Annotated in this window: 49 protein-coding genes and 3 tRNA genes (2 of these 52 running past the window's edge); 27 read left to right on the plus strand and 25 right to left on the minus strand. The window is 62.0% G+C overall.

Annotated features, from left to right (window positions below):
* Positions 1–631: the 5' portion of an NADPH-dependent 2,4-dienoyl-CoA reductase gene (locus tag CPI83_RS10940; protein WP_097387210.1), read on the minus strand. The gene continues 1,400 nt to the left of window position 1, outside the view; the window shows 631 of its 2,031 coding nt (coding positions 1–631); its start codon is at positions 629–631; its stop codon lies off the left edge, out of view.
* Positions 628–1,242, minus strand: a complete 615-nt coding sequence (locus tag CPI83_RS10945) for a PadR family transcriptional regulator (protein WP_047888983.1) — start codon at positions 1,240–1,242, stop codon at positions 628–630. The genes CPI83_RS10940 and CPI83_RS10945 overlap by 4 nt, the downstream gene beginning before the upstream one ends.
* A gap of 128 nt (positions 1,243–1,370) precedes the next feature.
* Between CPI83_RS10945 and CPI83_RS10950 the strand changes: the two genes are divergently transcribed.
* Entirely contained in the window at positions 1,371–2,732 is a 1,362-nt protein-coding gene (locus CPI83_RS10950) for an MFS transporter (protein WP_097387211.1), read from the plus strand.
* Here the strand turns inward: CPI83_RS10950 and CPI83_RS10955 are convergent.
* From CPI83_RS10955 to CPI83_RS10965, 3 genes are all read right to left on the minus strand, one after another.
* On the minus strand, positions 2,722–3,543 hold the full coding sequence (locus tag CPI83_RS10955; protein ID WP_021333443.1) for a thioesterase family protein: 822 nt from the start codon (positions 3,541–3,543) through the stop codon (positions 2,722–2,724). The two genes, CPI83_RS10950 and CPI83_RS10955, sit on opposite strands and share 11 nt — an antisense overlap.
* Before the next feature lie 75 nt (positions 3,544–3,618).
* A complete protein-coding gene (locus tag CPI83_RS10960; RefSeq protein WP_019749128.1) occupies positions 3,619–4,458 on the minus strand; it encodes an alpha/beta hydrolase in 840 nt (279 codons plus the stop codon).
* Between the two features lie 35 nt (positions 4,459–4,493).
* A complete protein-coding gene (locus CPI83_RS10965; protein WP_003945327.1) occupies positions 4,494–5,189 on the minus strand; it encodes a TetR family transcriptional regulator in 696 nt (231 codons plus the stop codon).
* A 168-nt stretch (positions 5,190–5,357) separates the two neighbouring features.
* Between CPI83_RS10965 and CPI83_RS10970 the strand changes: the two genes are divergently transcribed.
* The 3 genes from CPI83_RS10970 to CPI83_RS10980 are packed head-to-tail and all read left to right on the plus strand — an operon-like array spanning position 5,358 to position 7,958.
* The gene (locus CPI83_RS10970) at positions 5,358–6,491 is read left to right on the plus strand and encodes a ferredoxin reductase (protein WP_041815042.1); all 1,134 of its coding nucleotides are present in this window, start codon (positions 5,358–5,360) and stop codon (positions 6,489–6,491) included.
* A gap of 35 nt (positions 6,492–6,526) precedes the next feature.
* On the plus strand, positions 6,527–7,699 hold the full coding sequence (locus tag CPI83_RS10975) for an acyl-CoA desaturase (RefSeq protein WP_020908255.1): 1,173 nt from the start codon (positions 6,527–6,529) through the stop codon (positions 7,697–7,699).
* Between the two features lie 13 nt (positions 7,700–7,712).
* Positions 7,713–7,958, plus strand: a complete 246-nt coding sequence (locus CPI83_RS10980; RefSeq protein WP_019749125.1) for a hypothetical protein — start codon at positions 7,713–7,715, stop codon at positions 7,956–7,958.
* Between the two features lie 175 nt (positions 7,959–8,133).
* Here CPI83_RS10980 and CPI83_RS30965 read toward each other — a convergent pair whose 3' ends face one another.
* The 4 genes from CPI83_RS30965 to gdhA form a co-directional block, all read right to left on the minus strand.
* A complete protein-coding gene (locus CPI83_RS30965) occupies positions 8,134–8,301 on the minus strand; it encodes a hypothetical protein (RefSeq protein ID WP_003945367.1) in 168 nt (55 codons plus the stop codon).
* A gap of 244 nt (positions 8,302–8,545) precedes the next feature.
* Positions 8,546–8,692 carry a hypothetical protein gene (locus CPI83_RS30970; RefSeq protein ID WP_019749123.1) on the minus strand — a complete coding sequence of 49 codons (147 nt, stop codon included), beginning with the start codon at positions 8,690–8,692 and terminating at the stop codon, positions 8,546–8,548.
* A gap of 363 nt (positions 8,693–9,055) precedes the next feature.
* Positions 9,056–10,315 carry a helix-turn-helix domain-containing protein gene (locus tag CPI83_RS10985; RefSeq protein ID WP_046378785.1) on the minus strand — a complete coding sequence of 420 codons (1,260 nt, stop codon included), beginning with the start codon at positions 10,313–10,315 and terminating at the stop codon, positions 9,056–9,058.
* A gap of 486 nt (positions 10,316–10,801) precedes the next feature.
* Complete coding sequence (gene gdhA, locus CPI83_RS10990; protein ID WP_097387212.1) at positions 10,802–12,145, minus strand: NADP-specific glutamate dehydrogenase; 1,344 nt, start codon at positions 12,143–12,145, stop codon at positions 10,802–10,804.
* 270 nt (positions 12,146–12,415) lie between these two features.
* Between gdhA and CPI83_RS10995 the strand changes: the two genes are divergently transcribed.
* Complete coding sequence (locus CPI83_RS10995) at positions 12,416–13,750, plus strand: DUF4185 domain-containing protein (protein ID WP_029255687.1); 1,335 nt, start codon at positions 12,416–12,418, stop codon at positions 13,748–13,750.
* Positions 13,751–13,832: 82 nt separating this feature from the next.
* Here CPI83_RS10995 and CPI83_RS11000 read toward each other — a convergent pair whose 3' ends face one another.
* Positions 13,833–16,010 carry a glutamine synthetase III gene (locus CPI83_RS11000; RefSeq protein ID WP_097387213.1) on the minus strand — a complete coding sequence of 726 codons (2,178 nt, stop codon included), beginning with the start codon at positions 16,008–16,010 and terminating at the stop codon, positions 13,833–13,835.
* 225 nt (positions 16,011–16,235) lie between these two features.
* Between CPI83_RS11000 and CPI83_RS11005 the strand changes: the two genes are divergently transcribed.
* Entirely contained in the window at positions 16,236–16,505 is a 270-nt protein-coding gene (locus CPI83_RS11005; RefSeq protein WP_223257903.1) for a putative quinol monooxygenase, read from the plus strand.
* A gap of 364 nt (positions 16,506–16,869) precedes the next feature.
* Here the strand turns inward: CPI83_RS11005 and CPI83_RS11015 are convergent, their stop codons facing one another.
* The 6 genes from CPI83_RS11015 to CPI83_RS11025 form a co-directional block, all read right to left on the minus strand.
* Positions 16,870–17,685 (minus strand): class E sortase, encoded by an 816-nt coding sequence (locus CPI83_RS11015; RefSeq protein ID WP_020908249.1) that lies wholly within the window; start codon positions 17,683–17,685, stop codon positions 16,870–16,872.
* A gap of 66 nt (positions 17,686–17,751) precedes the next feature.
* Entirely contained in the window at positions 17,752–17,895 is a 144-nt protein-coding gene (locus CPI83_RS30975) for a hypothetical protein (protein WP_003945342.1), read from the minus strand.
* Between the two features lie 128 nt (positions 17,896–18,023).
* The gene (locus CPI83_RS11020; protein ID WP_269801281.1) at positions 18,024–22,697 is read right to left on the minus strand and encodes a DUF5979 domain-containing protein; all 4,674 of its coding nucleotides are present in this window, start codon (positions 22,695–22,697) and stop codon (positions 18,024–18,026) included.
* A 1,067-nt stretch (positions 22,698–23,764) separates the two neighbouring features.
* Complete coding sequence (locus CPI83_RS30980; protein WP_198586345.1) at positions 23,765–23,908, minus strand: hypothetical protein; 144 nt, start codon at positions 23,906–23,908, stop codon at positions 23,765–23,767.
* 450 nt (positions 23,909–24,358) lie between these two features.
* Positions 24,359–24,517, minus strand: a complete 159-nt coding sequence (locus CPI83_RS30985) for a hypothetical protein (RefSeq protein ID WP_003945304.1) — start codon at positions 24,515–24,517, stop codon at positions 24,359–24,361.
* Positions 24,518–24,635: 118 nt separating this feature from the next.
* Positions 24,636–24,711, minus strand: a tRNA-Arg gene (locus CPI83_RS11025).
* 97 nt (positions 24,712–24,808) lie between these two features.
* Here CPI83_RS11025 and CPI83_RS11030 point away from each other — a divergent pair.
* Positions 24,809–26,944, plus strand: coding sequence for a cytochrome c oxidase assembly protein (locus CPI83_RS11030; RefSeq protein ID WP_042446115.1), 2,136 nt, complete (start codon positions 24,809–24,811; stop codon positions 26,942–26,944).
* 181 nt (positions 26,945–27,125) lie between these two features.
* Positions 27,126–27,539 (plus strand): single-stranded DNA-binding protein, encoded by a 414-nt coding sequence (ssb, locus tag CPI83_RS11035; RefSeq protein WP_020908245.1) that lies wholly within the window; start codon positions 27,126–27,128, stop codon positions 27,537–27,539.
* Positions 27,540–27,543: 4 nt separating this feature from the next.
* Here ssb and CPI83_RS11040 read toward each other — a convergent pair whose 3' ends face one another.
* The gene (locus CPI83_RS11040) at positions 27,544–28,002 is read right to left on the minus strand and encodes a MarR family transcriptional regulator (protein ID WP_097387215.1); all 459 of its coding nucleotides are present in this window, start codon (positions 28,000–28,002) and stop codon (positions 27,544–27,546) included.
* A 106-nt stretch (positions 28,003–28,108) separates the two neighbouring features.
* On the opposite strand from CPI83_RS11040, the gene CPI83_RS11045 reads away from it, so the two are divergent.
* The 7 genes from CPI83_RS11045 to CPI83_RS11075 all read left to right on the plus strand — a co-directional run bounded on the left by CPI83_RS11045 (position 28,109) and on the right by CPI83_RS11075 (position 39,512).
* Positions 28,109–29,926, plus strand: coding sequence for an ABC transporter ATP-binding protein (locus CPI83_RS11045; RefSeq protein ID WP_069146789.1), 1,818 nt, complete (start codon positions 28,109–28,111; stop codon positions 29,924–29,926).
* Between the two features lie 95 nt (positions 29,927–30,021).
* Positions 30,022–31,200: an acyl-CoA dehydrogenase family protein gene (locus CPI83_RS11050; protein WP_020908243.1), complete on the plus strand. Its 1,179-nt coding sequence runs from the start codon at positions 30,022–30,024 to the stop codon at positions 31,198–31,200.
* Between the two features lie 166 nt (positions 31,201–31,366).
* Positions 31,367–33,046: an energy-dependent translational throttle protein EttA gene (gene ettA / locus CPI83_RS11055; protein ID WP_007730925.1), complete on the plus strand. Its 1,680-nt coding sequence runs from the start codon at positions 31,367–31,369 to the stop codon at positions 33,044–33,046.
* 4 nt (positions 33,047–33,050) lie between these two features.
* The gene (locus tag CPI83_RS11060; RefSeq protein ID WP_020908242.1) at positions 33,051–33,470 is read left to right on the plus strand and encodes an acyl-CoA thioesterase; all 420 of its coding nucleotides are present in this window, start codon (positions 33,051–33,053) and stop codon (positions 33,468–33,470) included.
* A 99-nt stretch (positions 33,471–33,569) separates the two neighbouring features.
* A complete protein-coding gene (locus tag CPI83_RS11065; RefSeq protein WP_097387216.1) occupies positions 33,570–38,417 on the plus strand; it encodes an NAD-glutamate dehydrogenase in 4,848 nt (1,615 codons plus the stop codon).
* Complete coding sequence (locus CPI83_RS11070; RefSeq protein ID WP_003944573.1) at positions 38,414–38,833, plus strand: thioesterase family protein; 420 nt, start codon at positions 38,414–38,416, stop codon at positions 38,831–38,833. The genes CPI83_RS11065 and CPI83_RS11070 overlap by 4 nt, the downstream gene beginning before the upstream one ends.
* Positions 38,826–39,512: a hypothetical protein gene (locus CPI83_RS11075; RefSeq protein WP_019749097.1), complete on the plus strand. Its 687-nt coding sequence runs from the start codon at positions 38,826–38,828 to the stop codon at positions 39,510–39,512. The genes CPI83_RS11070 and CPI83_RS11075 overlap by 8 nt, the downstream gene beginning before the upstream one ends.
* Positions 39,513–39,578: 66 nt before the next feature.
* On the opposite strand, the gene CPI83_RS11080 is transcribed toward CPI83_RS11075, so the two are convergent.
* Positions 39,579–41,177, minus strand: a complete 1,599-nt coding sequence (locus tag CPI83_RS11080) for a glycoside hydrolase family 13 protein (protein ID WP_020908240.1) — start codon at positions 41,175–41,177, stop codon at positions 39,579–39,581.
* 163 nt (positions 41,178–41,340) lie between these two features.
* Between CPI83_RS11080 and CPI83_RS11085 the strand changes: the two genes are divergently transcribed.
* Complete coding sequence (locus CPI83_RS11085) at positions 41,341–41,775, plus strand: cupin domain-containing protein (RefSeq protein ID WP_021344735.1); 435 nt, start codon at positions 41,341–41,343, stop codon at positions 41,773–41,775.
* 4 nt (positions 41,776–41,779) lie between these two features.
* Here CPI83_RS11085 and CPI83_RS11090 read toward each other — a convergent pair whose 3' ends face one another.
* Positions 41,780–42,187, minus strand: coding sequence for a globin (locus CPI83_RS11090; RefSeq protein WP_003944464.1), 408 nt, complete (start codon positions 42,185–42,187; stop codon positions 41,780–41,782).
* 335 nt (positions 42,188–42,522) lie between these two features.
* Here CPI83_RS11090 and CPI83_RS11095 point away from each other — a divergent pair, with 335 nt between their 5' ends.
* The 3 genes from CPI83_RS11095 (at position 42,523) to CPI83_RS11105 (ending at position 43,944) form a co-directional block, all read left to right on the plus strand.
* On the plus strand, positions 42,523–43,068 hold the full coding sequence (locus tag CPI83_RS11095) for an HNH endonuclease (RefSeq protein WP_019749093.1): 546 nt from the start codon (positions 42,523–42,525) through the stop codon (positions 43,066–43,068).
* A 146-nt stretch (positions 43,069–43,214) separates the two neighbouring features.
* Complete coding sequence (locus CPI83_RS11100; RefSeq protein WP_007730943.1) at positions 43,215–43,478, plus strand: hypothetical protein; 264 nt, start codon at positions 43,215–43,217, stop codon at positions 43,476–43,478.
* Positions 43,465–43,944, plus strand: coding sequence for a DUF5130 domain-containing protein (locus tag CPI83_RS11105; RefSeq protein WP_019749092.1), 480 nt, complete (start codon positions 43,465–43,467; stop codon positions 43,942–43,944). Before CPI83_RS11100 ends, CPI83_RS11105 begins: the two co-directional genes overlap by 14 nt.
* Positions 43,945–44,015: 71 nt before the next feature.
* Here the strand turns inward: CPI83_RS11105 and pepN are convergent, their stop codons facing one another.
* Both pepN and CPI83_RS11115 read right to left on the minus strand, forming a co-directional pair.
* Positions 44,016–46,595, minus strand: a complete 2,580-nt coding sequence (pepN, locus tag CPI83_RS11110; protein ID WP_020970004.1) for an aminopeptidase N — start codon at positions 46,593–46,595, stop codon at positions 44,016–44,018.
* Between the two features lie 65 nt (positions 46,596–46,660).
* Complete coding sequence (locus CPI83_RS11115) at positions 46,661–47,896, minus strand: FAD-dependent oxidoreductase (RefSeq protein WP_020908238.1); 1,236 nt, start codon at positions 47,894–47,896, stop codon at positions 46,661–46,663.
* Between the two features lie 166 nt (positions 47,897–48,062).
* On the opposite strand from CPI83_RS11115, the gene CPI83_RS11120 reads away from it, so the two are divergent.
* On the plus strand, positions 48,063–48,686 hold the full coding sequence (locus tag CPI83_RS11120) for a DsbA family protein (RefSeq protein ID WP_003944541.1): 624 nt from the start codon (positions 48,063–48,065) through the stop codon (positions 48,684–48,686).
* Here CPI83_RS11120 and CPI83_RS11125 read toward each other — a convergent pair.
* Positions 48,674–49,552: a M48 family metallopeptidase gene (locus tag CPI83_RS11125; RefSeq protein ID WP_021333424.1), complete on the minus strand. Its 879-nt coding sequence runs from the start codon at positions 49,550–49,552 to the stop codon at positions 48,674–48,676. The two genes, CPI83_RS11120 and CPI83_RS11125, sit on opposite strands and share 13 nt — an antisense overlap.
* A 100-nt stretch (positions 49,553–49,652) precedes the next feature.
* On the opposite strand from CPI83_RS11125, the gene CPI83_RS11130 reads away from it, so the two are divergent.
* Together CPI83_RS11130 and CPI83_RS11135 are read left to right on the plus strand one after the other, a co-directional pair.
* Positions 49,653–50,126 (plus strand): ribose-5-phosphate isomerase, encoded by a 474-nt coding sequence (locus CPI83_RS11130; RefSeq protein WP_003944571.1) that lies wholly within the window; start codon positions 49,653–49,655, stop codon positions 50,124–50,126.
* Between the two features lie 15 nt (positions 50,127–50,141).
* Positions 50,142–50,939 (plus strand): DNA-formamidopyrimidine glycosylase family protein, encoded by a 798-nt coding sequence (locus CPI83_RS11135; protein ID WP_097387217.1) that lies wholly within the window; start codon positions 50,142–50,144, stop codon positions 50,937–50,939.
* Here the strand turns inward: CPI83_RS11135 and CPI83_RS11140 are convergent.
* The gene (locus tag CPI83_RS11140; protein ID WP_097388174.1) at positions 50,936–51,712 is read right to left on the minus strand and encodes a hypothetical protein; all 777 of its coding nucleotides are present in this window, start codon (positions 51,710–51,712) and stop codon (positions 50,936–50,938) included. The genes CPI83_RS11135 and CPI83_RS11140 overlap by 4 nt on opposite strands.
* Positions 51,713–51,905: 193 nt before the next feature.
* A tRNA-Gly gene (locus CPI83_RS11145) sits at positions 51,906–51,979 on the minus strand.
* Between the two features lie 399 nt (positions 51,980–52,378).
* Between CPI83_RS11145 and CPI83_RS11150 the strand changes: the two genes are divergently transcribed.
* The 5 genes from CPI83_RS11150 (at position 52,379) to clpX (ending at position 57,106) form a co-directional block, all read left to right on the plus strand.
* Positions 52,379–52,452, plus strand: a tRNA-Pro gene (locus CPI83_RS11150).
* Positions 52,453–52,567: 115 nt separating this feature from the next.
* Positions 52,568–53,941 (plus strand): trigger factor, encoded by a 1,374-nt coding sequence (gene tig, locus CPI83_RS11155; protein WP_019749086.1) that lies wholly within the window; start codon positions 52,568–52,570, stop codon positions 53,939–53,941.
* Positions 53,942–54,157: 216 nt separating this feature from the next.
* Complete coding sequence (locus CPI83_RS11160) at positions 54,158–54,745, plus strand: ATP-dependent Clp protease proteolytic subunit (protein ID WP_007730960.1); 588 nt, start codon at positions 54,158–54,160, stop codon at positions 54,743–54,745.
* 48 nt (positions 54,746–54,793) lie between these two features.
* Complete coding sequence (locus tag CPI83_RS11165; RefSeq protein ID WP_003944539.1) at positions 54,794–55,456, plus strand: ATP-dependent Clp protease proteolytic subunit; 663 nt, start codon at positions 54,794–54,796, stop codon at positions 55,454–55,456.
* Between the two features lie 369 nt (positions 55,457–55,825).
* Positions 55,826–57,106: an ATP-dependent Clp protease ATP-binding subunit ClpX gene (clpX, locus tag CPI83_RS11170; RefSeq protein ID WP_003944582.1), complete on the plus strand. Its 1,281-nt coding sequence runs from the start codon at positions 55,826–55,828 to the stop codon at positions 57,104–57,106.
* A 102-nt stretch (positions 57,107–57,208) separates the two neighbouring features.
* On the opposite strand, the gene CPI83_RS11175 is transcribed toward clpX, so the two are convergent.
* Positions 57,209–57,671, minus strand: the 3' end of a protein-coding gene (locus tag CPI83_RS11175; RefSeq protein ID WP_020970000.1) for an MFS transporter. It continues 875 nt past the right edge of the window; the window shows 463 of its 1,338 coding nt (coding positions 876–1,338); the start codon falls outside the window, past its right edge; it ends in the stop codon at positions 57,209–57,211.

Below are 57,671 nucleotides of genomic sequence, written 5' to 3' on the forward strand. Positions count from 1 at the left end.
GGCCGACAGCCTTGCGTGTGCGTCGCACGATTTCGACTGCCATGCGTCGACGGTTCTCGGAACTGCCGCCCCACTGGTCGGTGCGCTTGTTCGTGCGCTCGCAGAGGAACTGGTTGATGAAGTAGCCCTCACCGCCCATGATTTCGACGCCGTCGTAACCCGCGGACTTGGCCAGGCGCGCGCAGCGAACGTAGTTGCGGATCTGCCAACGCACCCCACGGCCGGTCAGCTTGCGCGGACGGAACGGGTTGATGGGCGCCTTGATCGACGACGCGGAGACACTGAAAGGCTGGTAGCTGTAGCGGCCGGCGTGCAGGATCTGCATGGCGATCTTTCCGCCCGCGTCGTGAACCGCCTTGGTGATCCGGCGGTGACGGCGCGCTTCGATGCGGTTGGTCAGCTTGGCACCGAAGGGCAAGAGCCAACCGGTGCGGTTGGGCGCGTAGCCGCCGGTGATGATCAAGCCGACACCGCCACGAGCACGTTCGGCGAAGTACTCGGCCAAGCGGTCGGTGTCCTTCGCGCGATCTTCGAGGCCGGTGTGGATAGATCCCATGACGACGCGGTTCTTCAGCGTCGTGAATCCGAGGTCGAGCGGTTCGAGCAGGCGGGGGAACTGTGTATCCGTCATGACTGAAGATGTCCTTCCGTGGCGTACTCGCCAGTGTCTTCGGTGGCGTACTCGCCAGTGTCTTCGATGGCGTACTCGCCAGTGGGCAATGCGTCCAGAACTTCCTGGCACCAGTCGGTGAATCCTTCTTCGACGCGGATGCCGCCGCGAAGTACCAGATACTGGTGCAGTGAAGAGCCGGAAAGTGCTGCTGGATTGGGGAAGTCACGCTTTTCGATGAGTCGGTAGACGTCGAGGCGGGCGGCGTGGCCGTCGCGGTGGCGAGCGACTTCGCGTCGTAGAGCGGGGAGATCGGCGTGCGCTGCTGCCCTGATCTTGATGGCCAACTCGTTGCGCAGGTGGTTCGGTTCGGACGGCTCGGCGATCCATCGGGTCAGTTCGGCGCGGCCGGCATCGCTGACGCGGTACATCTTCTTGTCCGGGCGGCCGTCCTGCGCGATGGCCTCCACCTCCACCCAGCCTGCCTCGTCCATTCGCTTGAGGACTCGGTAGATCTGCTGGTGCGTCGCGCTGTGGAAGAAGCCGATCGACTTGTCGAACCGGCGTGTGAGGTCGTATCCCGACGCATCCTGTTCGGACAGGGAGACGAGCAACGCATGTTCGAGTGCCATGGAAAAAGTATCTATGCACTCAGGTGCGTATGCAACTAAGTGCGTACTAACTTGGGTGCATAGAACGTCTTGTATGTCGACTTCGGAGAGAGGCGCCGAGTCGCCCGCGCGCAGTTAGGCTTCGCCGTATGAGCGCCGAGTCCACGAGCATGCAGGCCGAGCCACCCGCAGGCATCGGTGGTGCGGCCACGAAGAGTCAAGTGTTCGCGTGGGGGCTGTGGGATTGGGGATCGGCAGCATTCAACGCCGTGATCCTCACGTTCGTCTTCTCGGTCTATCTCACCGACGCGGTCGGCGACGACCTGCCCGGCACGATTTCGGCAACTACGTGGCTCAGTTGGGCTCTCGGAATCGCCGGCTTCTTCATCGCGATACTCGCCCCGATCACCGGACAGCGTTTCGATGCGTCGGGTAAACGCAAACTCTCACTCGCGATACTCACCGGCATCACCGTGCTCTCGATGGCGGGTCTCTATTTCGTCGAAGACAACTACCGCTACCTGTGGCTCGGATTGGTTCTGCTCGCAATCGGTTCGGTGATTTTCGAACTGGCCGGCGTGCCGTACAACGCCATGATGCGGCAGGTGTCGACACCGGAGAATCTGGGACGAGTCTCCGGCTTCGGCTGGGCCATGGGATATTTCGGCGGAATCGTGCTGCTGTTGCTGTGTTACTTCGGGTTCATCGTCGGCGACGGCGACACTCGGGGATTCCTGGGATTGACCACCGACGGCGGCATGAACATCCGGATGGTGGCACTGCTGGCTGCAGCGTGGTTCGCGGTCTTCGCGATTCCGGTGTTCTTCAAGGTTCCCGAGTTGCCCAGCCCCGCGGTCGATCCGGGAGCGTCCAAGGCCGGGTTCCTCGACTCCTATCGGGTGTTGTGGCGCGATCTGCGCGAACTCTGGAACGTCGACAGGCGCACGATCTGGTACCTGATCGCAAGCGCACTCTTTCGTGACGGTCTGGCGGGCGTGTTCACCTTCGGAGCCGTGTTGGCTGTCAACGTCTACGGAATCAGTGCGGCCGACGTCCTGCTGTTCGGTGTTGCCGCCAACGTGATTTCCGCAATCGGTGCATTGGTGGCCGGACGCTTCGACGATCGGATCGGACCCAAACAGGTCATCACCGTCTCGCTGGCGTCGATGATCGTGGTCGGCGCGATATTGATCGCGGTGACCGGGCCGGTGATGTTCTGGATCTTCGGTCTCGCGCTCTGTCTGTTCGTCGGGCCCGCTCAGTCTTCGGCACGAACCTTCTTGGCACGCATCACCCCGCCTGGGCGTGAAGGTCAGATGTTCGGCCTGTATGCGACCACAGGCCGAGCAGTGTCGTTCTTGGCGCCGACACTGTTCGGCCTGTTCGCTTGGCTCTTCGGTGCAGACCGTGCCGGCATCATCGGGCTGCTGGTGGTTCTCGGCGTCGGCCTTGCCGCATTGTCGATGGTGAAGGCGCCGGAAGGGGACAGTGCGATCCCCGTCAATCCTTGAAGTAGACCAACTGGTGTGTCGTAGCGAGCAATGCGCCGTCACTGCCCCAAATTTCGGCCGACTGATCGAAGTATCCGTTTCCGAACCGTTGGGTCCGCGCCGTTCCCAGGACGGAATTGTCTGCCTGTTCGGTCAGCGTCTGAGCGTCGGCGTGGAAGTAGATGGTCATCGAGACCGTTCCGGCCGGAGCCATCTTGCCTCGGCGCAAGAAGACTCGTGGGAAGAAGACATCGCACAGTGCGGTCAGCGACGTGAAGTCGAGAGCGCGTGCCGGTTGATCGCGCACCCAGAGCGTCGTGGTCGAGTCGGGGTGCTCGCCCGACTCCAGATCGGGGATCGCACCTTCGACAAAGCGCATCTCGTAGTTCTGTGCCCAGGCGATGAACTCGGGGAACGGCAGCAGCGCAACGTTTTCGGCCGACGGAACTTCCGGCATCGTGATCTCGGTAGACGACCAGGTTTCACGCCTGGTACCGAACACTGCCGTCGCGGTAGTGGCGACGGTTCCGTCCTGAGACAGTTCGATGGACCAGTGCTGCGTCGAGCGGTTGGTACGCACCGGCCGGGCGGAGATCTCGAAGGCGCCCTCGGTGATCGGACCGGCAAAGTTGACGGTCAACGACAGCGGATCGCCGAGGCGTTCGGGGTGCTTCAGTACAGATTCGAGCAATGTGGCAGCGGTGACGCCGCCGAACGGCCCGACCATGTTGTTGTACGCCGGATTGGTTTCGCCGGTCGACAAGCCGGCCGTGAGTGGCGTCAATCCGACAGCGGTGTCGAACGGATGGGGTGGTGCAACGGTCTCGGTCATCGCAGAACTCCTGGTGGTGGAATCAATTCGGCTCTATGTATGACAACATACATAGAGCCGAATTCGTCGCGACGATCAGGATCCTGCACGTGCGAGGATTGCCTCGGCCAACTCTTCGGCTCGCTCTTCCGGAATCCAGTGACTTCCGCCGTCGAGCACGACGAACTCGTAGGGAGCGTCCACGAATTCACCACAGCGTTCTGCGCCTGCGCGGCCGAGCGCTGTGTCGCCGGTGCTCCAGACATACGTGGTCGGCACGGTGGTGCGATCGATGTCGCCGAAGTCGCGAGTCATCGCGCGGTACCAGTTCAAGGCGCCGGTGAGCGCGCCCTCCCCGCTCAGGACACGAATGTGCTCGTCGGCGAATTCAGGATCGATCTGGCCGTCGAACATGGCGCGCAGCCGGCGGAAGTTGTCCTCCGACAACACTTCCTCGGCTTTGCCCTCCCGTCGGAGAAGTCCGATGTACGACGAGCGTTGCTTCTGGTCCTCGTCCTCGCGGAGTGCCCAACCGAAGGCAGTGGGGTGGGGGACCGAGATGGCTGTCAGGCTGCGGATCCGGTTCGGATGGCGACCGGCGACCTGCCAGGCGACCGCCGAACCCCAGTCGTGGCCGACCAGATGCGCGTCGGACAGGCCGAGTGCGTCGAGCAATCCGACGACGTCGGCTACCAGGTGCTCGATCTTGTAGGCATCCACCCCTTCGGGGCGCGCGCCGGCGGAGTATCCGCGCTGATTCGGTGCGATCACACGGTATCCCGCCGCGGTGAGCAGTGGTGTGACCTTGCCCCAGGATGCGGCGCTCTCCGGGAAGCCGTGCAGCGCTACCAGCGGAATGCCGTCGTCCGGGCCCGAGATCAGTACGTCGAAGGTGAGGTCGCCAACGGGGATTTCGTATGTACTCGTGGAAGACATGACTCTCACCGTACGTCGAAAAGGTGAACCCGAGGTCAGTTTCGAGGTGGATTCCAGGTGGCCATTCCGAGCATGATGACTCGCAGTTGCTTCTCGGCTCGTGTGATGACGGCGGCTTCGTCGCGATACCCGGCCGTCCCGGCGTCCAGCAGTTCGACGACAGCGCTGAACATCGTCGAGACGATCAGGTCGGCAGCCATTTCCAGATCGTCCGACGACCAGCTTTCCAGTCCGGCAATTCTGGAGAGGTCGATGGTCAGTTCGCTGACGAACAACCGCATTTCAGTGGCTATCGCACGTCGTACCTCACTGACGCCGCTGTAGCGTTCGCGGCAGAGGAACCGAAACTGTCGCTCGTGTGTATGCACTTGTCGCACAAGGATGCCCAGTGACGTAGCGGCGTCCTTGGTGCTGGGATTACGCCTTGCGTCGCGCAGCATCTGGCGCAACATGCGCATGCTCTCTTCGACGAGGACGACACCGACGTCCTCCAGTGAAGCGAAGTGGCGGTAGAACGCAGTCGGAACGATCCCGGCTTCCCTGGCTACCTCTCGCAAGCTGATTCCGGCGAAGCCCCGATCGGCCGAGAGGTCCATGGCAGTGTCCAGGAGCGCTTGGCGTGTGCGTTCCTTCTTTGCGGCACGACTTTCCGGCTCCCTGTTGTCGGGTTCCCTGCGCTCTGGGTTCACCGGTCCGGCCTTCGTCACGACGTCGAGTGTAGGTACAGGCATTCCGGCTCCTTTCGGCAACTCGTGTAACTCGGATCACATTCTTGTTGACATGTACTTGTATGCACCTGTCACACTATCTTCGGTGAACATTTGTACACTGAATTCACGCAGTCGGGGGAAGCTAGCCCAGCAATCGGTACACCCGGCAATCGAAGTACGAGGAGGGTCATGACAATCGCATCTGCTCCTGAGAACACGACACCGAAGTCCACACCTCGGCGCGGACTGTCCTTGGTGGGACTGATCGAAGCCATGGCTGCTCCACATCAGATCGATCGGTACCTCGAGTTGGTCAACCCGATGGCGACCGTTCGTGACATCCGCGCGCAGGTTGTCGCCGTCGACCATCCGACCGCTGACTCCGTCACTCTGACGCTGCGCCCGACTCGCCAGTGGCGCGGTTTTCAGGCGGGCCAGTTCGTGCAGTTGGGCGTGGTGATCGACGGTGTTCGTCACACTCGCTGCTACTCGCCGGCCGGCGGCGCGTCTACGCGCAGCGGGCTGATCGAGCTCACCGTGAAAGCGCATCCCGGTGGCCTGGTGTCGCAGTATCTGTACGCCAACGCGGCGCCTGGACTCGTTGTCAGCCTCTCGCAGGCAGACGGTGTGTTCTCCCTTCCCGTCGACCGCCCGCGTCGGGTGTTGTTGATCAGTGGCGGCAGTGGAATCACCCCGGTCATGTCGATGCTTCGGACGCTGGTGGAGGAGGAGCACTCGGGCGAGATCGTGTTCGTGCATTACGCGAACACCGATGCCGACGTGGCATACACGCGCGCGCTGAAGACCATCGCCGAGCAGAACCCGAACGTGAAACTGGTACTCGTGTACACCGAAAGCGGTGGAGGTGACCTCGAAGGTTTCTTCGATCGCGGGCACCTCGACGCCGTGGCTCCGTGGATCGCCGATCCGGACACGATCGACGCCCAGGCTTATCTCTGCGGGCCTCCCGGTCTGATGCGGGGAGTGCGTGAGGTGTTCCGTGAGGTCGACGTCGAGCACTTGCTCAATACCGAGGAGTTCGCGCCGGCGGTGGCCGAGCCGGGTGAGGCCGGCGGCGAGGTGTCATTCACCAAAAGTGGGGTGGCGGCCGAGAACTCCGGCGAAACACTTCTCGAACAAGCAGAAGCTGCGGGCCTCAATCCCGAATACGGATGCCGGATGGGAATCTGCTTCTCCTGCACCTCCGTCAAGAAGGCGGGTCGTACCCGAAACGTGCGCACCGGTGAGACAGACGACGAGCCGGACAAGAAGATCCAGCTGTGCGTCAGCGCTCCCGTCGGCGACGTCACCGTCGACATCTGAAGTCCCATTTTCCACACGACTGTCTGGAGACCGACATGTTTGGACTTTCACTTCCCACCCTCCCGTTCCTCGGCAACGGTTCCGATGCGAAGGACGACGCTCCCGTCGTCCTGACGTACGAGCAGGTCGAGGAGATCGGCCGCGAGTTGGACGCATTGCGTGATCGCACCGTCGCTTCGCTTGGGGCCGAAGACCGGGAGTACATCTACAAGATCATCAAGGCTCAGCGCGGGTTCGAGGTCGCAGGTCGCGGCTTGATGTACCTCGGATTCCTACCGCCGGTGTGGCTCGCGGCAGTCGGTGCGCTGAGTGTGTCGAAGATTCTCGACAACATGGAGATCGGCCACAACGTCATGCACGGTCAATATGACTGGATGCGGGAACCCGGGCTCAATTCCGAAGTCTTCGAATGGGATACGGTGTGCCCGGCCGACCAGTGGCGCCACTCGCACAACTACATGCATCACACGTACACCAATATTCTCGGCAAAGACCGTGACATCGGATACGGCATCCTGCGTATCGACGACGCGCAGAAGTGGAACCCCTATTACCTCGGTAATCCGGTCTGGGCCTTTGCCTTGATGATGCTCTTCGAGTGGGGTGTGATGATGCACGATCTCGAGATCGAGAACGTCATCCAGGGCAAACGCAAGTGGCACGACGTCAAGCCGCTTCTGAAGGGCTGGTGGAACAAGGCGGGCAAGCAGGTCCTCAAGGACTACGTCATCTTCCCAGTTCTGACGGGGCCGCTGTTCGTGACCACTCTCGCGGGGAACGTCACCGCCAACCTGGTCCGAAACGTGTGGACGTACTCGATCATCTTCTGTGGCCATTTCCCCACCGGCGTACAGAGCTTCACCGAGGACGAGACGGCCGACGAGACTCGTGGTCAGTGGTACGTGCGTCAGATGCTCGGCAGCGCCAACATCGAGGGAAGCCCGCTCTTCCACATCATGTCCGGCAACCTCTCGCACCAGATCGAGCACCACCTGTTCCCGGACCTGCCTGCGCATCGTTATCCGGAACTCGCTCCCCAGGTGAAAGAATTGTGTGGGAAGTACGGTTTGCCGTACAACACCGGTGGGTTCTTCAAGCAGATCGGTTCGGTATGGGGCAAGATCTTCAAGCTCGCTCTTCCGCCCGGTTTGGTCAAGTCGAAGACCCCTCCCGGTGTTATCGTCGAGCGCCAGCGAACTGCAGCCTGAGAGGCACACACTGATGGTCGGGAAATTCGAACGCCGCAAGGACACGGTCCAGGAACTGACCGAAAGTGCAGCCAACCACGTGGGCTCCATCGCGATGATCATCGCCGGGGCTGTTCGAGACGTGACGCGCGAGATCGGTGACTGGGTGTCCGACGGAATCGAGATGCGTGAAGCAGCGAAAAAGGCTGCGGCTGACGATCGTTCGGAGTCCGTGACCATCGAGCACGACGAGACCGATCCACCGGAAGATTGGCGTTGATTCCAACTCTTCGATCGCCGAGACAGTAACGCCGACGGCCGGATCGCCCAACCGCGAGCCGTTTCGCCTGAACGACCACGTTGCCCTCCGTCACAGATGACGGAGGGCAACGTGGGTTTCGTGGACTGTTTCGGCGGCCGAAGACGCGGATCGAACACCGATCACAAGTGAGGTCCTAAGCAGCGCTTCCGAGGCTCGCCGAGTCGAAGCTGCCGAGCCCGGTGCTGCCGAGACCGCTGCTACCGACCCCGCCCAATGCGAGCGCATTGCTGCTACCCGCGCTCAGTAGCTGGACGATGATGTTGATGACGATGGGGTCGCCGGTGAGCGGAATTGTAGGCACAGTGGGACCTGCTTTCTGTTTCGAGATGTGGTGAGCAAGGTGAGCGGCGACGGGATCGTCGACGTGGTCAGGCGGGCTGTTTCAGCCACTTCCGGTGCTGCCGAGCGACACGATAGAGCCGTTGCCGAAGCCGAGTGCTCGGGAGAGTGAGCCGAAGTCGATGACCAGGCTGCCCAGGGTGTGCTGGTTGATCACGGTGGTTCCTGTCTGTGCCGCGACTTTGTGATGCGAGCGGGTAAGTCGATCAGGGAGCAGGCGTCGTGGGAGTTTCGCCGCCGCCGCCGCCAATCGGAGAGTTGTTGGTGTAGAGGAAACTGCTGCCGGCGTTGAACATCTGTAGGACGGTGTTCAAGACGACGGCCAAAGCGCCTGTGGTTGGTGCGGCGATCATGTGCTTGCTCCTGGTTTCAGCGGTGGCGACGTGGTGGTCACCGTGGTCACCGCCATCACAGTGTCAGGCGGCTTGGAGCGGGCCCTGCGCGAGAGATTCTCTCGCACAGGGCCCGAGATTCGTCCTAGGAGACGCCGCCGCCATCCGTCGAGCCCGTGCCGGTGCTGCCCGCGTTGAAGAGCTGCAGGATGGTGTCGAAGAAGGCACCGAGGAGAGCGTTATCCTGGCCGTTGATCATGTGTTTCCCCTTAATTGTTACTGGTTTGCGCGGTGATTCGCACCACACTTTTATAGCCCGGTTCGGAGCGGAAAAGTGGGGTCCAGGCGCCACACGTGGACAGCTAATAGCGAGGATGTGAGTGTTCACATTTTCGCTGGACGATTGTCCACATCAGTGCTTGCGAAAGTCAGAGAGATCATGGCAGCGCGCAGTTTGAGCAGTTCAGAGGGCAGGGCCGGATCCAATCCGGTCAGGGTTGCGATGCGCTTGATTCGATTGTCGACGGTGTTGGTGTGCAGGCCGAGCGCCGACGCGGTGCGCTGACGATGCTGGCCGTTGGCGAGGTGTATGGACAATGTCTGCAGCAGTTCCGGATTGCCGTCGAGTGGCCTTAGAAGATTGATCAAGCTGTCGCGGCCTGCGCCACCCCGAGTGAGTTGATACTCGAGCGCGAGGTCTTCCATTCGGTACGACCGCGCCGGCAGTCTCAGGCGCCGCACGAGTTGCGCCAATTCGTGAGTGGTTGCTTGGGCGGCGGCGATATCTCGTACCGCGGCGTTCTCGGCGATTGCTGTGATCTCCACCCCGACCGTTGCGCGTGCACGTTGGATGACCTCGCACACTGTTCCCCAGTCGGGTGTGCCCTCGATCAGGACCAGACCACGTTGCGGTGCAGGAGCTTCGAGCAGCGCCGACCCGAAGTGGGCCGCGATTTTCGATTGAGCGACGGAGAGGTCACGGTAGGCCTGTATGCGCTGGTGGTTGCCGTTGCGTGCTCCCGGGCGGATGGGCGGCAGGTTCACCAGGAGCCGCAGGACGAGATAGCGGGGTGCGAGTTCAACGCCCATCTGCAACGCAAGCTGGGTGGGATCGTCGCCGTCCAGCATGGCTTTCACGAGAGCGCCGGCGGAGTATTCCCCGAGTTGGGAGCCAGCTGGGAGAGCCGAGAGATAGCTGATCGAGATGAACGAGTGAAGCCGCTGCGCGAGTGCGAACAAGAACTCGTTGAGATCCCCGAGATTGGCGGAGTCCTCGGCGTCGGCCCGGCTGAGGATGAGGGTGCGAAAAGTGCTGATGCCCTCGTTGGTCAAGTTGAGGATCGCGCTGAGTGGCACGCCTTTCAATGCTTGTTGGACGGTCATCGTGTGAATGCCGTCCAACTCTTGGTCGGTGGGAAGTTTGCGGTGATCCAGCAGCTGGATCCCCACTTGGAGCCCCTGCACGATCACCGCAATCAGTTCCCGACGAACTGCCTCCGTTTGGAGGGAAGTCAACGTCGGGTTGGCACGGGACAGGTGATCTACGAGATCGCTTGCCAGTGGGATGACGTCGTAGACCGCTGTGGAGGCGGGCTTGCCTCCCAACATGAGCGGTCCCGGGTTGTTCAGCAGCGCTGGGGACATGGGTGGCCTCCTCTAGACAGGTGCGTCGCCTGGCACAGGCACCCGGAGGCTCGGCGCGTTACGAAGCGGGGTACACGCTGAGGCCTTGTTCGGGGGCATACTCGCCGCTGAAATTTGCGGATCGAATTGCGCCAGGCGTTGTGATTTCTACCACATGAACGATCGTCCAACTGTGAAATGGACAAATGTGAAGATAAGTCCATATGCCCCACGCGCTGCGGACCTAAACAATCGTCCACTTACGGTGTTTTTCGACGTCAGAGCGGAAAACGGATTCGGAGGACACCACGAGTTCCGTCTGGGATCATTGCCGGCGCCGACGGTGCTCGTCGCGGGCGATTTGCTCAGATCAAGCTCGAGGGCCCTGGGTCCTCGAGGACCCAGGGCCCTCGAGGCCTAGGTATTGATTCGACCAGTCCGATGTACGGGAACCGGTTCAGGGTGAAATCACCCCTTTTTGTACTGCTGTCTGTATTGCGGAAATCTCTAGATGACGCCCAGCGAAATCATGGCGTCGGCCACCTTCACGAAGCCGGCAATGTTCGCGCCGTGCACGTAGTCGCCCGGCTTTCCGTACTCGGCAGCGGTGTTGATGGTGCGCTTGTGAATGCCGCGCATGATTCCGGCGAGACGCTCGTCGGTGTACTCGAAGCTCCAGGAATCACGCGAAGCATTCTGCTGCATTTCGAGGGCGGAGGTTGCGACGCCACCGGCGTTGGCCGCCTTGCCGGGCGCGAAGGCTACGTTCGCGTCACGGAAGAGCTGGATGCCGCCGGGGGTGGTGGGCATGTTCGCGCCTTCGGCAACGGCCTGAACGCCGTTGGCGATCAAGGTCTTTGCGGCATCTTCGTCGAGCTCGTTCTGAGTCGCGCAGGGGAGTGCGACGTCGCACGGCACGTCCCAGATGGAACCATCGGCGATGAACTCGGCATGCGGAACTGCGTCGGCGTATTCGCTGATGCGGCCGCGGCGAACTTCCTTGATCTCCTTGAGGAGGTCGAGATCGATGCCCTTCTTGTCCAGGATGTATCCCGAGGAATCCGAGCAGGCGATCGCGACGCCGCCGAGCTGGTGGATCTTCTGGATTGCGTAGATGGCGACATTGCCGGATCCGGAGATCACGACGTTCTTGCCTTCGAGGCCTTCACCCTTTGCCTTGAGCATTTCGGCGACGAAGTACGCGACGCCGTAGCCGGTGGCCTCGGTGCGAACCTGCGATCCGCCCCAGGTGATGCCCTTGCCGGTGAGGACGCCCGACTCGTACGTGTTGGTCAGCCGCTTGTACTGACCGAACAGGTAGCCGATCTCGCGACCGCCGACGCCGATGTCGCCGGCCGGAACGTCGGTGTATTCACCGATGTGACGCTGCAGTTCGGTCATGAAGGACTGACAGAAGCGCATGACCTCTGCGTCGGAGCGGCCCTTGGGATCGAAGTCCGAGCCACCCTTGCCGCCGCCGATGGGCAGGCCGGTGAGTGAGTTCTTGAAGATCTGCTCGAAGCCGAGGAACTTCACGATGCCCAGGTTGACGCTGGGGTGGAAGCGCAGGCCGCCCTTGTAGGGGCCGAGTGCACTGTTGTACTGCACGCGGAAGCCACGGTTGACGTGAACGTTGCCCTGGTCGTCGGTCCACGGCACGCGGAAGATGATCTGGCGTTCCGGCTCGCAAAGCCGCTCGATGAGTCCGGCGTCGGCGTAGCGGGGGTGGCGTTCGAGCACTACGTGAAGAGACTCGAAGACCTCTGCGGCGGCCTGATGGAACTCGGGCTCTCCTGCATTGCGAACCAAAACCTGATCGTAAATCTGCGCTACGCGGTCACGTACGGACACCGCTCACCTACCTCGTTGTGAGAACTCTTTTACATTTCCGTTACATACTAGGCGCCTTTATTGCTGTATCGGACAACTGTCCTGTGAAGGTGAAATCGGACACAGCTGTCACTTGTGTCAGTTGAACGGGCGATTTATAACAATTTGCTCAGCTTTCACTCTCTTAACACAGTCCAAATGGTTTGCTTCTGCGGTCGGGGATCACTGTGCCTGTGGTCCGAACGGGAGTCGAAATGATCAGAGGGGCTGCACGTGCGTAATAAACACTCCATGTCGGCGATGTTGTCGATAGGCGTCGTCACGATTGCCGCGACGATTGCCGCAGCACCGTCTGCGTCGGCGATCGGCGGACCGTGTGGGTCGGGAGGAAGTGGTTCCGCCGGATCGATGACGGGTTCGCTCGGTTCGCTGACCGGATCACTTGGCAGTGGTTCCGCCGGTACCGGCTCCCTCGCCAACGCGTTGCCCTGGATCACCGGCGCGCCCAACGGTGCTCTGCCGGTGCTCACCGGCCGCACCAAAGCGATCGAAATGGTCACTGGCCCAGGCAGTCCCAACAACACGATCGAGCGGTTCAACGTGTCGGGAACCGACCTCGGAATCATGTGGGACAACGGTCTTTCGGGGCCGGATCACGACGTTCTGATGGCATTCGGCGATACGGTTGGCGACTGCGACACCCCGGGTGACGACTGGCGCAGCAACGTGTTGTTCCGCAGCAACGACACCGCCATCGCCGACGGCATGAAGATCGACAGTTCTCCTTTGGACGGCCCCAATCATTCCAAGGAGATCATTCCGGGATTCGGCATTCCGGGCGAGTTCACCACCATCCCGACCGCTGGAATCTCTTACGGTGGTGTGCAGTACATCAGATTCATGTCCGTTCGGTCGTGGGACGAACCCGGAGCCTGGACCACCAACTACTCGGCTCTGGCTTTCTCCACGGACAACGGCGAGAACTGGGAGCTCGATCCGGCGACGGTTCGCGCGAACACAGAAGGACTCGGTATCCCGGGGATTCCGGCGGTATCACCGATCAATTCGAACTTCCAGCAGAGCGCCTTCCTCGACGGACGCGATGGTTACCTGTACGAATACGGAACTCCCTCAGGTCGTTTCGGTAAGGCGGTCCTGGCGCGAGTGGCCGGCGCCGACATCAGAAACCTCGGCGCCTACGAATACTGGGACGGCTCCGGTTGGAGTCCGCGAGATACCGATGCCGTTCAGGTCATCAAGGCACCGGTCAGTGAACTTGCCGTGCAGTGGAACGACTACCTGAACAAGTACGTTGCCATGTACACCAGTGCCGAGGGCAACCTGGTGATCCGTCAGGCCGACCAACCGCAAGGCCCGTGGAGTGGTACGCAGACCCTGTTGAGTGGAATCACGTTGCCCGCGTTGTACGGCGGATTCATGCACCCGTGGGCGAGCGGACAGTTCCTCGAATTCGTCGCCACCACGTGGGACCGTTACAACGTCATCTACATGCGGACCGATTTGAACGGACTCCAGATGGCGTCATCGGATTCGCGCGATCGTCCTGACCCCGCGACCACCGGTGAGGCTCGCGTCCTCGAAGTCACGATGCCGGAAGACCGCTAGCCCGAGCAAGATTCGACAACTGTGGCCTGCAACTCGATCGAGTTGCAGGCCACAGTTTTGTGAGCGTTGATTTCGGTGATGCTCAGAGAATGAAGAGCATTTCCTGATACGTCGGGAGTGGCCAGTGATCGTCGGCGACGATGGTTTCGAGGAAGTCGGCCGCTGCACGTACCTCTGCCATGGCGGGCAGGAGTGCGTCCTGTGCGTGCTTGGCCTGATCGAATGGCGACTCGCCGGCGTCGGTGTCGATTGCTGCGCGCAGGGCCGCGAGCGCTGTGCGCAGAGCCGCAACGGGCGCCGACACTTCTTCGAGCGGAGCTGAATCCGGTTCGAGGCCGGCGGACTTCAGTGCGACGAAGTTCTGCGCAACTTCCGTCTGGTGGCGCACTGCAGCCGGAAGGATCAGCGTCGTACCGATTTCGGCGGCCAGGCGTGCCTCGACGCCGATGCTCAGTGCGTACTGTTCGAGTCCGACCTCGTAGCGACTGTGCATCTCTCGGTGGTTGAAGACCTTGTACTTCTCGAAGAGTTCCATCGAGGACTCGGTGATCAGTTCAGGAAGGGCGTCCAGCGTCGTGCGAAGGTTCGGCAGGCCGCGAGACTCGGCCTCGATCTGCCAGTTCTCCGAGTAGCCGTCGCCGTTGAAGACAACCGCACCGTGGTTGGTGATGATCTCGGTGAGCAGATTCTGGACGGCGGTGTCGAAATCGGCGCCGTCGGCGACCGCGGCCTCCAGTTCGGTGGCCATGTAGTCCAAGGCCTCGGCCATGATCGTGTTGATGGTGACCATCGGGCCGTTGACTGTTTGCAGCGATCCTGGCGCGCGGAACTCGAAACGGTTGCCGGTGAAGGCAAATGGGCTCGTGCGGTTGCGGTCGCCCGGATCGGTCGGCAGGACGGGAAGGGTGTCGGCTCCGATCATCATGGTGCCCTTGTCCTTCGACGATGTTGCCGCGCCCTTGGCGATCTGCTCGAAGACGTCGGCCAGTTGATCGCCGAGGAAGATCGAGATGATTGCCGGGGGAGCCTCGTTGGCACCGAGACGGTGATCGTTGGTTGCCGATGCGACCGACGCGCGCAGGAGGCCGGCGTATTTGTGGACGGCCCGGATGACTGCGGCGCAGAATACGAGGAACTGGGCGTTGTCATGCGGATTGTCGCCGGGGACAAGCAAACTGCCGAGTTCGGAGTTGCCCAGCGAGAAGTTGACGTGCTTGCCGGAGCCGTTGACACCGTCGAACGGCTTCTCGTGGAACAGACATTCCATGCCGTGCTTCTTGGCGATGGTTTTGAAGGTGGTCATCAGCAACTGCTGGTGGTCGGCGGCGATGTTGCCTCGCTCGAACATCGGGGCGATTTCGAACTGGCCGGGCGCAACCTCGTTGTGCCGTGTCTTGGCGGGGATGCCGAGTTTGAACAGTTCCCGCTCGGTGTCCATCATGAATCCGAGCACACGTTCCGGGATCGCCCCGAAGTAGTGGTCGTCGAACTCCTGGCCCTTGGGCGGCTTTGCGCCGAAGAGTGTTCGGCCGGCGTTGAGGAGGTCGGGGCGGGCGAGGAAGAAGTGTCGATCGATCAGGAAGTACTCCTGCTCGGGACCGCAGAACGACACGATGTGCTCGGGGTCGTCGTGGCCGAACAACTTCAGGATTCGTTCGGCGTGGAAACCCATTGCCTGTTGTGAACGCAGCAGGGGAGTCTTGTGGTCGAGCGCTTCGCCGGTCATCGAAACGAACACGGTCGGGATACACAGTGTGTTGCCGTTGGGGTTTTCGAGAACGTAGGCCGGGCTCGTGACATCCCAGCCGGTGTATCCGCGAGCCTCGAATGTGTTGCGCAGCCCGCCGTTCGGGAAACTCGAGGCGTCGGGTTCACCTTGGATCAAGGTCTTGCCGGCGAACTCCGCCAGTGCACTGCCGTCGCCGACCGGCTCGAGGAAGCTGTCGTGCTTCTCGGCCGTCAACCCGGTCAGTGGATAGAAGACGTGGGCGTAGTGGGTTGCGCCTTTCTCCAACGCCCAGTCCTTCATCGCGGACGCGACCACATCGGCGACCATGGGATCAAGCGGTTTGCCTTGCTCGATCGTCGCCATCACCGACTTGTAGACGAGCTTGGGCAGTCGCTTCTGCATGACCACCTTGTTGAAGACGTTGGCACCGAACACCTCGCCGGGTGTCTCGTCGGTGGTGAAACTGACCACCGGAGGTGTGTAGGCCTCGACGTCCTTGATCGCTTGCAAGCGAACTGCATTTCCACTCATGTGCTTACCCCTCGCCCGGGCCCAGGGCTGCGCTGCTGATTGCGAGCCCGACTTCGGCAAACCCTACGAACCTCCGGTATCGGGGGTGTTTCGTAGATATTGCGCCTGTCCGCAAACTTCGAGTCACAACGGAAATGTCGATCTGTCGGAGGTCTACGGCAGACTTCGAGCCGACGGGCTATTGCAGGACAGTCGAATCGGAGAGTCTTTGTGATCAGGGTGTTGGTGCCAACAACGGTGGAGCAGGGCGATCTCGCGGAAGTGCTTCGGTTGTATGACGAACTTGTCACCGAGACCCGAAAAGAGGTCGGCTGCATCAATTACGAGTTACTGCAGCGCACCGACAATCCCTGCGAGCTCGTGTTGGCGGAGGAATGGGAATCGCAGGAGCACCTCGACGCCCACACTCATACCGAGCACTTCGTCAGGTTGGTTGAGGCGCTGGACAAGCTCGAGACGGCAGCGCCGGCGCAGATCTTCACGAAGGTTCTGTAGCGGCGGAGTCCGGTCTCAGTGCTCGCTCAGGCGTCGAACGAACATTCCGGAGAGCCTCGAGCGTCAACTAGGCGAGCCGTTCCGACACACGCGGAAACTGGTTTGCGTCGACACGCCAGAATCATCGTAGGTCCGTCGAGTCCGATGTAGGACAGCGCCTTCGGGCTCCAGCCGGGCCTTGTGCCGGTGTCGGCCGACCTGCACGGGCGCTCTATACGGTCACGTCGGAGTAGGGCATATGCTCTGACACCCAAGGAAATACGACTTCCATGAGTAGCAGCACCACCGCGACCAAGAGAACGATCGCCAGCAGGGCCTTCACTGATCGGGGGCCGGGGAGCGCGCCCCAGAGGTAGCCGTACATTCATTGCTCCTGGAATGCCGCGGGCATGGTGCCCGAAGTCTTCGAGATTGTTTCGACGAGAACCGCGTGGACGATCAAGCGTTCGCTGTTCGAGTAGAGCGGATGGCACGTGGTCAGTGTCAACATACTTTCCAGCGTGGCGTCGGGCTCGGCCCAAGGGCTTCCGGGCAGCGGGTTGACGACCGCAACATCCCCGGGCACGGTGATGTGCCGCCCGAGGAGATGGGCGTAGTCGCCTTCGGAAACCCGATCGGCTTGCTCGGGATTCAAGCAGGCTTTCGCCGCAGCGCGACGTTCGGGCGAGGCCTGGTCGAGCGGGAGTAACCGGTACGTCATCCACTGGGACTCGGTCTCCACGACGACGGCATCGCATGCATCGAGTCGATCCAGGTGTTGGAAGACTGCGCCGGAACCATTGCGGTGCCCGGCGAGCGCGAAGTTTCCGGCTTCGCCGGGCATCTGCGAGTCCGGGTAGTGGCCGGGGCCGGCCCGCAGGTCCTCGTTGCGTGTGCCCTCGACGATTGCGTACGCGGCGCCGAGTGTGGGGAAATGCACGCGCGCGAATCCCTCGCCGAGCACAGGGATCAGCGGGGACACCGGCTGACCGTCGATCGCTCCTGAGGCTTCGGGGACTTCGGCCCAGGATTCCTCCAGACTGTTGTTGAGCTCGTCCTGCAGCCGCCCTGAGACGATATTGGTCCAGAACGCCTCATAGATGACGAACAGCAGGACGACGACCCCGGCCGTGAGGAGCAGTTCGCCGATTACCTGGCCTGCGCCCGGCCGCCGACGCCCTGGAACTTTGGTATCGCTCACGGACCAGGGTCTCCTCTTCACAGATCTACCGAGCTAGCCGATGTGTCGAATTGGTGCCGTATCGAACTAGCTGCCCGCGTTGATCGTGGCGCTTCCGGTACCGCCGAGGAGATCGTAAAGGAGTACGGACAGGCGACCGAGGCCGTCGATCGCGGCAGAACCAGTGGTCTCGATGCCTTCGATGACGATCGGGAACGGGAGGAATGACATGGTGTTTCTCCTTCGAGGGGTGGGCCGCGGGGGCGGCCGCGAGATAGATACGTCGTGACGGTGAAACAGGGCGGGGGCGACCAGGCGTAGGTCGCCACCCGCCCTGTTTCGGTATTCCTGGTTGGGAGTTACTCCTGGCCGGGTGCACGCTTGCGGTTACGCAGGGTGAGCCATGCGCCACCGCCGATCAGCGCCAGCGCCAGACCGGCGAGCCAGATGACGTTCGCGCCGGTTACCGGCAGGGACGATGACTGGTCCGGTTTGGCCTGAGCAGGATTTCCCGGAGCAGGCGTGCCCGGAGCACCGTTGTGTCCACCACCGTTATTGCCGGGAGTGTTGTTGCCGGGAGTCGACACGTCGGTGCCTGGTCCTCCGGGTACCTCAGAGCCCGGCCACGTCGGGATTTCCCACGGCGGCAGCGGGATCGGGATCGGGATGATGATCAGCCCATTGCTGCTGGTTTTGTTCTCGAGTCCCAGGACCACCGACTTGTTTGCTTCGCCGGTGAGCTTGACGGAAGTTGCGGTCGGTTGGCCGTCGATATTCGAGACGTCCGCCTTGCCTTCCTTGACGCCCCAGATCACTTCACCCCACTTGACGTTGGTGACGTCAGTGTGAGCACCGGTTTCTGTGAAAGTGATGTCGGTGTTCAGCGGGAACTGGACCCGGCCGTCGATGACGGCTGCGTCGCACTGGGCGGTCGGAGTGACCGAAGCGCCCGGTCTGACATCGAGAACACAAGACCGCGCCTCATTGTCGATGTCCGTCCACGTAGCCGTGACCTGGAAGATCGTGGATCCGTCCTTTGCCACCTGGCTGCCCTTGGGGCCGGTCACGATCTTGTCGATATCCACCTCGGTGGTCGGGATCGGGCGGTTGTGGATCTCCACCACAGCCTTCTCACCGGCTACCGCCTTGACGGTGTCGCGGTATTCGGCGTCACCGGCATCCGCGGACACGTAGTAATACGGCCGCGCCCAGTCGATACCGGCCAGGGGCTTGGGGTCGACCTCGGAGAAGGTGATCACGGTGTTCCGCGGCACAACCTCGTCGGACGTCCAGCTCCAGTCGTTTCCGGCATCGAGGGTGATGGTCTGGCCCACTGCCGGGAAATCGGTTCCGGCGGGGAGCGCCGGATCGATTCCGTCGATACGGACTTCGAACTTCGTGCTGTCAGGCAGGTCGGCCTCGGGGGCGCGGACGGGGTTGCCATCAGCGTCGAGGATGAACTTCGTGAATTCGACCGATCCGAATTTCCACAGCGCCTCGTTCGACAGCGTGATCAGTCGACCGTCGGTCGGGTCGTCGGAGACTATGCCCGTCGCGGTGCCGTCGAGGTTCGAATGCAGCCACGATTCGCCTTCCGGGCTGGTTCCCCAGGAGATGGTGCCCCACTCGACTCCGTCGACATCGGGACGGCCGGTCTCGGTGAAGGTCACCTCGGTGCCGACGGGGAGGTCGACGCCGAGCGGTGTGGTCTGTCCCTGCTTGACGCTCAGCACCTGGGTGCGGTACTCCACACCGTAGCGCCAACGCGCCTCGACCGTGAACTCCACGTCGTCGCCGATGGCCTCGGCGGCCTCACCGCCGACCTGCTTTGCGATGCGCAGAGTGCCGTCGTTGACGTCGACGAAGTTCGACACCTCGATCTTGCGCAGATCCTTGCCGATGGTCACCACGGCTGCGTTGTCCGGATTGATCCTGACATTCCCGGAGTATGCGGGCACGCCATAGGCGAGACCGTCACCGTTTGCCGGAACCAGCTCTGTCAGTGTGACTTCGGTGCCGCCGGGCAGGTTCTCGCCGAACGGAACCGCGGTGCCGTCGGACGGAAGAGACAGTGTCTTGCTCTGCGGTTTGTCGTCCGTATCGAGCCAGGTGGCAATCACGTCGAAGCTCGCCGGTACGGCCTTGTCGAACGCCTTCGGGCCCGTGAGTTTCTTGCTCACTTCGAAGGTGCCTTGCGTGATCGTGGCCTCGTTGGTGACGGAGACCGTGTTCGCCGACGCATCGGCGCCGATGGTGAGCATTTTCGGGTTGATCACCGGCTCCGACCAGGTCACGAGGTCGGTGTTCATCGGTTGTACCTCGGTGAAGGTGACTTTCGCTCCGATGGGCAATTTGCCCAGGTCGTAGTGCTGACCGTCCTTCAGAGTGAATTGACGCAACTCGTTGCCGGCGGCGTCGTCACCGAAGGCGATCTCTGCGTTGACGACGAAAGCCTCGAGTCCCGTGCGCGCTCCGTCACCGATGACGGACTTGGTGATCCTCGCCGATCCCAGACTCGCTTTGTTGAGCAGTGTGACACCGACATTGCTCTTCGGTGTGATGGTCACCAGCGCCTCGGTGCGGTCCCCGTTGAGCGTCACACCCTCTGACGGGCGGAACGTCCCTCTCTCGAAATACACACCGTCAACGGTGGGGAGGTTGATCTCGGACAGTCGGATCTGCCAGCCGGTTCCGCGGGGGTTGATCCCACTGACCGGTGTCCCGTCAGCCTTCACCTTGATCTCGTAGGAGCTCACCGGGGCGTCGGTCGCTGGGTTTTGCCCGGGGGCGAACTCCTCGACTTTCACGGTGAACTCGGTGTCTTGCGCGAATTTCTCGGAGAAGGGAGCGATCTCCTTCAGCAGCGAGAACGAGCCCCGTGACACACCTTGACCGGTGCCGCCGCCGCCCCATTCCTGCTTGACGCTCTGCGACAGCGTCTGCTTGCCGGCATAGGTGAGGGTGTTGGCGTATTCCGTGTCGCGCTGGTCGAGTCCGCCGCTGCTGGTGCACAGGGTATAGCTGACGAGGTACTTCGTCTGACGGCTGTAACCGTCCGCGTCACGCGGGAGAGTGAGATCGAAACCGCCGTCGGCGCGCGCCACCGAGGTGGCATCGGTGATATCGCGTTTCTTGTTGCCGTCGAAGAAGTCTTGCGCGACGACCTTGAGATTGAGGTTGCTCTTGAGATCGCCGCCGATTTCACACACCGTCATGTTCGGTGAGAACCTGTCGTTGATGACCGCCGGTTCCGTAAGGCCCTCGAGATCGTGTCCGGAGATTTCCACGGTCCAATTGAGGGTGGTGCCTGCCGGCTGCTCCACGCCGCCGACAGTCTGCGACGTGGTGTTGATCGCGCCGTTCTTGCCGCTCGTGAACCCAGGCCCCTCAGTCTTTCCCGTGATCGACGTCTTGTTGACGACCGCCGAGTTGGTGAGATGGTCCTCGGAGTCTGGCACCTCGGTGGTGGTCAGGCAGGTCCGGTACGTGAGGTAGTAATACTGCTCTTCGTTGAACGTGTCCGGGTTATCCACAGTGATCGCCGCGGTGAAGGTACTCGCGCCGGCTACTGCGCCGATGGGAGCAATGGTGAATCCTGCGGCAGGAGTGCGGTAGTTGGGTTCGTTCTCCCGACCTGGGAGGTAGTCAGACTTCTCGATGACTACCTGCACGCCCGAGGCACAGACCGCATGGGGGCCGCCGAAGGTGTCGGTGATGTCGATCTTGTGGTTGTTGGCGGCAATGTCGGTGCCCGGAACCACAATCGTCCAGACGGCTTCCATATTGCGCTTACCGCCGTCGAGGTAGCCACCCTTCCAGGGCTCGGTCTGCGGCGCATAGTCCTGTCCCACGCCATCCGAAGCCACCGTGTTGTCACCGATCGTCACGGAGTTGGTGTACTGAGTCCCCTTGAGATCCACCACGCCGCTGGTCGTGCATGAGGTGTACTCGATGCGGTAGAGCTTGTTGCCCTCGAAGGGCGCGCCGTTGTTGATGTTGATGGTGACCTGATCACCCGCGTCGGGTTGAGTGACGGTGACGCCGCCGGGGGTCTCTTTGAGATCGCCCGGGCGACCGGACCACAGCTTCGCGTTGAGCAGGCTGCCTGCACACACCTTCATGTTGTCGGAGAGCTCGTCGCTCAGGGTCACCGAACCGGTGTTGCCTGCGTCCAACTTGGCCAGATCGGCGCCGGGGATGTCGATGGTCCACCGCACTGACTGCTTGTTGTCCTGGAGTTTGCCGGACTTCGTCGACTCGCCGATTATGCGGCCGTCGGTGATGCCGCCCGTGCCGGGCAGGTCGACCGGCGTGACCTTGTTGTTGATCGTGAAATCCACAGTCTCTGACGTGGTGTACTCGACTGCCTTCGTGTAGACGAAGAAATCGCCCTTCACCTCGTCCGGCCGATCCGCCACAGCGTCGGAGAGCACGCAGGTCATGAGATTGGTGGAAGCAGCCAGATCGCATGTGCCCCAAACCGTCCCATCGTCGCCCTCCAGCGCGATCGTCGGGTTGGACTGAAGCTTCAGCTCGCCAGGGAATTCAATGGTGAACTGGTCGCCCGGCTGCGGACTCGCGCTTGACGCGTCCCAAGTGCCCTTCACCGTGACGGAGTCCCCGACCGTGATCTGCTGGTCGTTCTTTCCCTCGACCTGGACGTCGGTGATATTCACATCGATGCCGGGATTGACTCCGCGTGCGGCCAGTCGCTGCGCCGCCACAGAAGTCGTAGACGGGGGCGCCGTGGATGTGATCGGCGGTTTCGCAGAAGTGGGTGACTCCGACGTGGAAGTAGGCGGCGCCGTCGTTTTCAGTGGCGCCTCCGTCGTAGTCGCGGGCGGCTTCGTTGTGGTCGGAACTGTGGTGGTCGGAACTGTGGTGGTCGAGGTCCCGATGTCATCTGCCGAGGCAACTTGGACGAATGAGAACGACGATATGACCAGCGCCAGGACCGCAACAATCATCCCCAACGCCGCCCACCGAGACACCACCCCCTCCCCGGCACGACGCGGGAAGACACGGTTACGCATGACGAACACCTTTCGTTCAGAACACATGATTTAGGCCCCGTTTCCGGGGCCGGCGAATAGCGAAACGGGACCTTGGAGCAGCTCTGGAGCCTGAATGCGAGCGTTGGTGATTCTCAGGCGACCTACTGCGGAGCCGAACAGTTGGTAATCGGGCCTGGTTGGCGCCAGCGCAGACCGACGGCCGGCTCTGGGTAGGCCAGGAAATTCCAAGAAAAATCGACCGCCGGTATTACCTAACGCGACGACCTACGAGGTACTAAAGGCTGCGGCCGAGGATCTTTCCTGCGCGATTCATTGCAGTTCTGGCATGAGCACCATCCCGGATAGCAAAAGCAACAGTGCGATGGCTCCGAGGGGGGAGTCTTCGTGCTACGTGCTTCGCTGCCGTGACGGTTTTCATGAAATTCCTTTCTTTGGCACAACGTAAAGAAATTTGCGCGGGGCCTTCGCGAGAAGATGCAAATTCCGCGCAAACAACGCAGAAGGCGCAAACCGGGCGATACGCAATCAGGAATCTAACACGAGCAAATCGCATAGCTGGACACGCCATGGACGTGCGTCCATGCAAGAAAAACTGCGCTTACCTGGCTATATCTATCTTCCGTTGATTTCTTTCAAGTTAACTGGCTGGTTCATCACAATTCGATCTCGACCATCAGTTGAATGCCTGCCTTGGCCCTTTTCGACAATCGGTGAGCGGCCGAGCCGAGTCGGCGCTGCTGTACCGAATGAGCCTTTATGCAGTTCACTGACCCTTATTTGCTGTCGGAACGACAAGGTGTGGAGCGAATTATCTGTGCACACACGCTCGACATAAATGCAAATCATTTTTTCTGTGTATAGGAGGAGGGTGAATTAGGGGGTGAATTCAGTCGCGCGTCATCGAAACCCCTGTTCTGAAAGGATCCAGAGATAGGGGTCACATTAGATTCGTTTTTCTTAGCAGATTGGATTTCGGCCTGAGTTAACCGTCGCTAATGCTTCGGGGGCCGACATGGCATTTCGAGACGAAGAATCGCCCAGCTTTTCGTAGAAAGCCTTCGGTACGGTTACGTCAGTCCAGCTGATCACGCGCCGCAGCGACTTTTGGCGACGCTCTTGTGCACACGGATGAGGCACTGCCTGGGATGTGAGTGGATCTCGGAAAATGCCACGTCGGAGGCTTCTTCGAAGATCTCGAGACCTCGCAAGTTCAGGTCGTTCTCGCGCATCTCGGCACGATGAAATGGCTTACTTTTCAAGCGCTTTCGATGCCCGGAGTCAAATGGTGACGGTCGTTGCGTAGTCGCTGACGGCGGATGCGGCCGGTTCGATCGGTGCGCAGTCGCCACATCCGAGCAACCGCACCGAGTAGCCGCGAGGTCCCACAGCCGGTACTTTTCGCAGCTCTCTGGACACTTCGCGAAATCGGACCTACGAATCGAGTTCTCGCGCAACCATTCTGACGCAGCTTGTGTCATTGGTGCTACACCCATGGCTGCCCGCAAGGTTCGACTGCCCCGGCTGCTGTTACGCCTTGGGATCCAGAGCTGAGAGGTTCTGTGACACTCACGGCCGCTCTGTATAGCGCGGTGCACGCGACTCAGCCGGCATTGGTGGGCAATTGCCTACCGGCTCTCGTCGTAGAACTTCGTGAGACGGCCTTTGTCGCAAGGGAAGGGCTACAACGATTGGTCGGGTCCGGTCAACGAGGCGGGACCGGTCGTCGGTTGGTGTGCGCCGGTGAACCGCTCGACGACGGATACAACGACGATCGCGAGTGCCAGGATTCCAACGGTCCGGGCGAGTGACTTCAGGGTCTTCGGAAGTGCCTTCTTCATGCGAGGCAGATTACTGCGGACGGCACGTAATTTGTGGGCTAGGTTTCGGTCCGGATCGGACTGCTCTGCCCAGCGGCCGCTCGTCCACGCAGTGTGACTATCCGTGAATCAAATCTTGTGGTGCCCCCGGCAGGATTCGAACCTGCGACCAAGAGATTAGAAGGCTCTTGCTCTATCCCCTGAGCTACGGAGGCGCGTGGAACATCATACTCGAGGGTTCGGGATGTGACGCGCGCCGCCCAACTCCGACGCGTTGTCGTAGTCGGTTCGCGAAGGTCCTACCCTTGAGGTATGGCTACACCCGACCTCGCGCCGACAGATTCCCCACCGGAGTCCACACAGCACAGCGGTGCACCCGCTTCTTCGACCGCGATATTCGTGGTCAGTGGACTCATCGCAGGGCTCACGGCAGCCATCGTGGTGGGATTCTCCGCGTCGCAGGCACTGACTCTTCTGGGTATCCCGGATCCAGGTCCGATCACCACGTACGGCCTCCCCGCGATGCGCGCACTGGGGGAGATCGCCGCGGTCATCGCGATCGGGTCACTGCTGCTGGCCGCGTTCTTCGTGCCGCCGCAGAAGTCGGGCGTCCTCGACGTCGACGGCTATCGAGCAGTCCGAACTGCATCGCACGCCGCGATCGTGTGGGCGATCTGTTCGTTCATGATGGTGCCCCTGACGCTCTCCGACACGTCGGGTCAGCCGTTTGCCGAAGCGATCAAACCGGCAAACCTCTGGTCGGGACTCGATCAGGTCGAGATCGCCGGCGCCTGGCGCTGGACGGCGATCATCGCGGTTGTTCTGGCGATCCTGGCCCGACTGACACTGCGCTGGTGGTGGACTCCGCTACTGCTGCTGGTCGGTCTTCTCGGACTGATGCCGCTCGCTCTCACCGGTCACTCGTCTTCGGGCGGCTCGCATGACATCGCTACCAACAGCCTGATCCTGCACCTCGTGGCGGCTTCGCTCTGGGCCGGCGGCTTGTTCGCGCTACTGGCACACGCGCGGCGCGGCGGCGATTACACCGACGTAGCGGCTCGACGCTTTTCGACGGTCGCATCCATCTGCTTCGTCGTCATGGGATTCAGCGGCGTCATCAATGCGATTGTCCGTCTGCCTCTCGACGACGTGTTCACCACGACGTACGGACGATTGATCGTCGCCAAAACAGTTGCACTGATCATCCTCGGGTTCTTCGGTTGGGCTCAGCGGAGTCGGGCGCTGCCGGCACTGGCGGAGAACCCGAAGAGTCGCTCTGCTCTGATTCGATTTGCCGGCGCCGAGGGCATCGTGATGGCGGCGACCATCGGTCTCGCGATCGGCCTCGGTCGTACCCCGCCGCCTCCGCCGCTGTCGATTCCCTCGATCCCCGAGGTCGAACTCGGTTACAACCTTCCGGACCCGCCGTCGTTCATGGCGTTCGTGACGGACTGGCGATTCGACCTCATGTTCGGCACCGCCGCAATTGCTGCGGCGATTCTGTACGGCATCGGCCTGCGCAAGCTGGCCAAGCGTGGAGACTCCTGGCCCGTCGGCCGAACCATCGCCTGGATGAGCGGTTGCGCGGTGCTCCTGATCGCCACGTCGTCCGGTGTCGGCAAGTACGCGCCGGCAGTCTTCAGCGTTCACATGGGCGCACATATGGCGCTGTCGATGTTGGGCCCAGTCCTGCTGGTTCTGGGTGCGCCGATCACTTTGGCTCTGCGGGCGCTCGATCCGGCAGGCAAGGACGGCGTGCCAGGCATTCGCGAGTGGATTCTGACCGCGCTGCACAGCCCGTTCTCACGATTCATCACCCACCCGATCGTGGCGGCAGTTCTCTTTGTCGGCGGTTTCTACGCGCTGTATCTCGGCGGAATCTACGGCGCGACCGTCGACTCGCACAGCGCTCACCTGCTGATGAACCTGCACTTCATCCTCAGCGGCTATCTATTCTACTGGGTGGCGATCGGAATAGACCCGTCACCACGCCAATTGCAGCCGGTGACCAAGCTGGCGATGGTCTTCGGCTCACTTCCGTTCCACGCGTTTTTCGGCGTGGCATTGATGAGCACCACCGCCGTCATGGGCGGCGCGTACTTCCGCTCGCTCGGACTCGGTTGGAACAACGACCTGATCGGCGATCAGCAGCTGGGCGGCAGCATCGCGTGGGCGACCGGCGAGATCCCACTCATGGTGGTCATGCTCGCGCTGCTGGTTCAGTGGTCGCGCAGTGACGGAAGGACCGCGCGCCGAACGGACCGTGCGGCCGAGCGTGACCACGACGCCGACCTCGCTGCTCACAACGCCATGTTCGCCGAATTGGCCAGGCGGGACCGCGAGGGGTGGAAACCGCGTGAGGCTGCTGACGCGGAGACTGCAAGCGAGGACTCTGCGGACGAGACACCCAGCGAGAAGAAATCCGACGAATCCTCCACTAGCACTTAGCTCCGACACTGCCCGGGCCGTTTGGCTCCGGCAGTGCTGTTTCTCCACAGCTGTCCCGCCGATGCACAGGTGGAAATCGAAATCCCGAGCCAGGCGTTTGCCGTTCCACAATCGAAACTGCCGACGCAGTGATCGGCCCCGCGGCAGTTGGCGGGTTCTGGAGTTCGAAGGGGGATCGGACATGTACGAAACGCATGCAACGGTTGTCGGAACCGTCATCACCAATCCGGTGAAGCGGCAGACCACCAGTGGTGAAGAGGTGCTGAGCTTTCGGATGGCGAGCAACACGCGTCGCAAAGACGCGGTGACCGGAGAGTGGACGGACGGAGCGACCCTCTATCTCACGGTCAGTTGCTGGCGGCGGTTGGTCACCGGCGTCGGCGCATCCATCATGAAGGGTGATCCGGTCATGGTGGCGGGGGAGTTGCGCACCAACGAGTACACGACCAAAGAGGGTGTGCCTCGTTCCGATCTCGAGTTGCGGGCGACGGCAGTTGGCGCGGACCTTGCTCGTTGCATCTCGAAGATCGAGCGTCAGAGCAAGCCGACGTCGGCGGAGAATGTCGAGGACGCAGTCGACACCGTCGCTGCGTGAGGACTCACACCGAAGGTTTCGGGCAGTCGCGGGGCCGAGAGTCGTGCCCCGCGTCCACTCGCTCGAGAAGTTCGGTGAGAGTTGCTCGCTCCGATTCGTCGAGGTCGTCGAACACATCCGAGGATTCGCGTCGTTGAGCTTTCGCGACGTCGGCAGCGAGGGTAGCGCCGGCGTCGGTGAGCTCGAGTAACACGGCTCGCCGATCGTCCGGATCGGGAGTGCGGCGCACCCATCCGGCCTCTTCGAGGGAATCCACGACGTCGGTCGCCGACCGCGGAACGATGCGCAATCGCTCGGCGAGAAACCCGAGTCGAACCGGCTCGCCCACTCGGGTCAGTACTCGCAGCGCTCGGCTTTGCGACGGCGAGAGACCGAATGGTTCCAGCGCTGCCACTTGGCGTCGGCGGATGAGCCGTGCCACGGACATCACTACGTCGGTGAGTTCGCGCTCTCGGGAATGCATGGCGTCAGTCTAGCGTTGTTGGTGTCAGCCTCATAGTGAGGTAACCTCATCAATATGAAACTAGGGTGAGAAAGCCTCCAGGAGGTAGAACGTGAAACCAGATCACATGCGAAACATCGAACGATCCGCCGTCGAGATCACTCCGGCGGAATCCGTACCGGCAAAGCGCGTACTCGGACTGTTCGCGCCGTATCGAACTCAGATCGCCATCGTCACCGCGGTCATCACACTCAGCGCGATCGTGGCGCTGGGCAGCCCGCTGCTCCTACGCGAAATGCTCGACAAGGCGATCCCGGACAAGAACCTCGGACTCGTCAGCGTTCTGGCCATCGGCATGATCGCCATTGCCGTGATCACGAGCTGTCTCGGCGTGGCGCAGACTTGGATGTCCAACAGCATCGGTCAGAAACTGATGCACCAACTGCGTGTGCGGGTCTACTCGCATCTGCAGAATCAGTCGCTCGGATTCTTCGCTCGAACCCGAACCGGAGAAGTTCAGTCGCGCATTGCCAACGACATCGGCGGTATGCAGTCGGTGGTCACCAACACGGCAACGTCCATCGCGCAGAATGCAACGACCGTGGCAGCCACCATTGTTGCTCTGTTCCTTCTGGATTGGCGACTCGCCATCTTCTCGCTGGCGATCTTGCCGGTATTCATCCGTATCGCACGCAAGATCGGTGACGAGCGCCGCAAGATCTCGGGTAAGCGGCAGAAGCTACTCAGTGATCTGTCGGTCCAGGTGGAGGAATCTCTCTCCGTCAGTGGCATTCTCCTCGGCAAGACGACCGGCGCGAAGTCGGCACTGACGGATCGATTCACCGAGCGTTCAGCGGAAGTCGCGGACGTCGAACTCCGGGCCATGATGGCCGGCAAGTGGCGCATGGCGACCATGTCGATCACCTTCGCAGCCATGCCCGCACTGGTCTACTGGTTCGCCGGTTTCACTCTCGATCACGGCAACACCATCACCGTCGGCACCCTCGTCGCATTCACCACACTGCAGACCCAATTGTTCCGCCCCACCATGATGCTGCTCAACACGGGCGTCGAGGTGCAGAGTTCGATGGCACTGTTCAGTCGCGTGTTCGAGTACCTGGATCTGCCGATCGACATCGCGGATCCGGAAGAGTCGAAGAGCTTCGACCGCACCAAGATGTCCGGCGAACTTCGGTTCGACCACGTCGACTTCTCGTATCCAGGAACCGACAGCAAGACTCTCGACAACATCGACCTCGCGGTCCCGGCCGGCGGAACCTTGGCGCTGGTCGGCTCCACAGGTTCGGGCAAGACCACCCTCGGATACTTGGCCGCACGTCTGTACGACCCGACTGCGGGATCGGTGAGAATCGACGACATCGATCTGCGGGACCTCGATCTCGCGACGGTCTCCGATCTGGTGGGCGTGGTGTCGCAGGAGACGTACCTCTTCCATACGACGATTCGTGAGAACCTTCGGTTCGCGAAACCCGATGCCACCGACGCCGAGATCGAGCAAGCAGCGCGCATCGCGCAAATCCACGAGTTCATCTCCGGTCTCGACGACGGGTACGACACCATGGTCGGCGAGCGCGGCTACCGATTCTCCGGTGGTGAGAAACAGCGCATCGCGATCGCGCGCACAGTTCTGCGGAATCCGCCGATCCTGGTCCTCGACGAGGCGACGAGCGCCTTGGACAATCGCACTGAACGTGCGCTGCAGGACGCGCTCGACGAGCTGATGGTCGGACGCACCACTCTTGTTGTAGCGCACCGACTCTCCACGGTTCGAGATGCGGATCTCATCGCGGTCCTCGACCAGGGCGTGGTTGTGGAAAAGGGCACCCACGACGAACTTGTGCAACAAGGTGGGCGATACGCACAGTTGCTTGCGGCCTCGGGTAGCGACGCCGTCGAACTCCCGTCGGAACTGCAGACCGTATGAGTGTAAGAAATGTCGGCCATTTCACTTCCGCAAGTTTCTAGAACGTGTTCTACTTTAATGGTCGTTGATCGACTATCAGTGGAGGCGGAAAGATCATGGGTCAGGTTCTGGACAACATCTCACAGTTCGCCGACGAGATCCGCGCCGACGGAGTCGAGGGCGACAAGCTGATGCGCTTGACGGACGGCAGCGCGAAGCGCCTGCGCGACGCCGGCGTCATCCGGATGTTGCAGCCGAAGGAGTTCGGAGGCCTCGAGGCGCATCCGCGTGAATTCGCCGAGACGGCAATGGCTATCGGTGCGATGGATGGTGCCACGGGCTGGGTCAGCGGCATCGTCGGGGTTCATCCGTGGGAGCTTGCGTTCTTCGACCGCAAGGCTCAGGAAGAGGTGTGGGGAACCGATCCCGATACGTGGATGGCGTCGCCGTATGCGCCGATGGGTGTTGCGAGGCCGGTCGAGGGTGGCTACATCCTCAACGGTCGTTGGTCGTTCTCGTCCGGTACCGATCATTGTGACTGGATCATGATCGGTGCGATGGTCGGTGACGAGTCCGGTAAGCCGTTGATGCCGCCGAAGATCCTGCACGTGTTGTTGCCGCGCTCCGATTACGACATCGACCAGGACAGCTGGAATGTCGTGGGGCTGCGCGGTACGGGGTCGAAGGATCTGATCGTCAAGGACGCGTTCCTGCCGACGTATCGGACTCTTGATGCGGGAAAGGTTTTCGACGGGACGGCGTGGAAGGAAGCGGGCCGTACGGAGACGTTGTACAAGTTCCCGTTCTCGTGCATTTTCCCGTTGGGGATCACTTCGTCGTTGATCGGTATCGCTGAGGGTGCGTTGGCGTGCAATATGGCGGCGCAGCGTGAGCGTGTGACGGTCAGTGGTGTTCCGATCAAGGAAGATCCGTACGTGTTGTTCGCGATCGGTGAGGCGGCGGCCGAGATCGCTGCTTCTCGGGCTGCGATCTTGGAGACGGTGGATCGTTTCTGGGACATGACCGAGAAGGGTCAGGAAGTTTCGTTCGAGCTTCGTGCGATCGGTCGGCGTACGCAGACTGCTGCGGCGTGGCGTGCGGTGCGGGCGGTGGACGAGATCTTTGCTCGTTCCGGTGGTGGCGCGTTGCAGTTGAACACGCCGATGCAGCGGTTCTGGCGTGATGCTCATGCCGGTCTCGCGCATGCGATCCATGTGCCTGGTTCCATTTTCCATTCGTCGACGCTCTCGCAGCTCGGTGGCGAGCCGAAGGGCATCCACCGGGCAATGATCTGAGCCGTCCTGGGGACACCTGGAGGTGTCCCCATCGCGGTTTTCGTGGGGGTCGATGAGCGTGTCGGCGAATCTGGTCGGTGACCTCGGACTGTCCGCAGAACCCGCATCGGTGTGAGCGTCAACGCGCAATGTGGGTTATAGGACAAACACCGATAGGCTGGCGGTCATGGCTGAGTTCATTTACACGATGAAGAAGGTGCGCAAGGCGCACGGTGACAAGGTCATCCTCGATGACGTCACGATGAGCTTTTACCCCGGCGCGAAGATCGGTGTCGTCGGACCGAACGGCGCTGGTAAATCCAGCATCCTCAAGATCATGGCCGGACTGGACCAGCCGGGCAACGGCGAGGCATTCCTGGCTCCGGGCGCGACCGTCGGCATCCTCATGCAGGAGCCGGAGCTCGACGAGACCAAGACGGTTCGCGAGAACGTCGAGGACGGTCTCGGAGAGACGATGGTCCAGCTCAAGCGGTACAACGAGATCGCCGAGCTGATGGCCACGGATTACTCCGACGAGCTCATGGAAGAGATGGGCGAACTGCAGGAGAAGCTCGATCACGCAGACGCGTGGGAGATCGACTCGCAGCTCGAGCAGGCTATGGACGCCCTGCGCTGCCCCCCGCCGGAAGAGATGGTCACCCACCTCTCCGGTGGTGAGAAGCGACGCGTTGCGCTCTGCAAGCTGCTGCTGAGCAAGCCCGACCTCCTGCTCCTCGATGAGCCCACCAACCACCTCGACGCCGAATCTGTCCTGTGGCTCGAGCAGCACCTCGCTGCTTACCCCGGCGCAATCCTCGCCGTGACCCACGATCGTTACTTCCTCGATCACGTCGCGCAGTGGATCTGTGAAGTCGACCGCGGCCGCCTGTACCCGTACGAGGGCAACTACTCCACCTACCTGGAGCAGAAGGCTGCACGCCTCGAAGTTGCCGGCAAGAAGGATCAGAAGCTGCAGAAGCGCCTCAAGGACGAGCTCGCATGGGTTCGTTCCGGCGCCAAGGCCCGCCAGGCCAAGAACAAGGCTCGTCTCGATCGCTACGAGGAAATGGCGAACGAAGCCGAGAAGACCCGCAAACTCGACTTCGACGAGATCCAGATCCCGGCACCGCCGCGCCTGGGTGACGTGGTCGTGGAGGTCTCGAACCTCGACAAGGGCTTCGACGGCCGCGTGCTGATCAAGGATCTTTCGTTCACGTTGCCGCGCAACGGAATTGTCGGCGTCATCGGCCCCAACGGCGTCGGTAAGACGACGCTGTTCAAGACCATCGTCGGTCTCGAGGAGCCTGACGCCGGTGAGGTCAAGATCGGTCAGACGGTCAAGCTGAGCTACGTCGACCAGAACCGTTCCGGAATCGACCCCAAGAAGACGGTCTGGGAGACCGTGTCCGACGGGCTCGATTTCATCGTCGTCGGCCAGACCGAGTTCCCCTCGCGCGCGTACATCAGCTCGTTCGGTTTCAAGGGCCACGATCAGCAGAAGCCGGCCGGCGTCCTCTCCGGTGGTGAGCGCAACCGCCTGAACCTGGCGATGACGCTCAAGCAGGGCGGCAACCTGATCCTGCTCGATGAGCCCACCAACGACCTCGACGTCGAAACCCTCGGCTCGCTGGAGAACGCTCTCGAAGAGTTCCCCGGCTGCGCCGTCGTGATCTCGCACGATCGCTGGTTCCTGGACCGGACCTGTACCCACATCCTCGCGTGGGAAGGTGGCTTCGGCGACAACGAGGCAGCTTGGTACTGGTACGAGGGCAACTTCGAGGGCTACGAGGCGAACAAGGTCGAGCGACTCGGCCCCGACGCCGCACGCCCGCACCGCGTGACTCACCGCAAGCTCACCAGGGACTGATCCGGTGTCCGACGTATACACAGCGCAGATCCAGGTCCGGTGGGGCGATTCCGACCGGTTGGGTCACGTCAACAACACGCGTTACGTCGAGTACATGCAGGAAGCTCGCATCCAGTTCCTGGAAGCGAAACTGGCGCCGCTCGGCGGCCGGCCGGGATACCTCGTGGTTCGAAAGATGACCATCGAGTTCCTCAAGCCGGTCACCGATCGGTCCGGTCCGTTGAACGTGGAGATCTTCACGACTCACGTCGGGACTTCCTCGTTCACGGTTCGGCACGTCATCCGTGACAACGCGGGTGTCGAATGCGCCTTCGGCGACGCGTTGATGGTCGGATTCGACACCGTGTCCGAAAAGTCCAGACCGCTGGCGGACAGCGAACGTGCGGTGCTCAAAGCATCGCTTGTTCAGATGACGACATCGTAGATTTCGTTTCTCAGTTCACCCTAGGTACTGGTTGCCGCGGCTAGTCTCGAGTCAGAGATTGGTCGCGGCGATCAGAACCCACAAGGATGTGAGCCAGGAATGACAGACCGTGTACGGCAGCAGGGCACAGGCCTCGACGAAGCGACGTTGTTGACGCGTCTTCGCGAGGCCTTTTTCACGCACATCGACGAGGGTGACAGCGACGACGTCATCAACGGTCGATCGGATCGAGTCCTGCTCGCGCATCTCGCGCTCGGGAGGCAGCGGACGCCAGGCACGGCTGTATGGCGTGTGTACCGCCCGTCAGGATCCGAGGGTCTCGGCGCTGCCGTCCAGATCGTCACCGACGACATGTCGTTGCTCGTCGAGTCCGTTACCGCGATGCTCAACCGACAAGGCGTGGGAATCAGTCAATTCGCCCATCCGATCCTGACGGTTGAACGCGACAACGCGGGCAATCTGATTTCCTTGGGCGACAGCGGTATCCAAGAATCCTGGATGCACGTCCAGTTGGACTCCGAAGTCGAGGATTCCGATCTCGACGCGATCGAAGCCCACCTCGGCAAAGTGCTCGCGGACGTCCGCCAGGTGGTTGGTGACACCCCGGATATGAAGGCACTGCAACTGCGCGTTGCCGACGAGTTGGAGAGTGCTGCAGAAACTGCCTCCGGGAGGATCACCCCCGAAGAATTCTCCGATACCGCTCGGCTGCTCCGGTGGATGGCGGACGGAAACTACGCCGTACTCGGATACCGGCGATTCGAGGGCACGAAGGACGGCTCGCGCACGGTCGCCGGCAGCGGGCTCGGCGTGCTGCGCTCCGACGCGGTCACCGAAGGCCCGATGAGTTTGCCTCCAGTTGCAGATCTCCCGGATCGACCGCTTCTGGTCCTGACGCAGGGATCGTTCCCCGCCACGGTGCACCGCGCTGTCTACCCGTACTTCGTGGGTGTCTCGATCCTCGACGACAGCGGAAACATCGTGGGGGAGCACAGATTCCTGGGTGTGTTCACCGTGGTCGCACTCCACGAGAACGTCCTCGCGATTCCTCTGATCGAGCGACGCGTCCGCGAAGTCATCGCGCGTGCCGGTGTCGACCTGCATTCGTACTCCGGGCAGGCGATGCTCGAGGTCATCCAGTCCTTCCCGCGCACCGAGTTGTTCTCGAGCGATGCCGAGACCTTGTTCGAGACCGTCCACGCCGTGCACAGCATCGGGCTGCGTCGACAGGTGCGACTCTTCGTCCGCGAGGACACGTTCGGACGGTTCGTATCCTGCTTGGTGTATCTGCCTCGCGACCGGTACACGACGCGGGTGCGACTGGCGATGCAAAACCTGTTGTGGCGCGAATTCGGACCAGGCACAGTCGATTACACCGCCCGGGTTACCGAGAACGATCTTGCGCTGTTGCACGTGACGATCCGGCGCGATCCGGACAGTGAGCCGGTTCATCTGGATGTCTCCGAGGCCAACCGCGAGCGAGTTCAGGCCCTGCTGACCGAAGTCAGTCGTAGCTGGGACGACCGCATCAACGACCTTGTTCGCGACATTCCGGGTGTGGATCCGGAACTGGTGCAACGGTATTCGCGGGTACTTCCCGATGGATACAAGGAGGACTTCGAGCCGTCACGCGCGCTGGCCGACATCGCCAGGCTCGAGGCGTTGGCGCCAGGCGCGATCGACGTACTGCTCTATCGCGCTGTGGACTCCGCGCCCGGTGCCTGGCGCTTCACGCTCTTCGTCGGCGGCGACGGTATCTCGCTGAGTCAGGTGCTACCGGTGCTGCAGTCACTCGGCGTCGAAGTTCTCGACGAGCGGCCGCACGTCGTGCAGCGACTCGACGGCGTTCAGTGCTGGATCTACGATTTCGGATTGTCGGTACCGGCGGATCTTCGGGCGTCGGTCGAGATCGACCTCGATGCGCAGGTGCCACTCGAGACCAGCACCGCCCCGCTGACCGAGGTCCAGAAGCGATTCACGGCTGCATTCGGTGCAGTCTGGTTCGGCCGGGCAGAAGCTGACCGATTCAACGAGTTGGTGCTGCGGGCCGGAATGTCCTGGCGGCAAGCCGTGGTGCTGCGTGCTTACGCAAAGTATCTGCGCCAGGCCACATTTCCGTACAGTCAGTTCCACATCGAAGGAATCGCGCTTACGCACCCGCAGACCGCGTTTGCATTGGTGCAGTTGTTCGAGGCGATGTTCGACCCCGAGAAGCAGGACGACATCCGCGTCGCCGAATTGGACGAGCAGTTGCGTGCGTCCATCGACGAGGTACTCAGCTTGGATGCCGATCGCATTCTGCGTGGAATGTTCTCCTTGGTGAAGGCGACCTTGCGTACCAATTTCTACGTCGTCGACGCCGATGGCCGCTCTCGCGACTACCTGTCGGTCAAGCTCGATCCCTCGCGGATCAGCGAGTTGCCCAAGCCGCGGCCGGCTTTCGAGATCTACGTGTACTCACCCGAGGTCGAAGGCGTCCACCTGCGATTCGGCGCAGTAGCGCGCGGCGGACTCCGCTGGTCCGACCGGCGCGAGGATTTCCGCACCGAGGTGCTCGGCTTGGTGAAGGCTCAGGCCGTCAAGAACGCGGTGATCGTGCCGGTCGGCGCCAAGGGCGGCTTCGTCGTGAAGAATCCGCCTCTGCCGACGGGTGATCCGGCGGCTGATCGAACGGCGACGCTGGAAACGGGCAAGGCCTGCTACACCACGTTCATCTCCGGATTGCTCGACATCACGGACAACGTGCACGCGGCTACCGGCGAAGTTGTGACGCCGGATCGAGTGGTGCGCAAGGACGATCAGGATCGCTACCTGGTGGTCGCCGCGGACAAGGGCACGGCGACGTTCTCGGATCTCGCGAATTCGGTTGCCGCCAAGTACGACTTCTGGCTCGGCGATGCGTTTGCCTCCGGTGGCTCCGTGGGATACGACCACAAGGGCATGGGAATCACCGCTCGCGGCGCCTGGGAAAGCGTCAAGCGGCACTTCCGCGAACTCGGGGTCGACACGCAGACGCAGGATTTCACGACGGTAGGCGTCGGCGACATGAGCGGAGACGTGTTCGGCAACGGAATGCTCCTCAGTCGGCACATCCGTCTGGTGGGCGCGTTCGACCATCGACACATCTTCCTCGATCCGAACCCGGATGCAGCGAGCTCGTTCGTCGAACGTCAACGACTTTTCGAGTTGCCACGGTCGTCATGGGCCGACTACGACAAGAGCCTGATCAGTGAAGGTGGCGGCGTCTGGGACCGCACGGTCAAGTCGGTTCCGATCGCCGAAAGCGTCAGAATCGCACTGGGTCTGGCCGAGGGGGTCACGAAGCTCTCGCCGCCGGAATTGATGCAGGCGATTCTGTCGGCACCGGTGGATCTGCTGTGGAACGGCGGAATCGGTACATACGTCAAGGCTTCGACCGAGACGAACGCGCAGGTCGGAGACAAGAGCAACGACGCGGTGCGAGTCGACGGTCAAGACCTACGAGTCAAGGTGATCGGTGAGGGCGGCAACCTCGGCGTGACTGCTCTGGGACGAATCGAGTTCAGCGCCAACGGCGGTCACATCAACACCGACGCCATCGACAACTCGGCCGGCGTCGACTGCTCCGATCACGAAGTGAACATCAAGATCCTTCTCGATTCGCTCGTGCGTTCGCAGTTACTGCCGACTCAGGAACGGAATCCGTTGCTGGCGTCGATGACCGACGACGTGGCGGCGCTGGTGTTGGCGGACAACATCGCCCAGAACGCGCTGCTCGGAATCTCCCGCGTGACCGCGCCGCAGATGCTCGGTGTTCACCGCCGTCAGTTGACGGATCTGACCAAGGCACGTGGACTTGACCGCAAGCTCGAGGCGTTGCCGACCGACAAGGAGATCGAGCGTCGCCTCGAGGCCGGTGTGGGTCTGACGTCGCCGGAATTGGCGACGCTGACGGCGCACGTGAAGCTTTCACTCAAGGACGATCTGCTCGCAACCGAGTTGCCGGACAACGATTTCTTCGCCCAGCAGATCCCGCAGTACTTCCCGACCGCTGTTCGCGATCGGTTCGAAACAGAGATCAAGGCACACCCGTTGCGGCGGCAGATCGTCGCGACGATGCTCGTGAACGAAGTGATCGACAACGGCGGAATCACGTACGCCTACCGCTTGGCCGAGGAGACCGGAGCGAGCAGTACCGACTCGATCCGTGCCTACGCCGCTGTGCGAGAGGTCTTTGCGCTCGACGAGGTGTGGTCGCGAATCCGCTCGGCCGGCGTCAGTGCAGAGATCGAAAACGAGCTGATCGTGGAGTCATGCCGCTTGCTCGACCGCGCGTCGCGGTGGTTCCTGGCCAATCGGCCCCAGCCGATTGCCGTCGGCGCCGAAGTTGCGCGCTACTCGGCAGCGTATCGGGCGACGGCGCCGCTGGTTCCGGGGCTGCTCGCCGGCCACCAGCTCGACGATCTGCTCGTGCGCGCTCAATCCGTGATCGATCGCGGGGCTCCGGAAGCGTTGGCGCTGGACGTGTTCCGACTGCTCGACGTCTACTGCCTGCTCGACATCGCGGATATCGCCGACATCGCAGATCACGACATCACCGAAGTCGCGGAGCTGTACTACGCCTTGGACGCGCATCTGGGAATCGACTGGCTGCTGAGCGCGGTCTCGGGACTCGAGCGCGGCGATCGCTGGCACTCGCTCGCTCGGCTCGCGTTGCGAGACGACCTCTACAGTTCGCTGCGGCAGCTGACGATGGAGGTTCTGGCCGGCGGCGAGCCGGGGGAGTCGCCGCAGGAGAAGATCGACGAATGGGAATCGACCAACGCCTCGCGGCTGAGTCGGGCGAGGGCAGCTCTCGTCGAGATCTTCGAGTCTGGGACGCTTGACCTCGCGACGCTCTCGGTGGCGGCGCGTCAGGTTCGTAGCATGGTGCGCAGCATGGGCACCCGATCGGAGGTAGGACGTTGAGCGAAGGATTCCACGCCGAAGTTGTGGTTCGGTGGTCCGACATGGATGCCTTCCAGCACATCAACCACGCACGGATGGTGACGTTGCTCGAAGAGGCGAGGATTCCTTGGTTGTTCGAAGACTCGCGCCCGACGGTCACCCTGCGTGACGGGGCTGTGATTGCCGATCTCCATGTGCGGTACCGCGGGCAACTGCGGCACGACGATTCACCGCTCGATGTCTTCATGTGGGTGGAAAAGGTTCGCGCGGTGGACTTCACCATCGCGTACGAGGTTCGCCCCCGCGGCGCCGATCTCAGCGTCCCGCCGTCCATCGTGGCATCGACTCAGATCGCGGCCTTCGATATCGACACTCAACGTCTGCGCCGCCTCAGCGGGCCCGAGCGGGAGTACTTGGAGAGCTGGCAACGTGCATGAACGTGTCCTGACCGTGCCCGAGGAGGCCGAGCGAAAGAACTTGGCCGGCTTCATCGGTCACGCCTTGCGTTTGGACGAGTCCGCGGTCATCCGAATGCGTCGACGCGGCGATGCGCACCTGAGCGTCTGGGCGTCAACGGGTTTCGACGCTCTGGCGACGCGAACCGTGGCGGGCACCATCAACCCTGACGACACGTCGGCTGCCGGCGATCAGTTGCTCTCGGCGGTGGAGCAGGCAACAGGTGAGCTGATCGATCCGGGGTTCGCCATGGATTCGGCGTGGCGTGGGGCGTTGCCGCCGATGGACGGCTTCGAGCACCTGGACGACGTACCCGCCCGGGTGTTGATCGAACTGGCGCAGCGGGGCAACGCCTTGGCGCTCGAGCATGGAAGTAGTCACGGGCCGCCGGCGTCGTTGCTCGATCAGGACGTGCTCGAGGTCAGTGGTCCATCAGGCACGGTCGGGATCTCGATGCGAGTTATTTTTGCCTTGACCGCAATGGGATTCGTTCCGCACGCCGGATCCGAAGCGATGACTGCGGACATCGATCTCGAACAGATCGACGCGTCGGAACTGGTTCGGGTGCGGGCGAGTCGATCGTGGGTGCGCCTCGATGCACGGTTTGGTTCGATCTACCGTCACCGCGGTGGTTCGATACCGCTGATGGTTGCGCGGTAGGAGTTCAGGCGACGGCCACCACCAGCGCGATGGGGCCGCCGCCTGACGACGTGCGAGAGTGTTCGGTCAGATCAGCCACGCCGCAGCGTTGACGGGCAACTGACCGTCGACGAGTGGTGCGCTGCTCAACAGCAGCTGCCCGCTCGGCAGTGCGATCGGCACCTCCGTGGTGTTGAGAGCACAGATCAGACCGCCGCGTCGACGGAAAGCGAGGCAGCCGGGGGGACTGCCGTACCAATCGATGTCGGTGCCGGAAAACTCCGGCCTGGCGCTACGAAGTTCGAGGGCGGCGCGATACAGCGAGAGCATCGAGTCGACGTCCTCGATCTGAGCCTCCACGGTGAGCGTCGACCACTCGGCCGGCATCGGCAGCCAGGTACTCGCACCGGTGGTGAATCCGAAAGGCGGCTCGGTTCCTTCCCAGGGAAGGGGCACTCGGCAGCCGTCGCGTCCTCGCTCGGCATGTCCGGATCGTTCCCAGACCGGGTCCTGTAGTGCATCGTCGGGCAGGTCGACGTTCGGCAGGCCGAGTTCGGCTCCGTTGTAGATGAAGCTCGCGCCCGGAAGCGCCAACTCGACGAGGATCATCGCCCGTGCGCGTTGCGTTCCGATCTCGTCCCCGCCGTAGCGCGTGACTTCACGTTCGACGTCGTGATTCGACAGTGTCCACGTGGGCACACCCCCGACCTCGGCGACGGCCGCGAGGGAGTTCTCCACGGCCTCTCGGACGGACTCGGCGGAGAATTCGGTTTCTGCAAGCCGGAAGTTGAATCCGAGATGCAGTTCGTCTGGCCGGATGTATTCGCCGAACTTCTGGTTGTCCTTCACCCAGATCTCGCCGACGGTCATCGCCTCCGGGAACTCGTCCATGACCTTGCGGATGCCGCGGTGGATTTCGTGAACTGCCGGATTGTTGAACCGCGGGTCGTCGTCGGAATTGCGCATGAGCTCGTTGAGCTCCCAGTCGTGGTCCGGCAAACCGTCGGGCTTGGCCATTCCGTGGGCCACGTCGATGCGGAATCCGTCGATTCCGCGCTCGAGCCAGAAGCGCAGAGTCTTGGCGAGGTCGTCGAAGACCTCGGGGTTGTCCCAGTTCAGGTCCGGCTGTTCCTTGGCGAAGATGTGCAGGTACCACTGGCCGGGTGTTCCGTCGGCTTCGGTGACGCGGGTCCATGCCGGGCCGCCGAAGATGCTCGGCCAGTTGTTCGGCGGTTCGTTGCCTTTTTCACCTTTGCCGTCTCGGAAGATGTAGCGGGATCGCTCCGCAGAACCGGGCGCCGACGCCAGGGCTGCCTTGAACCACTCGTGCTGATCACTCGTGTGGTTCGGGACCAGGTCCATGGTGACCTTGATTCCGCGCTCGTGGGCTGACGTGATCAGCGAATCCATCGTCGCCAGATCACCGAACAGGGGATCGATGTCGCGAGGATCCGAGACGTCGTAGCCGTGGTCTGCCATTGGTGACTTCATCACCGGGCTCAACCAGATCGCGTCGATGCCGAGCAGTTCGAGGTAGCCGAGTTTCTCCTCGACTCCGCCGAGGTCGCCGATACCGTCACTGCCCGAATCGGCAAAGGAACGCGGATAGATCTGATAGAAGACCGCCTCGTTCCACCACGGGGCTTCGGGCCGGCTTACAGAGGACGAATCCGCGGGGGTGCTCACAGCAGTTCATAGTGCCAAACGTCTGGCACTCTCACGACTTGGACACGGCAAAAGCGTGACTCTTTACCTAGCCTTGGTGTACTTTGCATTCACGCGGTGACTCCATGTGGCAACTTTGGTGTTACTGCCGGGGGAGAAGTATCGAGAATTCAACCAAGGGGGCTTGGCCTTGACTTTGTCGGCAATCGAAGCGGTCAGTTTGGATCACGTACTGCTCGACGATGATCCGATCAACCGGGACTGGATAATCTTCGGCACACCGGTTGCACGGTCGGCGCAATGGTCGGCGAGTAAAGACGGGACCACGACCACGCACGTCTGGGATTGCACGAAGGGGCGCTTCCGCTGGTACTTCCATGCGGACGAAATCGTGCACATCATCGAAGGGTCGGTCACCGTTCAGGGCGACGGAATCGCGAAACGAACCCTGGGCGTCGGCGATGCCGCACTGTTCCGGGCGGGCAGCTGGTCGGAGTGGGAGGTCGAAGAGTACGTGCGCAAGCACGCAATCTTGAGTTCTCCCCTGCATCCCACGGTGTCGTTCGGGGTACGGGCAGCCCGCCGGATCGCGCGTGTGTTCAGGCCGAAGGCGAAGTAAACGGTCAGATGGCGGAGTTCACCATGGACGCAGCAGCCATCTCCATGTAGTCGATCAACTGCTTGCGGTGCACCGGGCTCAGGGTCTTCTCGTCGATGGACGCGATGGCGACGTGCATGCACCGAAGCCACGCATCACGCTCGATCGGGCCGATCACGAAAGGATTGTGGCGCATCCGCAGACGCGGATGCCCACGCTCCTCCGAGTACGTGTGCGGCCCGCCCCAGTACTGCTCGAGGAACATCCGCATCCGCCGCTCTGCCGGGCCGAGATCGGCCTCGGGGTAGAGCGGGCGCACAACCTCGTCCTTCGCGACTTCTTCGTAGAATCGCGCGGTGAGCTTGTGAAACGTCTCGGCTCCGCCGACGGCGTCGTAGAAGGTCTGCTGCACGTCGTGCTGTACGTCATTCATGGCAAGTTCCATTGTGCCTGACGGCCGTAGTGGTCGGTTTCCGGGTCGACGACGGTTGCATCGGGTCGGAGTGCGTACCCATTCACCGGAAATTCACCGTCCGTCCTGGCAATTTTGTTCGAAATGGGAGTGCGTAACGCGATCATCCGTGGTCAACTTGGGGGCAGTCTCCCGGAGGTCGTATGAAGAACCGACATGCTGCACGCAATCACCGACAACTCCAGCCCACTAGCGCGCGGAACGACCACGCGTTAGGGGCTGTTCTGGAAGTTGTTCCTGACGGGTTCGCGCACACTGCTGACCCACTCTTTTCCGAAGAGCATTCTCACCTCGAGATGTTCCCTCCCGATCGCGTTGTGCCCGAGTGGGTAAAACGTCGGGTGCTACTGCTCAACGTCACGTACGAACCGCTGACCGCCCTTCCTGCCAGGCGCGCGGTCGTACTGATGGCCTGCGGCAAGGCCGATACCGTCCACGAGGACGAACAAGGCCCGGTAGTCCATTCTGCGGACTGGTCGGTGCAGGTTCCCTCGGTCATTCGATTGCGCACCTACGTGCGCGTTCCGTATCGCGCCCGCATCCCCATGACTCGTGCCGCACTGATGCATCGTGACCACTTCCGATGTGCGTACTGCGGAGCCAAAGCCGAAACCATCGACCACGTCGTTCCTCGCAGCCGAGGTGGCGGGCATTCGTGGGAGAACTGCGTCGCGTGCTGTGCCCCCTGCAATCACCGCAAGGCCGACAAGATGCTCAGCGAACTCGGATGGACTCTCCGTGCGGAATTGGTTCCCCCGTCCGGTCCGCATTGGCGTCTGCTCGCGGCGACCAAGGAATTGCATCCGGCGTGGATGCCGTATCTCGGCGTGGGCGCAGCCTGAGCTATGTGTCGGCGTGGGCGCAGCCTGAGCTATGTGTCGGCGTGGGCGCAGCCTGAGCGGCGTTCTGTCGTCACCGAAACGAAATTGCCCGAGAATTTGTGGCCCTGACGCTTTCCTTCCTGGCGTTCTGGGCTACGTTATCTGGTGTGAGCATTCTCGAGGTAGTACTGATATACGTTGGGATTCCGGCCTTGATCACCGCGTTCTTCGCGGCTGCGTCCTTCCTCGGGAAGAAGACGCCGGGACCGGTTCCGCCGGCGTTCCATCTCGGTGAGTCGTGGGATCACGCTCCCGTGCTGTGGAGTGCTGTCGACGAAGTCACCGTTCGCGGTGGCCATCACGGCAGTGCACACGCAATCGAAGCCGGTTCGGCTGATCTGATCGGAGGGTCCGCAAGTGGCAAGTGGTGATCATTCGACCGCGCTCGCAGTAGCGCCCGAGGACCTGCCCGTCGGCAGCGTCGTCACGTCCAGCGGACGCGTTTCCGGTGTGCACCGCATCGGCGAGCCGTTCACCGACGATCTTCCGTTCGAGACCATGGATCTGGTCGCGCTCGACGTCGCGATGACCGAAGCGACGCGGGCCACCAAGGTGCGATTCAACGCCTACATCGGTGATCTCGGTTCTGATCCGGCAGCGGGTGCCGACGCACTGTTCCCGACCACGCCCGAAGCCGAGCGTTCCGTGCTGATCGCCGTCTCGCCCAACCAGCGCACCGTCGAGGTACGCAGCGGGCGGGCAATCGCCGATCGGGTCACTGATCGCGTTACCCAGCTCGGAGCAACGGCAGCTGTTGCATCCTTCAGTGAAGGCAACCTGATCGACGGACTGATCAGTGCCATCCGCGTTATGGCAGCCGCAATTTCAGCGCCGTAACTGTTTGTCAGACACCGGCCGGTGCCCGCGTCGATTCGTGAGAATCGACGCGGGCACCGGCCTTTCGCATGTCAGCTCGCGTCGAACTTTCGTGCTGCGAGTGAACGAACCACACCGGCCTGGCCTTCGACGACCAGACGACGTAACGCGGGAGGGATGTCGCCTTCGAGGAATCGGTCTGCCGCCGCGACGGATTCTGCGGAGATCGACCACGCCGGGTACAGCCCGATGACGACGGTCTGTGCCACTTCGCTCGAGCGTCGTTCCCACACCGCCGCGATGTCGGCGAAGTAACGGGAGACGAAGGGTTCGAGCAATTCGTCCTGGCCTTCGCGAGCGAACCCGCCGATGATCGATCGTGCGGTGATGTTGGGCACCGAGTCGTCGCCGACGACCTTCGCCCAGACCTCTTCCTTGACAGCAGCCTGCGGACGTCCGGCCGCGGCCGCCGCGGCTTGACGAGCGCCCGCAGCGGTCGGGTCACGCTGGGCTTCGGCGTCGATGAACGGAGTTGCGGTTCCTTCGGCGTCGATCTCACCCGCAGCTGCCAGTGCCCCGACGATGCGCCAGCGCAGGTCCGTGTCGACGATCAGGCCGTCGAGCCCGACGGTGGAGGGATCGGCGTCGAGCAATTCGCGCAGTACCTCGGTGTGCCACGGGGAGAGTGCTGCACCGGTGAGTGCGTTGACGAATGCCAGCTGGTGGTCGGACCCGGCCTCTGCCTCACGTGCGAGTTCGAGCAACCGATTGGCGAAGCTCGCCGCGCCTTCGGCCTCGGCCCAGGCCGGATCTGCGTAGGAGCCGATGGCGGTTTGGGCTTGGAGCAAGAGACGTTGCACCACACCGACTTCGGTCTCCGAACTGATGCCGCGCTCGACCAGTGCGACGAAGTCGCGCGCCTTCAGTTCGGCCTGACGGGTCATTTCCCACGCCGCCGACCAGACCAGGGTGCGGGGGAGTGAGTCGGTGATGTCGCCGACCCGCTCGATCGCCGTCGCCAAAGATTCGGGATCGAGTCGCACGGAGCCGTAGGTGAGATCGTCGTCGTTGACCAACACGAGTGCACCGCGGGCGACGCCGACAAGTTCGGGGACATCCGTGCTTTCCACGGCATCGAGGTCGAGTTCGACGCGATGGCTTCGTACCAACTTGCCGTCGACGTCGTCGTAGATGCCGATGGCGATCCGGTGGATTCGCCGCTCGCCGGCGCCTGGTGCCGCACCGTCCTGCAGGACGGCGAAGCGGGTGAACTTTCCGTCTGCGTCGACATCGAAGTCGGGGCGCAGGATGTTCAAACCGGTGGTCTTGAGCCACTGTCGACCCCAGTCGGAAAGGTCACGGCCCGAGGACTTTTCGAGTGAGCCCAGCAGATCGTCGAATGTTGCGTTTCCGAATGCATGCTCACGGAAGTACTCACGCAGTCCGGCGAGGAACGGCTCGAGTCCGACGTATGCGACCAACTGCTTGAGGACGCTGGCGCCCTTCGCGTAGGTGATGCCGTCGAAGTTGACCTCGACGGCAGCCAGGTCCGGAATGTCCGCGGCAATCGGGTGCGTCGACGGCAACTGATCCTGGCGGTATGCCCACGACTTCTCGACGTTGGCGAACGTCGTCCAGGCGTTCGTGTACTCCGTGGCCTCGGTCTGGCACAGGACCGAAGCGAAGGTCGCGAACGACTCGTTGAGCCACAGGTCGTCCCACCACGCCATCGTGACGAGGTCGCCGAACCACATGTGCGCCATTTCGTGCAGTACCGTCTCGGCACGACGCTCGTACGAGTAGCGGGTCACCTTGGACCGGAAGACGTAGTCCTCGAGGAATGTCACGGCGCCGGCATTCTCCATCGCGCCCGCATTGAATTCGGGGACGAAGAGCTGGTCGTACTTGCCGAAGGCATAGGGAACACCGAAGTTGCGGTGGTAGAAGTCGAATCCCTGCTTGGTCTCGGTGAAGAGCCGCTCCTCGTCCATGAACTCGGCCAGCGAAGCGCGGCAGAAGATTCCGAGCGGGATGTCGCCGTGCTCGTCGGAGTAGTTGTCGGTCCACTGCGCGTAGGGACCGGCGATGAGCGCCACCAGGTACGTGCTCATCTTCGGGGTGGTCCGGAAGACGTGCTTGCCGGGATCGGCGGCAAGGGTCTCGACGACCGCGGAGTTGGAGATGACCTTCCACGACGTGGGAGCGGTGACGTGGATGTCGAACGTGGCCTTCAGATCGGGCTGATCGAAGCACGCGAACATGCGCTTGGCGTCAGCCGTCTCGAACTGTGAGTAGAGGTAGACGGCGTCATCGGTCGGGTCGACGAATCGGTGCAGTCCCTCGCCGGTGTGGGAGTAGATGCAATCGGCCTCGATGACCAACTCGTTGTCGGCAGCGAGGTCGGGAAGGCTGATGCCCGTCGACTCGTCGTAGTCGGAGACGTCGAGTGCGGTGCCGTTGAGGACCGCGGAATGGACTCGGGCCGCGACGATGTCGATGAAGCTGCTTGCTCCGGCCGTAGCCGTGAACGTGACGGTGGTCTTCGAAGAGAACGTCTCCTCGCCGGGTGCGTCGTTGCCGTCGGTGAGATCGAGTTCGATCAGATAGTTCTCGACGGTCAGGATTGCTGACCGTTGCGCTGCGGTTTCGCGTGTCAGGTTCGGTGCGACCACAAAGATCTCCTCGTAGATGGTGCGGATCTATTACGTCCATCCCATCACGAAGAGAACGGCTTTACTCAAGCGGACACTTCTGCCAGCGGAATCTCCGGATCGGCCAGCCGCTCCGGATCGACAGGACGCGAAGAGGCGACCAATTCCTTGATGGCGTCACCGGCATCCCAGATGTTCACGTTCATGCCGGCGAGCACCTTGTTCGCGGAATCGAGCCAGAAGGCCAGGAACTCGCGCTTGTCGACGTCGCCGCGAGTGACGACACGGGAGTAGCCGCCGTGCGGCGCGTGACCCACGTATTCCATCCCGAGGTCGTACTGATCGGTGAAGAAATACGGCATGCGCACGTACTCGGCGGGCCGACCCAACATGGTGTCTGCGGCCGTCTCGGGTTGGTTGAGTGCGTTTGCCCAGTGCTCCACCCGAATTCGTGCATTCAGAATCGGATGCTGTGCGGCCGCGATGTCGCCTACTGCAACGACGTCGGGGTCGCTGCTCTGCAGACCGGCGTCGACGAGAACTCCGTTGTCGACGTCGATACCCGCCTCCGACGCCAACTCGGTGTTCGGCAACGCGCCGACAGCAATCAACACGGCGTCGGCCGGAATCACGGTGCCGTCGCTCAAAGTGACGCCGGCGGCGTGATCGCCGTCGACAGAGATTGCGCTGACGTCCGTGCCGGTGCGCAAGTCGACGCCGTTCTGGCGGTGCAGAGCGGCGAAGACCTCACCCATTTCCGGGCCCAGGGTCGATTCGAGCGGAAGGCCGGCATGTTCGAGCACGGTGACGTCGACGTCGAAACCGCGAGCCGACGCGGCAATTTCGAGACCGATCCAGCCGGCACCGATCACGACGAGTTTCTTGTCGGCGGCCAGGGTGCGCAGTAGCGCAGCGGCTTGATCGACTGTTCGCACGTAGTGAACGCCCTCGGCGTCGGACCCCGGGATGTCGAGGCGCCGCGAACGTGAGCCGGTGGCCAAGGCGAGCTTGTCGTAGCTGATCGTGGAACCGTCCGGAAGTGACACGGTGTGCGCAGCGGGGTCGATGGCCGTTGCCGTCGTTCCCGGACGAAGATCGATGTGATGGTCGCGGAACCACTCGCCGTCGTGGACGGTGAATTCGGGGAGTGTCTTCTTGCCTGCGAAGAACTCTTTCGACAGCGGCGGCCGCTCGTACGGAAGGTGGTCTTCTTCGCTCAATACGGTGATCTCACCGTCGAAATCTCTGTCACGCAGGGCTTCTGCGATCTTTGCGCCCGCGAGCCCGCCGCCGACGATCACGAATCTCCGGTTGGTGCTCATTACTGAACCACTCCTTCGTACTCGTTTCTTTTCGACACTACTGCGATCGGAAGGTGGTTCGGGGGAAAGCGCGGGAAGGATTGCGGGTTCATGATTGTTGGCAGAACGGGAGTATGTCCCTGAACTGATAGAACCTGACCGACATGAACTGATAGGGAGTTTCTTCGTGAGCGCAACCTCGAGTAAGACCACGGACACTGCTGACTTCTGGTTCGACCCGCTCTGCCCGTGGTGCTGGATCACCTCGCGCTGGATTCTCGAGGCCCAGCAGGTACGCGACATCGAGGCCAAGTTCCACGTGATGAGCCTTGCGGTTCTCAACGAGGGCCGCGACCTCCCCGACGAGTATCGCGAGATGATGACCAAGGCCTGGGGCCCGGTCCGCGTCGCTATCGCGGCAGCGCAGCTGAAGGGTGACGAGATCCTGCTGCCGCTGTACACGGCCATGGGTACGAAGATTCACAACGAGGGCAACAAGGACTTCGCCGACGTCATCAAGTCGTCGCTCGCCGAGGTCGGACTGCCGCCCGAACTGGCCGAGGCTGCCGACACCGACAAGTACGACGAGGCACTGCGTGAGAGCCACCACAAGGGCATGGACGCCGTCGGACCCGACGTCGGAACCCCGACGATCCATGTCAACGGCGTGGCGTTCTTCGGTCCCGTGCTGTCACGTATCCCGCGCGGCGAGGATGCAGGCAAGGTGTGGGACGGCGCCGTCGCGCTGGCCGGCTACCCGCACTTCTTCGAGCTCAAGCGGACCCGCAACGAGGATCCTCAGTTCGACTGAGCGGTAGTGAGCGCCGGATTTCGGTAGAGCTGACCGGGCCGGAAGAACAGATGCCCTGAGTGCGTGCGGTTGCGAAGCGCGGCCGCACGCCAGGTCAGCACCGGATGCGACGACAAGATGTTGACGAACCACGGGAAGAAACCGGATTCGAGTGTCGCGCGATCGGCGAGTTCGTCGAATCCGACCAGACCCACGAGATACTTTCCGGCGCCGAGGACACCCATGGCGCCCGGTGCTCCCTGTGGGCGCATGTGAAAACCGAAGTTGTCTGCCGTGTACTCCATGGAACGCGACAGCGAAGATCCGATCACCGGAATGTAGTTCGACGCGAACTGTCCCCACTGGCGCCAGTACGACGCATGCCCAGCAGCGATGTGGCCGACCTCGTGACCGATGATGAATGCGAGCGCATCGGGCTCGCGGGCCTGCCCACCGACCTCGAACAGGTCGCTGTAGACGACGACGAAACGCCGAAATCCGTGCCCTGACGCAAATGCGTTGATCCGTCCGTTCCCCAGCACGACGTAGGCATCCGGCGGAGTTTTCATGCCGAACCGTGCCGCGGCCTCGGCAACCAACTGATACCCCTCCGGAAATTGCGAAGGCGTCATCTTGATTCCGTTGACCTGCTGCGATCCGTACAGCTGACCTCGCGCGAGGAACAGCAGGATCGGAGCCGCGAGCACCACGAGGATCCACGTCGACAGATCACCCGCAGCGATCAGAACGATCGCCACCACATAGGTGACGACTGTCGTCAGAACGGCGAGCACGAGTAGCGGAATTTCCCACGGGTGGCGAACCGCGTCACTGCCTGGTGACACACGAACGGCGGGTGCAGCGGCCTGGCCGTTGACGGGGTACATGGGCACCACGATAGGTGCGCTCGTGCGGCGATGCGTGTTCCTGAAAGTGTGACGTCGACCCGGGTGCGCCCGGCTGGTCGGGCCTGAGAGAATTGTCGCCATGCGCGTATACCTGGGTGCCGACCATGCCGGATTCGAACGTAAGAACGAGATCATCGAACACCTCAAAGCGAACGGCCACGAGGCCATCGACTGTGGTGCTCACGAGTACGACGCCGTGGACGACTACCCGGCATTCTGCATCGAAGCCGCAAAGCGCGTCGTTGCCGACGAGGGCAGCCTGGGAATCGTCCTGGGTGGCAGTGGCAACGGTGAGCAGATCGCCGCGAACAAGGTTCCCGGCGCACGGTGCGCTCTCGCTTGGAGCGTCGAAACGGCGAAGCTGGCCCGCGAGCACAACAACGCTCAGCTGATCGGCATCGGTGGACGTATGCATTCCCTCGAGGAATCACTCGCCATCGTCGATGCTTTCCTCGCCACCGCATGGTCGGGTGAAGAGCGTCATCAGCGTCGTATCGACATCTTGTCCGAGTACGAGAAGACCGGCGTCGCACCGGCTCTGCCGCAAGCCTGATCCGAAAGTTGTTCCGTGCCTGAAGGTCATACCCTGCATCGACTGGCACGGTTGCATGCACGCAAGTTCGTCGGTTCACCGGTCCGCGTCCTCAGCCCGCAAGGCAGATTCGCCGAGGACGCGCGTCTGGTGGACGGACACGTACTCACGTCCTCGGATGCCTGGGGGAAGCACCTCTGGCACACCTATGACAACGGATTGACAGTTCACGTACACCTCGGGCTGTACGGAAAGTTCACCGACTCCGCCCTGCCGATGGAAGAACCGGTAGGCCAGGTCCGGATGCGAATGGTCGGTGCCGATTTCGGCACCGACCTTCGTGGTCCCACCGCCTGCGAAGTCCTACTGCCGCCTCAGGTCGCCGCGATCGAGGCCAGACTCGGGCCGGACCCACTGCGCCGCGGCGCGGAACCACACCAGGCATGGGTGCGAATCTCCAAGTCCAAGAAGGTGATCGGCGCGCTGCTCATGGATCAAGCGGTCCTGGCGGGTGTCGGCAACGTCTATCGCGCCGAACTTCTCTTTCGTCACGGAATCAGCCCTGAACGACCGGGGAATCTCATCTCTCACGACGAATGGACTGCCATGTGGGCAGATCTTGTCGAATTGATGAAGGTTGGTGTCAGGCGCGGGAAGATGCACGTCGTTCGCGCCGAGCACGACAACGGTGATCCGGCGTACGCGAAGGATCGTCCGCGGACTTACGTTTACCGAAGAGCAGGATCGCCGTGCCGCGTGTGCGGCACACCGATCCTGCATTCCGTCATGGAGGCGCGAAACCTGTTCTGGTGCCCGGTGTGCCAGTCGGTTTAGAAGTCGAAGCCGCCGAAGTCTCCGCCGCCGAAATCGCCGCCTCCGAAGTCCCCGTAGTCGCTGCCTCCACCGTCTGCGGTGAAATCGGTGTTGTCGACACTTCCTTGTTCCGCGCCGGAGTCACCGGCGTCCATACCCTGATCTCCCGAGTCACCCTGATCTCCCGAGTCGCCGGCTCCCGTATCGCCACCCTGTGCGAAAGCTTCTGCGCCGTAAGGAACCCCGGCCATGCCGGAGAACATGGTCGAGAACAGCATCATCGAACCCAGACCCCAGGCACCGGCGACGAGGGCAGGCTTCCACCAGGGTTCGGAGTACCAGCCGGCCGGGACCGGGCGTCCGGCGACTCGGCCACCGGGGTAGTAGTTGGGTGTGTGCGACGACGGATTGGGTGATGCCGCGACCTTGCGGCCCTCGAATTCGACCTCACGGTCTTCGGTGACCGAACCCGCAGCCTTCTGTCCGTCGATGGAAGGAACTTCCGGTCCCGGATCCATGCCCATTGCCACCCGCGCCGCGCGGATGTAGTAAAGCCCTTCCAGCGCAGTCTGTTTCGCGAGACGTGCCTGCACCGGCGTTGCGGCTTGATCGATCTGCGAGCCTGCGGCGTTGTACCGTTCGGCCGCGTCGGCGAGGGCTTGGCGCGACGCGTCGTCACTGCCGGTCAGGTTGTAGACCTGACCGCCGAGGCGTTCGATCGCCTGCCTGGCATCGGCTTTCGCGTCGTCGAGTTGTGTTGCGCTGTGGCCGGAACCGCGTTGCTGGCTTTTCATGACCAGAAATACGACTACGGCCAGAACGACGAGTATGAGAAGAATCGTGGTCACGAGTGGCCTCCCGAGCAGAATCGATCCGGACAACTCCAGGATACGGACCACAGGGGAGTGGCCTGAGTGCACAAAGTCTGAACACAAAAAATCCGCACCGGCCAGGCCGATGCGGATTTTTGTGGAGTTTCCCTCCTCATGGAGGGGATGACGGGAATCGAACCCGCGTGATCAGTTTGGAAGACTGAGGCTCTACCATTGAGCTACATCCCCGTGCATACGACAACTCGGGATCGCCGTGTTCGTCGTCTGCGATACGAAACTGTACCCAATGCCCCACCGGATTTCATAATCGGGGGGTTGGAGAAGTTCGATACCGTCGTTCACCTGGGGAATTGCCGAAATGCCCGGCGAGTCGGGGTGTCTTGCCTTGCGGCCCGGCTTCTAATTCCGGCTGTCATCACGTTTCGTTCAGCCAAGGCTGTATGTGGCGGCGGTCGGATGACATACTGACGGGGTCGGACAGGCGGGCCGTGTACAAACGACGGTCGGGTTCGTGAGAGAGTAGTGAGCGCGATAGGGTTGTGCGCGGTCACCGATGGTGGCTGCCTTTGTGGCCCGCTGTCTTTGTGGCCTCGGATGGCCGTATCGTGTGTTTCATGTGATCGGAAACGGGATGTAGCGCAGCTTGGTAGCGCATCCGCTTTGGGAGCGGAGGGTCGCAGGTTCAAATCCTGTCATCCCGACAAGTACGTACATGGCACTTCACCTCCAGTAAGTCCGGGAGTGAAGTGCCGCGCCAGACAGCAGTACCGATTCAACACAAGTTGTGAGCAAGACCAGACGAAGGAGCGAAGTTTCGTGAAGAGCACCGTCGAGCAGCTCAGCCCGACGCGAGTCCGTATCAACGTTGAGGTGCCCTTCGCGGAACTCAAGTCTGATTTCGACAAGGCCTACAAGGCCCTCGCGCAGCAGATTCGTCTCCCCGGCTTCCGTCCCGGCAAGGCTCCGGCTCGCCTCCTCGAAGCACGTGTCGGTCGCGGCGCTGTGCTCGAGCAGGTCGTCAACGACGCTCTGCCGTCGCGTTACTCCGAGGCTGTCACCAGCGCCGGCGTGAAGGCCATCGGCCAGCCCGAGATCGAGGTCACCAAGATCGAAGACGGCGAGCTCCTCGAGTTCACCGCCGAGGTCGACGTGCGCCCCGAGATCGAGCTCCCTGACTTCAGCTCCATCAACGTCGAGGTCGATCCGATCGAGATCACCGACGAAGCCATCGAAGAGCAGTTGCTTTCGCTGCGTCAGCGTTTCGGCACCCTCACCGGCGTCGACCGCGCAGTCGAGGACGGCGACTTCGTCTCCATCGACCTGTCGGCCACCGTCGACGGCGAGAACGTTGCCGAGGCAACCGCTAGCGGACTGTCGCACGAGGTCGGATCGGGCCAGCTCATCGAGGGCCTCGACGAAGCCATCATCGGCCTCAAGGCGGGGGAGTCCAAGGACTTCACGTCGACGCTGGTCGCCGGCGAGTACGCGGGCAAGGAAGCTGTTGTCACCGTGACCGTGCAGACGGTCAAGGAGCGCGAGCTTCCGGCTGAGGACGACGAGTTCGCTCAGCTCGCCAGCGAGTTCGACACCCTGGAAGAACTGAAGGCTGACCTCCGCGAGCGCGTCGCACGCGTCCGCAAGGTCGAGCAGGCCGGTCAGATCCGCGACAAGGTTCTCGAGCAGCTGCTCGAGACGGTCGAGGTTCCGTTGCCGGAAGCCGTCGTCAAGGCTGAGGTCGATGCTGCACTGCATGACGCCGTTCACGGTCTCGATCACGACGAAGAGGCACTGAACAAGCTCCTCGAAGAGCAGGGCAGCAGCCGCGAAGAATTCGACAAGGATGCCCAGGAAGCCGCTGAGCGCTCCGTCAAGACGCAGCTCTTGCTCGACTCGATCGCCGATGCGGGCAACGTCACCGTCGGTCAGGACGAGCTCACCGAGCGCATCCTGTTCCAGGCGCAGCGTTACGGCATGGCTCCTGAGCAGTTCATCCAGCAGATCCAGCAGGCCAACCAGCTCGGCGCCGTCTTCGCAGACGTCCGTCGTGGCAAGGCTCTCGCGTCCGTCGTCGAGTCGGCCGGTGTCAAGGACACCTCCGGCGCCGTTGTCGACACCGCTGAACTGTTCGGCAGCAGCGAGGACGAAACCGAAGCGGATGCGTCTGATTCCGCCGAGAGCGAAGACAAGTAAAAACGCAGGCGGACGGGTGTTTTCACCACGATCGACTGCACTGAGTTTTCCGCTTTGAGCGAAGTAGGGCGGCACCGGGACTCCGGTGCCGCCCTACTTCGTTACTGTCTGTGTCAGTAGAAGTGTTTCGCATAGACGATCCACCGCACAAGTAGATCCACATAGAAGGCAGGTACCGTGACTTCCAATCACCTGGAGACTTTGCAGAGTCCCGCCATGACTTCAGCGACCGCTGGGTTGAACCTCAGCGACTCGGTGTACGAGCGCTTGCTGCGAGAGCGCATCATTTTCCTCGGTACCCAGGTCGACGACGACATCGCCAACAAGCTGTGCGCGCAGATCCTGCTGCTCTCGGCCGAGGACCCGACGCGAGACATCTCGCTCTACATCAACTCGCCCGGTGGATCTGTCACCGCAGGTATGGCGATCTTCGACACGATGCAGTTCGCCGAGTGCGACATCGCCACCTTCGGTATGGGCCTTGCGGCGTCGATGGGTCAGTTCCTGCTCTCGGCAGGCACCAAGGGCAAGCGTTACGCACTGCCTCACGCCCGCATCATGATGCACCAGCCGTCCGCCGGTATCGGTGGTTCCGCCAGTGACATCGCGATCATGGCCGAGCAGTTCAAGCACACCAAGCGCGAAATGGCCGAGCTGATCGCTCAGCACACCGGCCAGACGGTCGAGCAGATCACCGCGGACTCCGACCGTGACCGTTGGTTCACGGCGAAGGAAGCTCTCGAGTACGGCTTCGTCGACCACGTCGTCTCCCGTGCGAATCAGGCCGGCGGCACCGGCAACTGAGCCGGTTCGTCCATCCTTTCGCTGCCCAATTCATACTTTGGAGAACTGATGACCAATCTTTTCGGAGCTAACTCGCTGGGCGGCCAGGCGCCGTCGGGCCCCCAATCGCGTTACATCCTGCCCCAGTTCACGGAGCAGACCAGCTACGGCGTCAAGACGTCCGACCCGTACAACAAGCTGTTCGAGGAGCGCATCATCTTCCTCGGCTCGCAGGTCGACGACGTCTCCGCCAACGACCTCATGGCACAGTTGCTGGTTCTCGAATCGCAGGATCCGGACCGCGACATCACCATGTACATCAACTCGCCCGGTGGTTCGTTCACCGCGCTGATGGCGATCTACGACACGATGCAGTACGTCCGTGCCGACATCTCCACCGTCTGCCTCGGTCAGGCTGCTTCGGCAGCTGCTGTCCTTCTCGCCGGTGGTACGCCGGGCAAGCGCTTCGCGCTCCCCAACTCGCGCATTCTGATTCACCAGCCGGCCACGGGCGGCATCCAGGGTCAGGTTTCCGATCTGGAGATCCAGGCTGCGGAAATCGAGCGTATGCGTCGACTCATGGAGAGCACGCTGTCGCTGCACACGGGCAAGGATCCGGAGACCATCCGCGTCGACACCGATCGCGACAAGATCCTCACGGCCGAGCAGGCCAAGGAGTACGGCATCATCGACGACGTGCTGGCTTACCGGAAGCTCAGCGCACAGAAGTAGTCGATTTCCGCCTCGTGTCGAGGATCTGTATTCCGATTCCCGACACGAGGCGGACACGTCGAGAAGTGCCTGGTGGAGCGCTCGCCAGGCTGAAATCTCGACTCTTTTCTTTTTTATCCGCAGGCGAAACGCCGAGAACAGGTCGACCCCGTTCGGGATCTGCGGGTACCGTCACTTCACGGGCTGGTTCTCGACCGGCGTTCTGCGATTGTTCGACCAGATTTGTTCGATCAGTTTGTTGATCAGTTTGTCTGATCCGACAACTTCTGATCTGACAACTTCTGATCTGATACCGAGTACTGCGGAGCGTCTCGACCGATCGAGTGGCGGCGAGTGCACGTACATGATGGAAAGTAGGGACCTCACGAGATGGCACGCATCGGCGACGGCGGGGATCTGCTCAAGTGCTCTTTCTGCGGCAAGAGTCAGAAGCAGGTCAAAAAGCTCATTGCAGGACCCGGGGTGTACATCTGCGACGAGTGCATCGACCTCTGCAACGAGATCATCGAAGAGGAATTGGCCGAGTCGAGCGAGGTCAAGCTCGACGAGCTTCCCAAGCCTGCGGAGATCCGAGAATTCCTCGAGAACTACGTCATCGGTCAGGATTCCGCCAAGCGGACGCTGGCCGTGGCCGTCTACAACCACTACAAGCGCATTCAGGCCGGAGACAAGGGCCGTGATGCGCGGGGTGAGACGGTTGAGCTCGCGAAATCCAACATCTTGATGCTCGGCCCCACTGGCTGTGGCAAGACGTACCTCGCTCAGACTCTCGCGAAGATGCTCAACGTCCCGTTCGCCATCGCCGATGCGACGGCGTTGACCGAGGCCGGCTACGTCGGTGAGGACGTCGAGAACATTCTGCTCAAGCTGATTCAGGCTGCCGACTACGACGTCAAGCGCGCCGAGACCGGAATCATCTACATCGACGAGGTCGACAAGATCGCTCGCAAGAGCGAGAACCCGTCGATCACGCGTGACGTCTCCGGCGAAGGTGTTCAGCAGGCGTTGCTGAAGATCCTCGAAGGTACGCAGGCGAGCGTCCCGCCGCAGGGTGGTCGCAAGCATCCGCACCAGGAATTCATTCAGATCGACACCACGAACGTGCTGTTCATCGTCGCGGGTGCTTTCGCTGGTCTCGAGCGGATCGTCTCCGATCGTGTCGGCAAGCGCGGTATCGGTTTCGGCGCCGAGGTTCGGTCGAAGGCCGAACTGGATACGGTCGATCGTTTCGCCGAGGTCATGCCGGAGGATTTGATCAAGTTCGGTCTGATTCCCGAGTTCATCGGCCGTTTGCCGATGATCGCGTCGGTGACCAACCTCGACAAGGAATCGCTCGTTCAGATCTTGTCGGAGCCCAAGAACGCTCTCGTCAAGCAGTACCGTCGTCTCTTCGACATGGACGGCGTCGAACTCGAGTTCACCGAAGAAGCGCTCGACGCTATCGCCGATCAGGCGATCTTGCGTGGAACCGGCGCTCGTGGCCTGCGCGCCATCATGGAAGAGGTTCTTCTTCCGGTGATGTACGACATCCCCAGCCGTGACGACGTCGAAAAGGTGGTCGTCACCGCGGAGACCGTCAACGACAACGTACTTCCGACCATCGTTCCGCGTAAGCCGGAGCGTGGCGAGCGTCGCGACAAGACGGCGTAGAAACTTCAAAACGACTGTGGCCCGGTATCTCTCGCGAGAGATACCGGGCCACAGTCGTTCGTGCAACACAGTGGTTCGTGCAGGGTGTCTGGGGGTGTTCGGCTAGATCGGGTTGCCGAGTTCCTTGAGGGGAGTGCGGAACGTCTCCTTGGCGGTGAACGCGGAGATCGCGCAGATGACGCAGGCCACCGATGTCAGAATGGCAACGGGCATCCAGTGTGTCTTGTCCCCGCCCATGAGGGCGTTGCCGATGGCGGGCGCAAAGCCTGCGAGGGCGAAGCCGACCTGGGTGCCGATCGCGATGCCGGAGTAGCGGACCTTGGTGTTGAACATTTCGGAGTAGAACGACGGCCAGATGGCATTCGGGGCAGCGTAGAAGACGGACATCAATCCGATTGCGGCCAGGAAGATCAGCGGGACGTTGCCGCTGGCGATTGCGCCGAAGTACACGTAGATGAACACCGCGCTACCGAGGGCGCCACCGATGAACAGCGGCCTGCGACCGATCCGGTCGGAGAGAATCGCCCAGGCGGGCTGGCTGAGCAAGGCCACGGCGTTGGCTGCG

The organism is Rhodococcus sp. H-CA8f (assembly GCF_002501585.1).
GTDB classification, from domain to species: domain Bacteria; phylum Actinomycetota; class Actinomycetes; order Mycobacteriales; family Mycobacteriaceae; genus Rhodococcus_F; species Rhodococcus_F erythropolis.

Excerpts from the sequence above, each read along its gene's own strand:
- CPI83_RS10945 (WP_047888983.1), bottom strand. The coding sequence starts at position 1,242 with ATGGCACTCGAACATGCGTTGCTCGTCTCCCTGTCCGAACAGGATGCG.
- CPI83_RS10950 (WP_097387211.1), top strand. The coding sequence starts at position 1,371 with ATGAGCGCCGAGTCCACGAGCATGCAGGCCGAGCCACCCGCAGGCATC.
- CPI83_RS10955 (WP_021333443.1), bottom strand. The coding sequence starts at position 3,543 with ATGACCGAGACCGTTGCACCACCCCATCCGTTCGACACCGCTGTCGGA.
- CPI83_RS10960 (WP_019749128.1), bottom strand. The coding sequence starts at position 4,458 with ATGTCTTCCACGAGTACATACGAAATCCCCGTTGGCGACCTCACCTTC.
- CPI83_RS10965 (WP_003945327.1), bottom strand. The coding sequence starts at position 5,189 with ATGCCTGTACCTACACTCGACGTCGTGACGAAGGCCGGACCGGTGAAC.
- CPI83_RS10970 (WP_041815042.1), top strand. The coding sequence starts at position 5,358 with ATGACAATCGCATCTGCTCCTGAGAACACGACACCGAAGTCCACACCT.
- CPI83_RS10975 (WP_020908255.1), top strand. The coding sequence starts at position 6,527 with ATGTTTGGACTTTCACTTCCCACCCTCCCGTTCCTCGGCAACGGTTCC.
- CPI83_RS10980 (WP_019749125.1), top strand. The coding sequence starts at position 7,713 with ATGGTCGGGAAATTCGAACGCCGCAAGGACACGGTCCAGGAACTGACC.
- CPI83_RS30970 (WP_019749123.1), bottom strand. The coding sequence starts at position 8,692 with ATGATCGCCGCACCAACCACAGGCGCTTTGGCCGTCGTCTTGAACACC.
- CPI83_RS10985 (WP_046378785.1), bottom strand. The coding sequence starts at position 10,315 with ATGTCCCCAGCGCTGCTGAACAACCCGGGACCGCTCATGTTGGGAGGC.
- CPI83_RS10995 (WP_029255687.1), top strand. The coding sequence starts at position 12,416 with ATGTCGGCGATGTTGTCGATAGGCGTCGTCACGATTGCCGCGACGATT.
- CPI83_RS11000 (WP_097387213.1), bottom strand. The coding sequence starts at position 16,010 with ATGAGTGGAAATGCAGTTCGCTTGCAAGCGATCAAGGACGTCGAGGCC.
- CPI83_RS30975 (WP_003945342.1), bottom strand. The coding sequence starts at position 17,895 with ATGTCATTCCTCCCGTTCCCGATCGTCATCGAAGGCATCGAGACCACT.
- CPI83_RS11020 (WP_269801281.1), bottom strand. The coding sequence starts at position 22,697 with ATGCGTAACCGTGTCTTCCCGCGTCGTGCCGGGGAGGGGGTGGTGTCT.
- CPI83_RS30980 (WP_198586345.1), bottom strand. The coding sequence starts at position 23,908 with ATGCGCGAGAACGACCTGAACTTGCGAGGTCTCGAGATCTTCGAAGAA.
- CPI83_RS30985 (WP_003945304.1), bottom strand. The coding sequence starts at position 24,517 with ATGAAGAAGGCACTTCCGAAGACCCTGAAGTCACTCGCCCGGACCGTT.
- CPI83_RS11030 (WP_042446115.1), top strand. The coding sequence starts at position 24,809 with ATGGCTACACCCGACCTCGCGCCGACAGATTCCCCACCGGAGTCCACA.
- ssb (WP_020908245.1), top strand. The coding sequence starts at position 27,126 with ATGTACGAAACGCATGCAACGGTTGTCGGAACCGTCATCACCAATCCG.
- CPI83_RS11040 (WP_097387215.1), bottom strand. The coding sequence starts at position 28,002 with ATGCATTCCCGAGAGCGCGAACTCACCGACGTAGTGATGTCCGTGGCA.
- CPI83_RS11045 (WP_069146789.1), top strand. The coding sequence starts at position 28,109 with ATGCGAAACATCGAACGATCCGCCGTCGAGATCACTCCGGCGGAATCC.
- CPI83_RS11050 (WP_020908243.1), top strand. The coding sequence starts at position 30,022 with ATGGGTCAGGTTCTGGACAACATCTCACAGTTCGCCGACGAGATCCGC.
- ettA (WP_007730925.1), top strand. The coding sequence starts at position 31,367 with ATGGCTGAGTTCATTTACACGATGAAGAAGGTGCGCAAGGCGCACGGT.
- CPI83_RS11065 (WP_097387216.1), top strand. The coding sequence starts at position 33,570 with ATGACAGACCGTGTACGGCAGCAGGGCACAGGCCTCGACGAAGCGACG.
- CPI83_RS11090 (WP_003944464.1), bottom strand. The coding sequence starts at position 42,187 with ATGAATGACGTACAGCACGACGTGCAGCAGACCTTCTACGACGCCGTC.
- CPI83_RS11095 (WP_019749093.1), top strand. The coding sequence starts at position 42,523 with ATGTTCCCTCCCGATCGCGTTGTGCCCGAGTGGGTAAAACGTCGGGTG.
- CPI83_RS11115 (WP_020908238.1), bottom strand. The coding sequence starts at position 47,896 with ATGAGCACCAACCGGAGATTCGTGATCGTCGGCGGCGGGCTCGCGGGC.
- CPI83_RS11125 (WP_021333424.1), bottom strand. The coding sequence starts at position 49,552 with ATGTACCCCGTCAACGGCCAGGCCGCTGCACCCGCCGTTCGTGTGTCA.
- CPI83_RS11130 (WP_003944571.1), top strand. The coding sequence starts at position 49,653 with ATGCGCGTATACCTGGGTGCCGACCATGCCGGATTCGAACGTAAGAAC.
- CPI83_RS11140 (WP_097388174.1), bottom strand. The coding sequence starts at position 51,712 with ATGAAAAGCCAGCAACGCGGTTCCGGCCACAGCGCAACACAACTCGAC.
- CPI83_RS11160 (WP_007730960.1), top strand. The coding sequence starts at position 54,158 with ATGACTTCAGCGACCGCTGGGTTGAACCTCAGCGACTCGGTGTACGAG.
- CPI83_RS11165 (WP_003944539.1), top strand. The coding sequence starts at position 54,794 with ATGACCAATCTTTTCGGAGCTAACTCGCTGGGCGGCCAGGCGCCGTCG.
- clpX (WP_003944582.1), top strand. The coding sequence starts at position 55,826 with ATGGCACGCATCGGCGACGGCGGGGATCTGCTCAAGTGCTCTTTCTGC.